The sequence below is a fragment of the Candidatus Erwinia haradaeae genome (genome assembly GCF_900698925.1).
Classification (GTDB): Bacteria; Pseudomonadota; Gammaproteobacteria; order Enterobacterales; family Enterobacteriaceae; genus Erwinia_E; species Erwinia_E haradaeae_I.
The window spans coordinates 57672-115342 of record NZ_LR217713.1 but is presented as its reverse complement, the minus strand read 5'-3'; the positions used below and the strand labels follow the sequence as shown (position 1 = coordinate 115342).

The 57671-nt window shown below is 32.1% G+C and carries 35 protein-coding genes, 1 tRNA gene and 1 pseudogene (1 of these 37 only partly in view); 12 read left to right on the top strand and 25 right to left on the bottom strand.

Going from position 1 to position 57671, the window contains the following annotated elements; translation table 11 throughout:
• Positions 1 to 68: 68 nt before the first annotated feature.
• From lepB to coaE, 3 genes are all read right to left on the bottom strand, one after another.
• A complete protein-coding gene (lepB, locus tag HACICURV3402_RS00365; RefSeq protein WP_157992402.1) occupies positions 69 to 1019 on the bottom strand; it encodes a signal peptidase I in 951 nt (316 codons plus the stop codon).
• A gap of 28 nt (positions 1020 to 1047) precedes the next feature.
• The gene (gene lepA, locus HACICURV3402_RS00360) at positions 1048 to 2847 is read right to left on the bottom strand and encodes a translation elongation factor 4 (RefSeq protein WP_157992401.1); all 1800 of its coding nucleotides are present in this window, start codon (positions 2845 to 2847) and stop codon (positions 1048 to 1050) included.
• A 764-nt stretch (positions 2848 to 3611) separates the two neighbouring features.
• Positions 3612 to 4229: a dephospho-CoA kinase gene (gene coaE / locus HACICURV3402_RS00355; RefSeq protein ID WP_157992400.1), complete on the bottom strand. Its 618-nt coding sequence runs from the start codon at positions 4227 to 4229 to the stop codon at positions 3612 to 3614.
• Positions 4230 to 6062: 1833 nt separating this feature from the next.
• On the opposite strand from coaE, the gene HACICURV3402_RS00350 reads away from it, so the two are divergent.
• Positions 6063 to 7196 (top strand): IscS subfamily cysteine desulfurase, encoded by a 1134-nt coding sequence (locus HACICURV3402_RS00350; protein ID WP_157992399.1) that lies wholly within the window; start codon positions 6063 to 6065, stop codon positions 7194 to 7196.
• Between the two features lie 608 nt (positions 7197 to 7804).
• Here HACICURV3402_RS00350 and nuoN read toward each other — a convergent pair.
• The 17 genes from nuoN to bamE form a co-directional block, all read right to left on the bottom strand.
• On the bottom strand, positions 7805 to 9244 hold the full coding sequence (gene nuoN / locus HACICURV3402_RS00345) for an NADH-quinone oxidoreductase subunit NuoN (protein WP_157992398.1): 1440 nt from the start codon (positions 9242 to 9244) through the stop codon (positions 7805 to 7807).
• Between the two features lie 6 nt (positions 9245 to 9250).
• Entirely contained in the window at positions 9251 to 10771 is a 1521-nt protein-coding gene (gene nuoM, locus HACICURV3402_RS00340; RefSeq protein WP_157992397.1) for an NADH-quinone oxidoreductase subunit M, read from the bottom strand.
• 181 nt (positions 10772 to 10952) lie between these two features.
• Positions 10953 to 12797: an NADH-quinone oxidoreductase subunit L gene (gene nuoL, locus HACICURV3402_RS00335; protein ID WP_157992396.1), complete on the bottom strand. Its 1845-nt coding sequence runs from the start codon at positions 12795 to 12797 to the stop codon at positions 10953 to 10955.
• Positions 12794 to 13096, bottom strand: a complete 303-nt coding sequence (gene nuoK / locus HACICURV3402_RS00330) for an NADH-quinone oxidoreductase subunit NuoK (protein ID WP_157992395.1) — start codon at positions 13094 to 13096, stop codon at positions 12794 to 12796. Before nuoK ends, nuoL begins: the two co-directional genes overlap by 4 nt.
• 6 nt (positions 13097 to 13102) lie before the next feature.
• Positions 13103 to 13654 carry an NADH-quinone oxidoreductase subunit J gene (gene nuoJ / locus HACICURV3402_RS00325; RefSeq protein WP_157992394.1) on the bottom strand — a complete coding sequence of 184 codons (552 nt, stop codon included), beginning with the start codon at positions 13652 to 13654 and terminating at the stop codon, positions 13103 to 13105.
• A 12-nt stretch (positions 13655 to 13666) separates the two neighbouring features.
• The gene (gene nuoI, locus HACICURV3402_RS00320; protein WP_157992880.1) at positions 13667 to 14209 is read right to left on the bottom strand and encodes an NADH-quinone oxidoreductase subunit NuoI; all 543 of its coding nucleotides are present in this window, start codon (positions 14207 to 14209) and stop codon (positions 13667 to 13669) included.
• 15 nt (positions 14210 to 14224) lie between these two features.
• Complete coding sequence (gene nuoH / locus HACICURV3402_RS00315) at positions 14225 to 15169, bottom strand: NADH-quinone oxidoreductase subunit NuoH (RefSeq protein ID WP_232037508.1); 945 nt, start codon at positions 15167 to 15169, stop codon at positions 14225 to 14227.
• Between the two features lie 29 nt (positions 15170 to 15198).
• Positions 15199 to 17922 (bottom strand): NADH-quinone oxidoreductase subunit NuoG, encoded by a 2724-nt coding sequence (nuoG, locus tag HACICURV3402_RS00310; RefSeq protein WP_157992393.1) that lies wholly within the window; start codon positions 17920 to 17922, stop codon positions 15199 to 15201.
• Between the two features lie 122 nt (positions 17923 to 18044).
• Positions 18045 to 19328, bottom strand: coding sequence for an NADH-quinone oxidoreductase subunit NuoF (nuoF, locus tag HACICURV3402_RS00305; protein WP_157992392.1), 1284 nt, complete (start codon positions 19326 to 19328; stop codon positions 18045 to 18047).
• Positions 19325 to 19840, bottom strand: a complete 516-nt coding sequence (nuoE, locus tag HACICURV3402_RS00300; protein ID WP_157992391.1) for an NADH-quinone oxidoreductase subunit NuoE — start codon at positions 19838 to 19840, stop codon at positions 19325 to 19327. The genes nuoF and nuoE overlap by 4 nt, the downstream gene beginning before the upstream one ends.
• Before the next feature lie 2 nt (positions 19841 to 19842).
• The gene (nuoC, locus tag HACICURV3402_RS00295; RefSeq protein WP_157992879.1) at positions 19843 to 21642 is read right to left on the bottom strand and encodes an NADH-quinone oxidoreductase subunit C/D; all 1800 of its coding nucleotides are present in this window, start codon (positions 21640 to 21642) and stop codon (positions 19843 to 19845) included.
• Positions 21643 to 21777: 135 nt separating this feature from the next.
• The gene (locus tag HACICURV3402_RS00290; protein ID WP_157992390.1) at positions 21778 to 22452 is read right to left on the bottom strand and encodes a NuoB/complex I 20 kDa subunit family protein; all 675 of its coding nucleotides are present in this window, start codon (positions 22450 to 22452) and stop codon (positions 21778 to 21780) included.
• Positions 22409 to 22900, bottom strand: coding sequence for an NADH-quinone oxidoreductase subunit A (gene ndhC, locus HACICURV3402_RS00285; protein WP_157992389.1), 492 nt, complete (start codon positions 22898 to 22900; stop codon positions 22409 to 22411). Before ndhC ends, HACICURV3402_RS00290 begins: the two co-directional genes overlap by 44 nt.
• A 950-nt stretch (positions 22901 to 23850) precedes the next feature.
• Positions 23851 to 25254, bottom strand: coding sequence for a lysine-sensitive aspartokinase 3 (lysC, locus tag HACICURV3402_RS00280; RefSeq protein WP_157992878.1), 1404 nt, complete (start codon positions 25252 to 25254; stop codon positions 23851 to 23853).
• Positions 25255 to 25995: 741 nt separating this feature from the next.
• Positions 25996 to 26709, bottom strand: coding sequence for a phosphoribosylaminoimidazolesuccinocarboxamide synthase (purC, locus tag HACICURV3402_RS00275; protein WP_157992877.1), 714 nt, complete (start codon positions 26707 to 26709; stop codon positions 25996 to 25998).
• A gap of 1861 nt (positions 26710 to 28570) precedes the next feature.
• On the bottom strand, positions 28571 to 29449 hold the full coding sequence (gene dapA, locus HACICURV3402_RS00270; protein ID WP_157992388.1) for a 4-hydroxy-tetrahydrodipicolinate synthase: 879 nt from the start codon (positions 29447 to 29449) through the stop codon (positions 28571 to 28573).
• A 776-nt stretch (positions 29450 to 30225) separates the two neighbouring features.
• Positions 30226 to 30582 carry an outer membrane protein assembly factor BamE gene (bamE, locus tag HACICURV3402_RS00265; protein ID WP_157992387.1) on the bottom strand — a complete coding sequence of 119 codons (357 nt, stop codon included), beginning with the start codon at positions 30580 to 30582 and terminating at the stop codon, positions 30226 to 30228.
• Between the two features lie 301 nt (positions 30583 to 30883).
• On the opposite strand from bamE, the gene tusA reads away from it, so the two are divergent.
• The 4 genes from tusA (at position 30884) to cysE (ending at position 34366) form a co-directional block, all read left to right on the top strand.
• A complete protein-coding gene (gene tusA, locus HACICURV3402_RS00260) occupies positions 30884 to 31132 on the top strand; it encodes a sulfurtransferase TusA (protein WP_157992386.1) in 249 nt (82 codons plus the stop codon).
• 871 nt (positions 31133 to 32003) lie between these two features.
• A complete protein-coding gene (secB, locus tag HACICURV3402_RS00255; protein WP_157992385.1) occupies positions 32004 to 32450 on the top strand; it encodes a protein-export chaperone SecB in 447 nt (148 codons plus the stop codon).
• Positions 32451 to 32463: 13 nt separating this feature from the next.
• Entirely contained in the window at positions 32464 to 33483 is a 1020-nt protein-coding gene (gene gpsA / locus HACICURV3402_RS00250) for an NAD(P)H-dependent glycerol-3-phosphate dehydrogenase (protein WP_157992384.1), read from the top strand.
• Positions 33484 to 33544: 61 nt separating this feature from the next.
• Positions 33545 to 34366: a serine O-acetyltransferase gene (cysE, locus tag HACICURV3402_RS00245; RefSeq protein WP_157992383.1), complete on the top strand. Its 822-nt coding sequence runs from the start codon at positions 33545 to 33547 to the stop codon at positions 34364 to 34366.
• Positions 34367 to 35255: 889 nt separating this feature from the next.
• Here cysE and pfkA read toward each other — a convergent pair.
• From pfkA to HACICURV3402_RS03385, 3 genes are all read right to left on the bottom strand, one after another.
• Positions 35256 to 36218 (bottom strand): 6-phosphofructokinase, encoded by a 963-nt coding sequence (pfkA, locus tag HACICURV3402_RS00240; protein ID WP_157992382.1) that lies wholly within the window; start codon positions 36216 to 36218, stop codon positions 35256 to 35258.
• A 324-nt stretch (positions 36219 to 36542) separates the two neighbouring features.
• Positions 36543 to 37445 carry a CDF family cation-efflux transporter FieF gene (fieF, locus tag HACICURV3402_RS00235; protein ID WP_157992876.1) on the bottom strand — a complete coding sequence of 301 codons (903 nt, stop codon included), beginning with the start codon at positions 37443 to 37445 and terminating at the stop codon, positions 36543 to 36545.
• Positions 37446 to 40870: 3425 nt separating this feature from the next.
• Complete coding sequence (locus HACICURV3402_RS03385) at positions 40871 to 40993, bottom strand: hypothetical protein (RefSeq protein WP_269472375.1); 123 nt, start codon at positions 40991 to 40993, stop codon at positions 40871 to 40873.
• Between the two features lie 258 nt (positions 40994 to 41251).
• Between HACICURV3402_RS03385 and HACICURV3402_RS00230 the strand changes: the two genes are divergently transcribed.
• From HACICURV3402_RS00230 to dut, 3 genes are all read left to right on the top strand, one after another.
• Positions 41252 to 41336: transfer RNA gene (locus tag HACICURV3402_RS00230), tRNA-Leu, on the top strand.
• 163 nt (positions 41337 to 41499) lie between these two features.
• The gene (locus tag HACICURV3402_RS00225) at positions 41500 to 44355 is read left to right on the top strand and encodes a valine--tRNA ligase (protein WP_157992381.1); all 2856 of its coding nucleotides are present in this window, start codon (positions 41500 to 41502) and stop codon (positions 44353 to 44355) included.
• A 278-nt stretch (positions 44356 to 44633) separates the two neighbouring features.
• Positions 44634 to 45089: a dUTP diphosphatase gene (gene dut / locus HACICURV3402_RS00220; RefSeq protein ID WP_232037527.1), complete on the top strand. Its 456-nt coding sequence runs from the start codon at positions 44634 to 44636 to the stop codon at positions 45087 to 45089.
• A gap of 371 nt (positions 45090 to 45460) precedes the next feature.
• On the opposite strand, the gene HACICURV3402_RS00215 is transcribed toward dut, so the two are convergent.
• Positions 45461 to 47182 carry a potassium/proton antiporter gene (locus HACICURV3402_RS00215; protein ID WP_157992379.1) on the bottom strand — a complete coding sequence of 574 codons (1722 nt, stop codon included), beginning with the start codon at positions 47180 to 47182 and terminating at the stop codon, positions 45461 to 45463.
• A 1026-nt stretch (positions 47183 to 48208) separates the two neighbouring features.
• Here HACICURV3402_RS00215 and HACICURV3402_RS00210 point away from each other — a divergent pair.
• The 4 genes and pseudogenes from HACICURV3402_RS00210 to HACICURV3402_RS00195 all read left to right on the top strand — a co-directional run.
• Positions 48209 to 49225: an AI-2E family transporter gene (locus HACICURV3402_RS00210; RefSeq protein WP_157992378.1), complete on the top strand. Its 1017-nt coding sequence runs from the start codon at positions 48209 to 48211 to the stop codon at positions 49223 to 49225.
• Between the two features lie 287 nt (positions 49226 to 49512).
• Complete coding sequence (locus tag HACICURV3402_RS00205; RefSeq protein ID WP_157992377.1) at positions 49513 to 50514, top strand: zinc-binding alcohol dehydrogenase family protein; 1002 nt, start codon at positions 49513 to 49515, stop codon at positions 50512 to 50514.
• Between the two features lie 896 nt (positions 50515 to 51410).
• On the top strand, positions 51411 to 52844 hold the full coding sequence (sbcB, locus tag HACICURV3402_RS00200) for an exodeoxyribonuclease I (RefSeq protein ID WP_232037507.1): 1434 nt from the start codon (positions 51411 to 51413) through the stop codon (positions 52842 to 52844).
• A gap of 783 nt (positions 52845 to 53627) precedes the next feature.
• Positions 53628 to 54926 (top strand): annotated as a pseudogene (locus tag HACICURV3402_RS00195) (basic amino acid/polyamine antiporter); the annotation flags it as partial.
• Positions 54927 to 57037: 2111 nt separating this feature from the next.
• On the opposite strand, the gene prmB reads toward HACICURV3402_RS00195, so the two are convergent.
• Positions 57038 to 57671, bottom strand: the 3' portion of a protein-coding gene (gene prmB, locus HACICURV3402_RS00190) for a 50S ribosomal protein L3 N(5)-glutamine methyltransferase (protein WP_157992374.1). The gene runs 302 nt beyond the window's last position; the window shows 634 of its 936 coding nt (coding positions 303-936); its start codon lies beyond the right edge, outside the window; its stop codon occupies positions 57038 to 57040.

Genomic DNA, 57671 nt, shown 5'->3' with positions numbered 1-57671 from the left:
TTATAAAAAAGCTCTACTATATAGTAATGCAGTCATCACCTATATTTGTTACTCGACAAATGACAATATTACTGAATCATACCAATGCGTCTAAAAGCTAATCCAGTAGGCCATTGACCTATCTGCTTATCTATGCTCATCCAAATAACAATTGCTTTACCAATTAAATGATCTTCAGAAACAAAACCCCAAATACGACTATCAGAGCTATTATCACGATTATCACCCATAACAAAGTACATCTTTTCAGGTACAAACCAGCTTAACGGAATTTCCTCTCTCTTCTGAGGAATTGATCTAAGATCACTTTTTTCCCAATGTGATAATAAAATGCGATGCGACATATTATCAATAGTTTCATTACGAATTGTTATATGTAACCCCTCTAAATATAAATCATTCGATAATAACTGATCAAAGGTATGATCTAGTACATTAGTGCTAAATTTACTTACAATCCTATCATTCTCTCTGTCATTAGAATAAGTGACTTTGATCAAACCATCACAGTCTTTCTTGTTAACACAAGACGATATAATAGATAATGTCTTTTGAATAGGATTATAATCTACTCGGTCACCTGGCAAACCAATTATACGTTTAATATAATCTTGTCTTGGGTTTTTCGGATACTGAAATACTACGATATCACCACGCTTTGGGTGACTAGTTTTAATCAAAACAGTATTAGTTATCGGATCTCGTAAACCATAAGCATACTTTTCTACCAGAATAAAATCGCCTATCAACAAAGTTGGTATCATAGATCCAGATGGAATATAAAATGGTTCAAATATGAATGAGCGCATGATAAAAACTAAAAGAAGAACCGGAAATATCGATGCAATGGCTTCTTTTAATCCCCCTCTCCCTTTTTCTGTAGTAATCTCCATGGCCTTACGTTGCCCTTCTGTATTCTTTCTATATCTATATTGAACAGCTTTTATTCTATTAATACACCAGATAATACCAGAACCCAGGGTACTAATTGCTAAAAATACAGCAAATATATGCGCCATTTTATATCCTCTAAACCCATGATACCCTCTATGAACCATCCTTATTAAGATTCATTATCGCAAGAAATGCTTCCTGAGATAATTCAACCTGACCGATCTTTTTTAATCTTTTCTTCCCATCTGTCTGTTTCTTTAACAGCTTTTTCTTGCGACTAACATCGCCACCATAACATTTTGCAAGAACATTTTTTCTTAATTGTTTCACTGAAGATCGAGCAATAATATGACTACCAATAGCCGCTTGAATAACAATCTCAAACTGCTGTCGTGAGATAAAATGTGAAATTTTATCTATCAAAATACGACCACAACGATATGCATCATTGCGATGAGCCATAATAGATAAAGCATCAATACGATCACCATTAATAATTAAGTCAACACGAACAAGATCAGCAAGCATAAATTTTTTAAAATTATAATCCAGTGACGCATACCCTCGCGACGTAGATTTAAGATGATCAAAAAAATCAAGAATCACCTCAGACATAGGAATATCATAAGTTAAAGATATGTGAAGATCATGATAAAGCATGCGTGTTTGTACACCACGTTTTTTGATACACAGCGTCATAACATTACCAAGATACTTCTGAGGAACTAAAATATTACACTCAGCAATGGGCTCGCGCAACTCTGCAATATGATTAGCTAACGGCATCTTAGATGGATTATCTATATGAATAATCTGTCCATTAATCATCTTTACTTCATACACTACCGTTGGAGCTGTAGTAATTAACTCAAGACGATACTCACGCTCTAAACGCTCACGAATAATTTCCATATGAAGCAAACCAAGAAAACCACAACGAAAACCACACCCAAGAGCAATAGAGCTTTCAGTTTCATAGACTAAAGAAGAGTCATTTAAACGGAGTTTACCTAAGGCGTCCCGAACAGATTCATAATCATTAGATCGTAGAGGAAACAGGCCAGCATAAACCTGGGGTTTAACTTTTTTAAAACCAATTAGAGCACTCTCTGCGCCATGGTTCGCTGATGTTAATGTATCACCTACTGGCGCTCCAAAAATATCTTTAATTGCACAAACTAACCATCCCACTTCCCCACAACGAAGAGAATCAGTATCTTTACGCTTGGGAGTAAAAACCCCTAAACGATCTGTCGTATAAACCTGACCAGTACTCATTACCCTGATTTTTTCTCCTTTAGACAAAGTACCATTTTTAATACGCACTAGTGAAACGACACCAAGATAATTATCAAACCAAGAATCAATAATTAATGCCTGTAAGGGTCTATTAGGCCCTCCTTCTGGAGGAGGAATATCACGCACTAAACGCTCTAGTACATCAGGAACTCCAACACCTGTTTTTGCTGAACAACAAACAATATCATCTATATTAATTCCGATAACATTATGAATTTCTTTTAAAACCCGACCTGGATCAGCTGTAAGTAAATCTATTTTGTTTAAAACTGGTATCACCGATAAATGCATTTCCATGGCACTATGAAAATTAGCTACAGTTTGAGCCTCTACCCCTTGTGCAGCATCAATAACAAGAAGTGCGCCTTCACAAGCAGATAAAGAGCGCGAAACTTCATATGCAAAATCTGCATGACCAGGCGTATCAATAAAATTTAACTGATACGTGTGCGCATCTCCCGCTTGATAACTCAGAGTAACACTTTGTGCTTTAATAGTAATCCCGCGTTCACGTTCTAAATCCATAGAATCTAAAACTTGATCCGCCATCTCGCGCTCACTTAACCCGCCACATAACTGAATCAAACGATCAGACAACGTTGACTTTCCATGATCAATATGGGCAATAATAGAAAAATTTCGTATATAATTCATATAGTATATAAAATTTCACAATGCTTCTTTTTTTATAGATAAGAAACACGCTTGAAATCTTTCAGTCCTTCTAATGATCAAAAATTCTCTAATAAAAATCGAATAATATTAACTAAAAAAATTATTGGAAAACCTCAATATTTAGATCTGAGAAAAATTCAATTCTCTGGATCTAAGTTTATTTATCAACACCTTTCTTATAGCACTATCGATGCTCTAAAGAAATATTTTAGCTTCCAGTAATGAATTTATTCTAAACATCTATGATAAGACTACATAACAGATAAATTATCTCCTATCATATCTCTTATACACCGATAAAACTAAGAAAATAACTAAATTCTTCTTAATAAACAATGATAGAACATGAAAATTCTACCTCTCATGACTAACCAATCATAAAATCAATTATTATTAATCATTTATAAAAAAATGAACATACATACCAACAAAAATATGCTCATCTAAGCTATTGTCGATTACTTAATTAAACAATGCTGTAATCATTTACGATCAAAATCAAAATTACCGAAAATCTAATCAAATAAAGATATTATAATGAACAATATCCCACACAATATACAAGTCTGCGAAATAATAAAAAATTAATACATTATTTTATATAAAATATAAAGATCTATATATTCTTTGTCTCTAGCGTCAACGATCTAGCAAGAATAAAAATATAACCATAAAATTATCACTAAATTATAATCGATAAGTTCATTAACATTTAACATAGTCGCATTCATAAATAACAATAATCATAATAAATACTTATTCCGGGATTCTGCTAAAGATAAATAATATTTATGTAATGCAAGAACCTTGGTTTTTAATGTATCTAATGAACCGCTATTATCTATAATATCATCTGCTACAGATATTCGTGCAAAACGATCAGCCTGAATAGACATAATCTTTTCAATGTGCTCAGGCTGAATATTACCACGCATCATTGTTCTATCTAATTGAATAATAGGATCTACATCCACTAATAACACGCGATCAACATAATTCTGTAAGCTATTTTCTACTAGTAACGGCACAACCCATAAAGACCACATTGAGCGTGAGTGCAGCAACTGTTGATAAGCAATCCTACGAATAGTAGGATGTAACAGATTGTTAATCCATTCTCTGTCATTACTTGAGTTACAAATCTTATCACGCAGAAAGATCCGATTAAGAAAACCATTTTTCATTAGTATGTCATTACCAAAATATGCATGAAGTGCTAATAAGTCTGGCTGACCGGGAGTCAATACTTGACGGGCAATAATATCTGAATCAATAACATTGATACCTAAATTAGAAAAGATATGTGCAACAGTACTCTTTCCACTCCCTATACCTCCAGTTAAAGCTACAGTATAAGACATAGATCTTAGTTCTCTTTATTAAAAATATACATCATGACTTCCGGAACACTATAAGCATTAGTATTAGAAACGCTATAGAATATTATAACTTGAAAATACTCTCTATCATTTAACATATCCCGACCATACAATCGACTAACAAGTATTCTTTCTAAGACTACTTATAAAAATATTTACAAATAACTATTTACCAGACTGATAAGAAATCATTCTTAATCACTGGATCCAAAATTATTCCTTCTATAAACCAGTTCATTATCTATCAAACTAGAATCTTAGAAAACTTATTCTAAGTCTAAATAACAATAATAACCACATCAATAATTGAATTGTGTTAAAATGTATAAAATTATCTTAAATATGGAATTTCTAATGGAGTCATCCATTACAGATGACTACATAGTTTATTTAACAGAGGCATCTATGGACAAAAATAATCATGTATTCGCTATATAAATTACACCTTAAATAGAATGATATTCTTCTATCAATCCTCTCTTCAAGAAATCATAATATGATTTACACAAGTTTAAATTATCGATTTAATATAAAAACTCAATAAATACCTCGTAAAAAAGAAACATCATTAATCATTCATCACATCCTAACTACTACATTAATATCCAGAATGAACATATGATTAAAGTCTAAAGTAATAACATAATTATTCAAATACTTAGATAATGAACTCATGCTATCTTAATCTAAAAAAACTCAAATTTCAATAATTCATAATAAAACATACTATGAATATAAAAACACATTTCAAATGTAATCATATCTAACTTTCTATGTCTATTACGTATCTAACAAAAGGTGATGATTATGACCTCCATAATAATATGTATATTTTCATATAATAATACACTAACCGATCTTTCATCTACTTAACTGAATAAAGATATGATCAATCTAGTTAAAAGAATGTAGATAAAAATTTCATAGAAACCGTCTTTAATAAAAGTATTATTCAATAATCATTTGATTTTCCTCAATAAAATTAACAAATTAAATGATAATAATCATTCAATATATCTATATGAGCCATCTATTAGATGATACTTCATGTAAAGTAATTATCAATTATTCACACTAAACTTATTATATGATAAGTATTAAAAATACTACTAAATCTATATTATCCAAATACTTGATAAATTTAATAAGGAATGTCACACTAAACATATCTTACTATATCTACTTATTTCATAATAACTTAGGCCATATATATTAGTGAGGCTCAGATCTAAAGACCGTTGCGCTTTTACTTCTGTGCTGGATATTACATTACATGCTCATGAATAGCTAGCTATACCTAACAAATATCTCCAAACGAGAAGACATATCTCTATAGTATCTCGAGAAACTATTCTCATGTCTACGCAGACATGGACTTGTATCTAGTGTCCGAGGACCCAATTGAGGAATATTTTCTTTGTCAATCATCCGATATCATCATAGAAGGAACAATAATTTCTTCTGTAGATATAGCATTAGATTTGATAAAGTGTCAAGGCAAAGAAAACTGTCAAAGTAGGTCATCATGCTTAACGCCTTTATTATAACGTCACGTCAGTAAAGGTATTAACGATTCCTTCAATAGAATCATCTTCTTTGAACTAATTAAGAATCAAGATGTTCTTAACATACTCGCTAAGCAAAATAAACATATCATACCACATGTCATTGAATAACAATTCAATATGATTTTCTCTATATTTAATACTTAAAAATCCTTACTAAGTAATCTTTTTCACAGTATATTCTGCATAAAGACTATGACAATAGTATCAATTAACAAAACCTAAAATCCATCATAGAGCCTGCTAAATAATGAAATTACCCATTTATCTAGATTACTCATCTACTACACCAGTTGATCCAGTCGTAGCAAACAAAATGATGCATTACCTTACTTTAGATGGAACCTTTGGTAACCCTGCATCACGATCACACCGTTATGGTTGGCAAGCAGAAGAAGCTGTCGATATTAGTCGCCACCAAATTGCAACAGTTGTATGTGCAGACTCACAAACAATTATTTTCACTTCTGGTGCGACTGAATCTAATAATCTAGCGCTCAAGGGAGCGGCATTCTCTTACCAAAATAAAGGTCGACATATTATTACCTCTACGATTGAACATCAATCTGTACTCAAGAGCTGTAAACAGCTAGAAAATGAAGGGTTCACTGTCACATATATCCAGCCTGATCATTCTGGAAGGATCAGTATGAAAAATTTAAAAAATGCGATACGTAATGATACCATACTTATATCCATAATGCACGTAAATAATGAGATTGGTGTGATCCAGGACATCTCTTCTATAGGAAAATTATGCCATGAATGCGGCATTATCTTCCATGTAGATGCGGCTCAAAGTGCTGGAAAAATACCTATTCTACTAAACCAATTAAACATTGATCTCATGTCGCTCTCTTCTCATAAAATTTATGGACCAAAAGGAATTGGCGCGCTCTTTGTGCGCAATCAACCACCTGTGTATCTTGCAACACAAATCCACGGAGGAGGCCAAGAAAAAGGACTACGATCTGGAACACTTCCAGTACATCAAATTGTGGGAATGGGCGAAGCTTATTACATTGCAAACAATGTAATGTCTGATGATATAAAACGTATCCGAAAATTACGCGATCAATTATGGGAAGGAATTCGGCATATTAAATCAATTACTCGAAATGGATCTCTAGATCATGACTCAGGACATATACTTAATATTAGTTTTGAAAATGCTAACCCAGAAACGCTTGTAATGAATCTATCAAATCTAGCTGTTTCAACTGGATCAGCCTGCCGCTCCTCAATGATAATCCCATCATATGTCTTACAAGAAATCGGAGTCAGCGATCCCATAGCGCGTAGATCCATACGATTTTCTCTTGGCCGTTTTTCTACTAAAGAAGAAATTAATTACGTTATTAATCTAATACATCAAGTAATGTAATTAAACTTAAACCATATGGATTCGCATCAATAACTGTTCTAATTACTATATATTAGAATCTTTATAAGAAAACTTCATATCAAATCATATAATTATCAAATCATACGCTAACACCACCTCCTAGGTAGGAATCTATTATTTTAATATAAACATCCGGTGTGACAAAAAACCATGGCTCTATAAAGAAAATCGATATAAATCTCATTCCAACTTCAAAAATGTTCAACAAGAGATTACAGTTAATAAATATCAAAAGAGATTTCAAATTAATGCTACTATAGATTTTAGAGTAAAATATACATATATCTAAAAAAATCAAACATGGTATTAAAATACTAAACACTAAAACCCAACTTAGTTAAAGAAAAATGTACCTCTTATCAAGAAATAATGCCTAATGCATCTTGGTATACTATAGCAACTTTAATATCGTCTTCTCTTCTGCAATCAATACACTTATCCAAATCACAATACAATCCATTGCTAAGAATCTTAGATCTGTATTCTATGTAAGAATGCACTTAAAAGATTTAAATATTTTTAAACTCACTCGATATTTCTTCTTCAATCTAAAAGATTAATTTTCTTAATGAGAACTAAACCTTTATTTATACTAAAAAAATTAATGACTGTGGATATACTCCATATAGTAACACTAAAACAACTGACACTATTACAACCACTCCGGATAAAGTAAAGACCCAATTAGTTGAAGAACAAGCAGGCTGCAAAATATCAGAGGAAACCATATAAAGACTTACGATGACACGAAAATAAGAATAAACACCAATAATACTACCTACAATTAATGTACTAATCAGCCACCACAAGTGCGCGCCTAAAGAAACAACAATAACATAGAACTTACCGATAAACCCTACGGTCATCGGAATACCTGCCAATGATAACATCATTATAGTCATGAGGCCCGCAAGTAAAGGATCTCGCCAAAACAAACCACGATAATCATCAAGTGATGGATTATGTGAACCCACCGATGAAGTCGACATTACGTTAATTAAACCAAAAAGACCTATACTGTTGATAAGATATCCAACAAAATAGAAACGTACAGCCTCTTGTGCAATCTGAGAAAACTGTAATGCAATGAGAGGAAGCAATAAATATCCTATATGAGAAACAGATGAATAGGCCAATAAACGCTTGATATTACTCTGTCTACTTGCCATCAAATTACCACACAATATTGAGGCTATTGAAAGAATACTAAATACCATCCGTATAGCTTGAGTATGCATTAAAGAAGAAGAAATAAATAAACGCATTAAAACACAAAAAATGGCAATTTTACTGGCGCTTGCTAAAAAATTTACAACTGGAGTAGGCGCACCCTCGTAAACATCTGGAGTCCAAAGGTGGAATGGCGCTAAAGAAAGCTTAAAACAAAAACTAACAAACATACAACCAAATCCAACCATAAGAAATGGTTGAGCAAGTACACTAGAATTGATATCAACTCCTAAGTTTTTAAAACTAAAACTACCTGTATACGAATATATTAATGCCATACCAAAAAGTAAAAATGAGGATGCCGCAACAGATAGTATTGTATATTTAAGAGACGCTTCTAAAGACCGCAAATTTGGAATTGTATACCCTACTAACCCAAACAATGGTAATGACATTAATTCCACACCAATAAACAAAGAAATAAGATGATTAGAATAAGTCAAAACAACAGCACCAAGTGTTGATAGTAAAACTAAAAGATAAAATTCTTCCCGATTTCCCGGATAAACAACAAGCCAGCGATAAGAAAAAACACAAGTTGATAAACTTGCTAAAATTACTAAAAAAGTATAAAAAATAGAATGATAATCTATCTGGAAAAATGGAATTATCTCTACATCTATCAAAGGAGTAATAAAATACAAGGAACACAAAGAAAGAATCAAGCTACTAACTACGAACATAAAAGTTATAAAGTGGTTCCTCTTTAATGAAAGAGTTAGAAGAATTATTACTACTCCTATTCCGAGAATTAATAGTGGAAGCAACATTGTCAATTGTTGGGTCAAAATTGTCATAGCAACTTACAACCTTATAACTGAAATAGAAGAGGTCAACCAATTATGAATATTCATCATTCCAGAATAAGAGATATTTAATATCGGTTGGGGATACATACCTAAACATAACGACAATATCACGAACGTTAAAATCATTAGATATTCCCTTGGTGACATTCCCGACAACGGAGTCTGTAATTTCACTGCTCCATAATAAACACGTTTCATCATAAATAAAGAGTATACTGCAGTAAATATCAAACTACATGTAGCAATAATACTAAAAATAGGAGCAGAATGAAAGCTACCAACTAAAATCATAAATTCACCAATAAAATTACCTGTCCCCGGTATACCAATATTAGCCATAACAAAAAATAAAGAAAATCCTGGTAACCATTTTATACGCGACCATAAACCACCCATCTCGCGCATATCACGAGTATGTAAGCGTTCATATATTTGCCCACATAAAATAAATAACGCTGAAGCAGATAGACTATGTGCGATCATCTGAATTACTGCTCCCTGATATGATAAAAAACTATTAGAATAAATGGCTATTAATAAAAATCCCGTATGAGAAATAGAAGAATAAGCGAGCCAACGCTTCATATCATTTTGAGAAAAAGCTAAAAAAGCACCGTAAAAAATACTGACTACTCCTAAAGACATAGCGATGGGAGAAAATTCAAATGAAGCACGAGGAAACAGTGGTAATACAAAACGCAGCAAACCATAAGCAGAAGTTTTCAATAATATTCCTACTAGATCAACTGAGCCACCTGTTGGAGTCTGAGTATGAGTGTCTGGCAACCAACCATGTAAAGGTACAATGGGCATTTTGATAGAAAACGCAATAAAAAAACCAATCATTAATAACCTTTCAACTCCAGGTGACATAGGAGTATTTAATAAATGTTCATAATTAAATGTCCATTCACCGGTTGCGTGATAGTGAGTTATAACTAGTCCTAAAATAGAAATCAACATCAGCAATCCGCTCAGTTGAGTATAAATTAAAAACTTAGTTCCAGATGTAACACCTATCTTACTAACTACGTCTTTATGACCCCATATGATAATAATCAAATACATAGGGACCAAAATCATCTCCCAAAACAATAAAAATAAAAACAAATCAATAGACAAAAATACACCAATTACACCAGATAAAATCCACAATAAATTAAAATGAAAAAACCCATGTAATTTCTTAATTTCATTCCATGCACATAAAGTGGCCATAATTCCCACAATACTTGTTAAGACGATCATAATTAATGACAAACCATCTAGAGCTAAATGAAAATTAATACCAAAACGAGGAATCCACTGGGTAGAAAACTCATGTTGCCACTGAGCATGTCCCGAAGTCTGCAATAATCCATAACTACCAAGAGCCCATGACAAAATAGATAAGATTAATATGAAACCCATGACCATTAAGGCAATCCAGCGTGGTTTCTTCTCTCCAAATTGTTCGGAATACCAGCAGCAAACACCGCCAAACAAGGGTAGCGCAATAAGCCAAGGCAATAACATAAAAGTTTTTTTCCTATTATTATTCTAAATAATAAACCTTTCTATTTACAATAAAATTGTCTGCTTATGACTACATAAACAACACCTTCTATAATAAACATTTTTTAGATAACCCTAGACGTCATGTAATGAGACTAAGCATCTAAAAATTCTATCTAAATCTACCATAAAACTTGTGTTACTATAAAATCAAAACAATTATGAAAAATACCGCTCCCATAATAATAGACATTAGATACCATGAAAGCGAACCGCTTGCACTTAACATCAAAACTCTTTGCCCTGAGTTCAACAAAAAAATTGGCATACTTATTAATGTATTTAACGGATCACCTGAAAGTAACCGAGAAAACCAGAAATAACTCTTAACAAACACTTGCCTATACAACCAATCAAAACCCCAAGAAGAAAACCACCAGATAGAAATTAAACGACCGAATTTACTATAAGCTATTGTGTTAAGTAAATTAGGTTGACCCAGCCAAAGAAAAGAAGATATAAAAACACCTGACATTACCACTAAACCTGAAGCAATCTCTAAGTTAAACTTATCAGAACTAGATAGGATGCTAGTTTCTGGGAAAATTCCTTCAAGAGGAGGAACAAGCCAAGAACCAATAAAAGTTGAAAGAAGCGCTAATATAATTAGTGGTAAATCATGCGCAATCCCTCTACCTTTCTCAGTATATATAATCTTTTCTTTACCATGAAATACTATAAAAATCATTCGAAATGTATAGAGTGAGGTGATGAATGCTCCAATTAATCCAATAGTCATTAATTTAAAATCACCGTGAGCTAGCGCTCCCGCCAGAATCTCTTCTTTGCTAAAAAAACCTGAAGTTAAAATTGGTATAGCTGATAACGCTGAGCCACCCACTAAAAAACAAACATAAACTAAAGGCATGCGATGACGTAACCCACCCATTTTGAAAATGTTCTGCTCGTGCTTACAACTAATAATCAGTGAACCAGTAGCGAGAAATAACAAGGCTTTAAAAAAAGCGTGGGTCATTAAATGAAATATCGCCGCCTCCCAAGCTTGAACTCCAAGCGATAGAAACATATATCCGATCTGACTCATGGTTGAATAAGCTAGTATGCGCTTGATATTATTCTGGACTAAAGCAGATAAACCAGCTAAAAGCAACGTAATCGCACCTACTCCACCTATAAAATGTAATATCCCTGGAGTAATAAGGAAAAAAGAATGAGTGCGAGCGATCAAATACACCCCTGCAGTAACCATGGTAGCAGAATGAATCAACGCAGATACTGGAGTGGGTCCAACCATAGCGTCACTTAGCCAAGTTTGTAAAGGTAACTGAGCAGATTTACCTATTGCAGCACCTACTAACATAATAGCGGCCCATGATAGCATATTATGCTGATCGAGAGACCAATAGCGACTTGAAAATAATGAAACTATTTCGTGAAGACTTAATGTATGAAACTCATAATATAAAATACATAATGCGATGATAAAAAATACATCACCTATGCGAGTCATGATAAACGCCTTTATAGCGGCTAAACCATAGGAGGAATTAGAATAATAAAAACCGATTAATAAATAAGAACAAAGACCAACACACTCCCACCCAAGATACATTAATAATAAATTATCTGCCAAAATAAGAAGAATCATGCTAGCCATAAACAAATTGGTATAAGCAAAAAAACGCGAATAACCCTCTACCCTACGCATGTACCAAGATGCAAACAAGTGAATCAAGAAACCTATACAAGTTACAACCAATAACAAAGTCAGTGATAAACCATCTAGAGTTAATTGAATATCAATTTTGAATTTTTTGACTTGCATCCAAGTCCATAACACCTGATGAAATATCGGATAACTATGCTGAAAACAATCAAAACCAATATATAGTGTAGTAATAGCTGACAACCCTACACATGATAAACCGGTAATTGCAATTGAATTTTCCGTGAATCGATTGCCAGTAAACGCTAGTAATAAAAAACCAACCAGAGGAAACAGAATAGTTAAATAAAGAACGTTCATCCACGCATCTCACTAAGAGTGTCAATGTTCATATTCTGAGTACAACGAGATAATCGTAACAAGAGAGCTAAACCAATGCTGCTCTCAATTGCAGCAAGGGTAATCGTAAAAATAAACATGATTTGACCATCAACCTGTTGCCAATAGCTACCCGCGACGACAAAAGCTAACGAAGAAGCATTCATCATAATTTCAAGACAAATTAATATAAAAAGTAGATTACGACGTAACATAACACCTAATAAACCTAAACAAAACAAAATACTAGCTAAAATTAGTCCATGATGTAGATATACCATCTTTAATTACTCCTGATTAGGCGGAACGAGAGACGATAGACAATCACGCCTAATAGCATCAGTATCTATATCCAACTCCCTTCCAATGTGATAAGCCACAATCAGTCCAGATAGCAATAACATAGAAACCAACTCTACCATTACCGGGTAGGAACTAAAAAGCTCCATGCCAACCTGTTTTCCATCAATGATAGTAGACACAATGCTATTACCTTCTATTGAAGAAATAGAATAAATTAATATCCCAAAAAAAAGTAGTGAAAATAAACCAGGACTAAGAAAAAGACTTGGTCGACTCCAGTCTATTACCTGTCTTTCTCTGGAACGCCCAAGATTCAGCATCATGATCACAAACACAAAAAGAACTAAAATTGCACCAGCATAAACTATAATTTCTAGCGCACCAGCAAAATAAGCACCCAATGAAAAAAATACACCAGATACAGATAAAAAGGAAATTATAAGATATAATAAAGCATGTATCGGATTTCGATCCTTAATTACAAAAATAGTTGCTAAAACTGATGCTAAACCACATAAATAAAATACATAATCCATACTTGACTCCCGTCAAGGCAACAAATCTTTCACTGAAATAGGTTGAGATTCAGATTGAGCAAAACCTTTATCTTTGCCCGTAACTGCCATACCTGTTATACGATAAAAATTATACTCTAGATACTTTCCTGGCCCAGAAATAAGCAAATTTTCTTTTTCATAAACCAAATCCTGACGCTTAAATTCAGCTAACTCAAACTCTGGAATAAGCTGTAAAGCATGAGTAGGACACGCCTCTTCACAGAGACCACAAAAAATACATCGAGAAAAATTAATACGAAACCATTCTGGATACCATCGACCATTGGTTTTATCGGACTTTTGCAATGCAATACAGCTTACTGGACACACTACAGCACACAAATTACAAGCTACGCAGCGCTCTTCTCCGTCTGGATCACGTGTTAAAACAATTCGACCACGATAACGCGGTGGTAAATAAATAGGCTCATCTGGATACAGAAGTGTTTCACGTTTCGAAAAAATACGAATACCAGTCATCCAAATGCTACGAAGAATTGTAACAAAACCAATCGCAAAATCCTTTACTCTCATTACCATCCTCCTGTCCTATAATTTACATAAAATTACCCAGGCAGTGACTAAAAGATTCAAGAGTGTTAAAGGTAGGCACACTTTCCAACCAAACGACATGACTTGATCATATCGTGGACGCGGCAATGCGGCACGGATTAAAATAAAAATCATAATAAAAAAAGCTGTTTTTATCACAAACCAAAAAATTGGTAACAACCACGGCCCATTCCATCCACCAAAAAACAAAGTAACTATCATGGAAGCAACGGCGATCATACTAATGTACTCACCAACAAAAAAAAGACCAAACTTCATTCCAGAATATTCAATATGATAACCATCAGCTAATTCTTGCTCTGATTCTGGCTGATCAAATGGATGACGATGACATACAGCTAAACCAGAAATAAAAAAGGTTAAAAAACCTACAAACTGTGGAATAATATTCCAAATATGAAGCTGACTTTTAACAATTTGGAGCAAATTAAAAGACCCGGCCTGAGCTACCACCCCCATTAACGATAAACCTAAAAACACCTCATAACTTAAAGTCTGAGCTGCACCTCTCATAGAACCTAATAGTGAATACTTGTTACAACTTGACCAACCAGCCAATAATATTGAATAAACTGATAAACCCGCCATCATTAAAAAGAAAAGCAAACCAATATTTAAATCTGATACCATCCAGGTAGGAGTAATCGGTACAGTAGCCATGACCATTAATAAAGAAGTAAAAGCAATGATAGGAGCTAAAACAAAAGTAAAACGATCGCTAAATGAAGGAATCCAATCTTCTTTAAAGAAAATTTTAATCATATCAGACATTATTTGCAATGAGCCACCCCATCCAACACGATTGGGTCCATAGCGATTTTGAAAAAGTGCAAGTACACGCCGCTCTACAAAACTCATCCATGCACCAGATCCAACAACAAATAATAGAATTAATATAGCTTTCACTATAAGAATAGTCATGGCAATCACTTATCTAGTTAACCAGCTCATTAGAACACCCGACGCAAATTATAAATATCTGCCCCACATAAAAAAACTCCAATACCTGGAAAACCTAAAGGCAAACCTACTTGCCCAAGCTGCAATTGACTTGATAAACGCAAAGGTAAACACCTTGTTTCTCCGTAACAAGTAAATTCTATCAAGGTACCTTCATTAACTTGAAGCATCTCCGCATCCTTAAGATTCATCATCAAGTAAGGCTTAAGCATACGTTTCTGAATAACTGGAGATTTCTGAGTCATCTCATCACTGCCAAATAAATGAAAGTAAGGAGCTATACGCCAACCCTTATCTGGTTTCATAAATCCTTTAGGAATATTCGTAAACCAGTCTAATGTGATCTTCTTGCTTCTAATAAGAAGCTCACCCGGATCACCATGACGAAGATGCCCACCTACTTGTTCTTGAAATTTATTCCAAGCTTGCGGGGAATTCCATCCTGGAGACCAAGCAAATGGAATATGTGATCGAGATGAATCTGGTTGATTATTTCCTTCCATGGAAAAAGCAAACATAGTATCTAGATCCTGTGGTTGACGTGGCTCATGAACACTAATATCCGCACGCATTGCAGTTCGCCCACTACATCGATGAGGTGAACGTGATAACTTTTGACCAAAAATACGAAAATTAGAATTTGGTGCAGCTTTTTTTATTTTAGATAAACATGGTAAGACCGAAACGCAATCATCAATGATATCATCTAAATTATGCCACTCTATATCCGATTTTTTCATCGCAGATTTGATCAAACCAATCCAACGCCAACTAGCTAAAACCTCAATTTTATCATTATAATACGATGGATCATATACCTGAAAAAAACGCTGAGCCCGACCCTCCTGATTTACTACTGTTCCATCACTTTCTGCAAAACTGGCACTAGAAAAAACTAGACCAGCTCTATCAGTTGTTAAAGTATGCTGGTGATCTAACGCAATAACAGAGCGTGCATTGCTTAATGCATTATCAATAATATGTTTTGGAGCATGACGATACAAATCATTTTCTAAAATAATAACTGTATCTGACTCACCAGATCCTATCTTCTCTAACGCCTGATTTAATGAATAACCGCCAATCAAACCTACACCTAAACTATTCACTGCCGACGTGACTAAACTTATTCCAACGTTAGACAAGCGCACACTTAATGCTTTAGCTACATTAGCTGCTGCCTGAATAATCTCTATACTCCCAGAATGGCTACCAGAAATAATTAACGGTTTTTTAGAACTCAGAAGGGTCCGAGCGATCATATCAACATAATTAGATAAGTTTTGATCAAAGCCCTGAACTGACGGAGCATTGGAATCTAATCTATGAGCAATAGCAAATCCAAGTCGAGCCTGATCTTCTACCGGTGCATAATAACTCCATGCTGCAATATCATCTAATCGAGTAGCATCAATATTAGTTAAAAAAAGAGGATATCGAGAACCTAAACCAATATTACCGATTGCAGCACTATGCCATTCTGCTATATTACGCTTGAAAGCAAGATCACGAGCTTTTCCTTTCACTGCTTGGCGTAACGATAACGCCATCCGCGCACTAGTCTGGGTTATATCCTCACCCAAAACAAGAATTGCATCATAACTTTCAATCTCACGTAATGATGGAATATAAACCCCGCTATTATGTAAAATTTTCAGTATTAAATTTAAACAAGAATGCTCTCCTTCTTGCATCCCAGAAGAAAAATTATCCTTACCAACTAAAGAAAATAACGCAAAATTGCTTTCTATACTTGCACGTACTGAACCAATACCAATCACTTTTTTCGCTTCACGTAACATATTAGAAGCTACTTGAACCGCCTTGTGCTTGTTTAATGCAATCACATTAGTACCACTATTCTGGATTGCTGAATATGGCCGATCTTTGAGATTAATATATCCATAACCAAATCGACCTAAGTCGCAAAGAAAATACTGATTAATCATACCATGATAACAATTTTCAATACGACGAATCTCACCGTAACGCTCGCCGAGATTAATATTACAACCGATACTGCACTGTTGGCAAACACTAGGTGCAAACTGCATATCCCATTTACGATTATAACGCTTAGAATGCGTCTTATCAGTAAATACCCCAGTGGGACAAATTTCTACTAAATTGCCTGAAAATTCACTCTCTAATGTACCATCACTAATGCGACCAAAATATACATTATCATGAGTGCCATATACACCTAGATCATGACCATCAGCATAATCATTATAATATCGTACACAACGATAACAAGAAATACAACGGTTCATTTCATGAGAAATGAATGGACCTAAGTTCTGATTATAATGAGTACGTTTGGTAAACCGATAACGACGTAAACTATGACCAGTCATAACTGTCATATCTTGCAAATGACAGTGCCCGCCCTCTTCACACACTGGACAATCATGTGGATGATTAATCATAAATAATTCTATCATGCTTTTTCGAAAGGCTTCTGCTTCGTAATCATTAATAGAAAGCAATATCCCATTATCAGCAGGGGTCATGCAGGACATTACCAACTGACCGCGGGTATCCGTAACACTTTGATACTTCTTAATTGCACATTGTCTACAAGCACCAACACTACCTAGCGCCGGATGCCAACAAAAATAAGGAATATTAAATCCAAGAGATAAACAGACGCTCAGCAAATTATCTGAACTATTGACTTCATATTCTTTTCCATCTACATAAATTGTAGACATAAGACACCTGCTTCTTTTAAGCTAATCTGAATAAACGCATTATTTTTTTACAACGCCCTCTTCAATTAAGACAAATTTAAGATATATGTCTCTTATGATATAAGTAAGCGCATTCTGTATATTTATTGTGGTCTTATACCAGAGTCAAATTCTTCTCGAAAATACTTAATCGCACTCTGAAGCGGCTCCACCGCTCCAGGTGCATGAGCGCAAAATGTTTTACCTGGTCCGAGATCACGACAAAGTTGTAATAAAATTTCAATATCTCCATGCCGACCCTCTTTAGCCTCCAAAGATCGTAAAATTTTAACACTCCAGGGAAGACCATCCCTACAAGGTGTGCACCATCCACAAGATTCGCGAGAAAAAAACTCTTCTAAATTCAGGACTAACGATACCATATTAATTTCATGATCTACTGCCATAGCAAGAGCTGTTCCTAAGCGACTACCAGCTTGACTAATGCTAGAAAATTCCATTGGTAAATCTAGATGCTTTTCAATTAAAAAATCAGTGCTAGCGCCACCCGGTTGCCACGCCTTAAGCTTTAAACCAGTCTGCATACCACCGGCATACTTTTCAAAAACTTCTCGCGCAGTAATACCAAATGGTAACTCCCATACACCAGGTGTTTTTACTCGACCAGAAAATCCCATCATTTTAGTACCTGCATCCATACTACTATTTGATATCCCTTTATACCAAGCAACACCATTAGATAAAATTGCAGGAATATTCGATAACGTTTCAACATTATTTACACAAGTTGGCTTTCCCCAAGCGCCTACTAAAGCGGGAAACGGTGGTTTAGAGCGTGGATTAGCGCGACGTCCTTCTAAGGAATTAATTAATGCCGTTTCCTCACCGCAAATATAACGACCTGCACCCATATGAACTACAATCTCTAAGTTAAAACCACTACCAAAAATATTTTTTCCTAATAATCCCGCTTCCACAGCTTCCTTAATTGCTCGTTGTAAATTAATTTCTGCCTCGATATATTCACCTCGTAAAAATATATAACTACGCCTTGCTTGTAAAGCAAAAGCACTAATTAACATACCTTCAATTAGCTGATGTGGTAATTGCTCCATTAATAAACGATCTTTATAAGTACCTGGCTCCATTTCATCCGCATTACATAATAAATACCTCACATCCATCGACACATCTTTAGGCATTAAAGCCCACTTAAAACCAGTAGGAAACCCTCCACCCCCTCGTCCTTTCAACCCAGACTCTTTTACTATCTGGACAACTTCATCAGGCGTCATAGTGCGCAAAGCAATTTCCGCACCACTATAACCATGATATTTACGATACTCCTTGATGAACACCGGTTGATGATCTTCCCTTAATCGCCAAGTTAAAGGATGTGTTTCAGAGGTACGCCTTATCTTCCTCATAGGTACTTCTCCAGCACTTGCAAAATATTTTCTGGTGTCATGTGAATATAAGTGTCATTATTAATCATAATTGTTGGTCCTTTGTCACAATTTCCAAGACAACAAGTTGGTAAAAGAGTAAAACGATTATCTTCAGTTGTTTCTCCTGAATATATAGACAGATACGATTCTAACGTTCTCTTTATACTCTGGTAACCTGTCATGTAGCATACTACGCTGTCACAATATCGAATAACATAACGACCAACTGGAGTTCGGTAAATATTACTATAAAATGTTGCAACTCCATCTAAATCACTAGCTGGAATACCTAATACCACCGCAATAGATTTAATTAAAGAATCAGACACCCATCCACGATGTTTCTGTACAATACTAAGCGCCTGAATTGAAACTGCGCGAGCTTCTTCATAATGACTCAATTCCTGCATGATAGAATCATACTCTATGGAAGTCAGTTCAGAATCATTACTCTCATACATTGTTTTAATTGGAATTCTTTCTCCATGCATTTTTATCGGTCCACGTCTGACATGACAAAATCAATACTTCCAAGATAAACTATAAGATCAGATACCATTCCTCCATTAATTACCGAAGGAATCTGCTGAAGATGTGGAAAACTGGGAGTCCGTATGCGCGTGCGATAGCTCATCGTATTACCATCACTTGTTAGATAATAGCTATTTACCCCTTTAGTGGCTTCAATCATCTGAAAAGACTCATTGGCAGGAATTACCGGACCCCACGAAACCTGTAAGAAGTGAGTTATTAAAGTTTCAATATGCTCTAAAGTTCTCTCTTTAGATGGTGGTGTTGTTAATGGATGATTAGATTTAAATGCACCTTCTGGCATATTATTCAAACACTGTTCTAATATACGAATACTCTGATAAATCTCTTCTACTTTCAGCATGACACGTGTATAAGAACAACTAATTCCACCACCAATAGGAACTTCAAAATCAAACTTTTCATAACCCGAATAAGGGCGCCATTTGCGGACATCAAAATCCAAACCTGTTGCACGTAAACCCGATCCCGTAACACCCCACTTTAGAGCCTCCGCCAAATTGTATGCGGCCACACCTTTCGCTCTACCTATCAAAATAGAATTTTTTAAAGTAGATGTTGAATACATTTTTAAGCGTTTAGGTAACCAATTTAATAGTTTACGTAATAAATTCTCCCAACCACGCGGCAAGTCCTGAGCCACACCACCAATACGAAACCAAGAGGGATGCATACGAGAACCGGTAATAGCTTCTATCAAATCATAAATTTTTTGACGATCAGTAAATGCCAAAAAAACTGGCGACATCGCACCAACATCTTGCATAAATGTAGAAATATATAATAAATGACTGTTAATACGAAAAAGCTCAGATAACATCACGCGAATGACCTCAGCACGCTCTGGTACGGTAATACCAGCTAACCTTTCTACTGCTAGCACATATGGTAATTCATTAACACAGCCACCTAGATATTCAATGCGATCAGTATAAGGAATGTAGCTATGCCATGACTGTCTCTCACCCATTTTTTCAGCACCGCGATGATGGTAACCAATATCTGGAACACAATCGACAATCTCCTCACCATCAAGCTGTAGAATAATACGAAAAGCTCCGTGTACTGAAGGATGATTGGGACCAAGATTAAGAAACATAAAATCTTCATTTATACGAGAAGATCTAAACCCCCAATCCTCTGGTTTAAACGTCAGGGACTCCATGGCTAAATCTTCTTTATCTTTTGTCAGCTGAAAAGGATCAAACTCAGTAGCACGCGCTGGATAATCTTTTCGGAGGGGATATCCTTGCCAGTAATGCGGCATAATTAATCTTGTTAAATGCGGATGACCTATAATGTCAATACCAAACATCTCCCAAGTTTCTCTCTCATACCAATTTGCATTAGAAAAGATATGGCTAATAGTTGGTACACTTAAAGAATTTTCTAATAATGCAACTTTGATCATAAGATCATAATTATTTTCAATAAAAATAAAGTGATAAAAAATAGAAAAATCTGCTTTGGGTAGTCCATAACGAGTAACTCTGTGACGCTCATCCATTCCATGTAAATCATATAACATAATGTATGGTGTAACTAACGCATGCAAGAACGTAATAATTTCAATAAGCTGTGCTTTTTTCACCCACATCACAACTAAATCCATGCGTGTGACTTGTATACTAAAAGCATGTTTACCAAATCGGTTATACAACTTGCTAATTATATGGTCATGCTTATGATTATCTTCCTGACATGGTGTATTTATAGAGTTTGTCGTGGTTAAATCAATCATAACTTGCTCACCATTATTACTCATCTAACTAAAATCATTGTATATCGCTCACACAATATAAATCTTGCGTAGTAAGAGCAATATAAGAATATAATTCTTACCTCATCAGTCTTTATAGAATAATTACTCAATATTTCAAATCTCATCTATCTGTCTTAAAGTAGATACAGAAATACGTTCTTCATTTTTCCTATCTCGCTCAGATTCAAGGTTTGCACGATAAACACCCTGATCATTAATAATAGATGCTAATGGCCGTCGTTCTTGTTTGATTGTTTCTTGTAGAAGTAAAAGAGCCTGCATATAGGCCTCTGGCCGAGGTGGACACCCTGGTATATATATATCTACTGGAAGAAATTTATCCACACCTTGCACTACTGAATATATGTCATACATCCCACCCGAATTAGCACATGCCCCCATAGAAATAACCCATTTAGGCGCCAACATTTGATCATAAAGACGCTGTATAACCGGAGCCATCTTTATAAAACAAGTTCCTGCAACTACCATAAAGTCTGCCTGACGAGGAGAAGAGCGAATGACTTCTGAACCAAATCTAGATATATCATGTACAGACGTAAATGCAGTAGTCATCTCAACATAACAACATGATAAACCAAAATTAAATGGCCAAAGAGAGTTTTTACGGCCCCAATTAACAAGGTTATGTATAGCGTGCTCTAATTTTCCAAAATATACATTTTTATGAACATATTTATCTAAGGGATCACATACAGTATCCTGTGTTTGAAGTGGATGAGAATCATTTTCTTTCTGTGGGTTGGGACGAGTCAAAATATAGTCCATTTTTAACCTTTACATTATGTTTTTTCTTAACGTGCGAAATAGTAGTATATACAATTTTCACATTTCGGGAGGTAGGAGACCAATCTAATGCTCTGTTTCGAATAAGATAAAATAAACTAATAATTAATACTAAAATAAAAAGACTAGCTTCAATAAAACCAATCCAACCACTTTCACGAATAGAAACTGACCATGCATAAAGATATAGAGCTTCAACATCAAAAATAACAAAAAACATAGCAACTAAATAAAATTTTGCTGATACACGCAACTTTCTGCCCCGAACTGAAGCAATACCAGACTCAAAAGGAGTGTTGGTGTACCTTCCTCGCAAAGTGCTACCTAAAAACCAAGATACAAGGAGCATTATAAAACACAAAAAAATAGAAGAAAAAATAAAAACACAAAAAGACCAATTATAAGTAAATTCCGTTATAGATTGCTGCATAACTTTATTACCGTTATAATGTATACATTATATATCAACACTCGCCTTCTTATCGCGAACTCATGTCATAGAAATTTTTTGATATACCAAAATAATTAATATGAATTACAACAATCATACTTCCTTAATTGGTATCTAGGGATCTATCAATACTATTATAATAGATAATTAGAATATATAATATACAAAACATATTTTTTTAAAAACAATACCATCTAATCACTTATCTTTTATATATTTTTTACATATTAAATATAAAAAAACATGAAAACTTTATATAAAATTAAAAATTAATTTATGAGATAAAATACTACTTATCTGATCATATTAAATTATATAAATTATAATGAAAATTATTTATAATGACATATCTCTTACGAATTATCATTTCTTCAGAATATCAAAAATTTTTTAAAAAATATTATTTTTATAAACATTAAAGTATATAAATATTTCATAAAAACTCAATGAGAGCTTTAGTTATTAGAATACAATATGAAAAACCAAATATTTTTATATTTCATAATATCTAATCATGCCTTTAACAGAAATAAATTCTGCGATAATAGAACACTATTCTGTCAACTATCAAAATGATTGATATAATTTTGTATCCCATACTTTTTAAAAAAATACCTATTACTACATATTAAATGATTAACAATGAAAAATACATGACTAATAGCTAAGAATAGCATGAATAAATCACCAACATATTTCATAGAAGAACAGTATTTCATGATATACTCTGTTATAGAATATCAAATATAAAATACATGTAATATAGAATGTGTTATCATAACATCTAAAAAAATTTATAAAAACCTTTTTACAAGAAACATACAAAATAATATTTAAAATATATGACTCTCTATTTCAAATAAAACCTTGTATTTATATTAAATATATTATATACTATATTAATAATAAAATTATAATACAATCTCATTCTATCCTACAGAATATTGTGTTTTATCTAGATATAAACCCCATTCAGTTTTCTCTTCAAAAATCTTGCGATGTAATATCTGAATAATTTGTTCAGCTTCGTGTCCATGCACTAAATAACATAACGTGGATCTACTAAATCTATAACACATCAATCGAATATTGAATAAATTTAATAAACTAAATACCGCTTGACGAATATGATAACATCCAGAAATTTGATTACCAATGATGACCACCAATGCCAGATTATCTTCTATTTCTACGTCGCATACAAAAGACAAATCATCTAATAATGATTGAGTTAATACACTATTTTGGAAAAAATTTTTACGAGTAGAATCTAGCGTCAATAGAAAGCATGCATCAGACAACATCATGAGATCTAACGAAAAACTATGACATGCCAAAATCTTAAATACTTTATCAATATAAAGAGAATTACATAAAATATTTCTACTGCGTAACGTTAATAAAATCTGTTGACGACGCAAAGTGATGGCGCGAAAAACAGGAAGATTATGCATCTTATTACAAACTATAGTCCCACCATCCATAGGGTTTTTACTAGATCCTACAAATACTGACATGTCACTACGCAATGCAGGTAATAATGTCGATGGATGCAATACTTTAGCACCAAAAGTAGCCATAACAGAAGCTTCTTCAAACGTCATTTTGTCAATACGTTTTGCAGAAGGCACTAAACGCGGATCAGTAGTATAAATACCTGAAACATCTGTCCAAATATTAATACTATGCGCATGAAGCGCTTCACCAAGAATAGACGCGGTATAATCACTTCCTCCGCGACCAAGTGTGGTAGTTCTCCCATGTTTTTCTTGGCCAATAAATCCCTGTGTAACAATTAATGATTCTTTAATGCGCGGCTTTAAATGATGATTCACTAACCCTAATAAATCTGGAATATGTGGTTCAGCGCAACCAAAACGAGAATTGGTACGCATTACTCTACGTACATCAAACCACTCTGCCATTACATGACGCTGACGCAAAATCTCAACAAATAGAAGAGTAGACATTATTTCACCATAACTCATTAACTCATCAGTTAACTCTAGAGATGGATTTCTTTCTGCCGATTCAGAAAGACTAACAATGTTTCTCATAACACATTGAATATGATGATAAAGAACCCTCTGTTTTTTCATTTTTTTGATAATTGCATCTTGAATATTGAATATTTCATCCAATATAACAATTTGAGAATTCTTTTTTTTTCCTTCAGCTAACGCGATTAGTCGATCTGTGACACCAGAAGACGCAGAGAGTACTACTAATCGTATGTTTCTGTTAGATGATACAACATCAGCGCTTCTATTCATAGCAATATAGTTAGACACACTAGTTCCACCAAATTTTGCTACAATCAAGTTCTCGGATATCACAATACATACCTTTGCGTCAGGTTTAAAAAAAACCTGCTAACAATAGAAACATAGCAATAAATAGAAAAAATTAAAAATAGAATGACCAATAAACTGTACGCACTAACTTGATATGTCTTTAATATCTATTTCTAATTGTAAAAAAAATCAGTATCACTCAGTCAATTACCTGAATAAACTGGTTATATAAGATATCAGACCCACCTTATCCATAACTTGAAAAATTTTATTACCATAAGACAACTCACCTAGAACAAATGCCACCTTATTCTAATAAGACGCATTCGTAAGATATTTAACAAACTTTTTTCATTTTATATACAATGAAATGCGTAGCTATATGTAAACACATATTATTAACGAATTTTGATTATTAGATCAAAGAACTCCCCTTTCTGAATCCCAACGATCAATCCATAATCATAGTAGGCACCACTAATGTATGACACTACATTTCATTATTATTTTTTTTCAACGATATTTTCTATTTCATTAACCCCATCCCATTTACTTATTGTTAACATGAATGCTTACAAATACAGTATACATCTAAATGCATAACAATCTTTTATTATGTTTCTAGGTGAAAATATTATAATTATTTTAATATACTACAACAGAGGATCTCTATTTCTATCGAGTAACATCATCAAAAAAATAATATCGAATAGAATTTTTAATTACCAATAAAATCTAACAAAAACCATCGACGAGAAGGAAAGAGGCCTATATAAAATCTTAATCCAATATTACGCCTAAGCGATCTGCTAGAGCCTCATACGCATCAATTAAACCAGGCAAACCACACCTATAGATGTCCTTATCCATTTTATTTAGAGTATCCCTATCCCAAAGACGCGCGCTATCAGGTGAAAATTCATCACCTAATACTACCTTCCCATCAAAAAGACCAAACTCTAATTTAAAATCTACTAAAATCAAAGCTAAACCATCAAAAAATCTGTAAAGATAATCATTTATCTTAAAAGATAAGCTGCGCATGCAAACAAGATGATCCATGTCTACCAACTTTAAAGTCTGACAATGAGACTCATTCACCCATGGATCGTGCTTCAAATCATTTTTTAAAAAAATCTCAAAAATTGGAGGATCTAGAACTCGTCCTTCTACTACGCCCAGGCGTTGTACTAAAGACCCAGCGGAGCGATTACGTATTACACATTCTAGAGGAATCATATCTAGATTTTTTACAACAACCTCGTTGTAAGAATAAAGAGATTCTACGTGCGTTGATATGCCAGATTGTTCTAACATTGACATAATAAAATAATTTAATTTGTTGTTAATCAACCCTTTGCGTTCAAAATATTCAATACGTTTACCATCTAGTGCAGAGACTGCATCACGAAATTTAATCACCAATAGATCCGGATCATTAGTGCTGTATAAGGTTTTGACTTTACCCCGATATAACTCACATTTCTTTTGTATCATATATACTGACCTATAAGTAAAATGATAATGGCTAATATTCTATTACGTCTTCATTTCCTCTAAAACATTCTCATCAACAATTGCGTTCTATAAAGAACTTCATATAGAAAAACGATACAGATCTATCTCAACTCAATTCGCAAGAAATATTAAGATAATCAATCACTTTACTCTGCCCTTATCTTAAAAACATGAGAACCCAAAAACTGGATAACTTTATATAATAAAGCATAGAAACTCAGGTCTTTGGTAAAACCTATCCCTGCAATATAAAAAAATCAACATTCTGTTTCTCAACGCAAGAAGGTAAAAATACAATTTTGAAAAAATAAAATAAGAGGATTACTGAACATCAAATTATAATCCTAAATGATTAAATAAAAAATTATTTTACTATCAGTTAAATAACACGATCTTAATTTCACTAACAGATTCTGCTAAAAAAATAATTTACTTCATTTACTAATGTACTAATGTATACTACCCACCATAAATTCTCTACACGTTATACATACATTTTACATATATAATATGTATAGATTACCATGAAACAATCCACCCATCATCTATTTCTTAAATAAATAAACATTCATGAATATCATTGATCTATTCTATTCTGCCGTCTTTTGCTATTCATATTATTCTAATATCATCTATATAAGAATATATTCTAATTTTAACTATAAATGTCCTTTTTATCAAAAAGTAATAAAATCTTTAAATAAATACAATACAAAATATTTCTACTTGTTAAAAATAAGTAATACTTTTTCAAATGATAACTATCCTATTCTAAGAGGCCTCTGTTTCATCCTGGAATCAGAAACCCCCTCATACGTAAAATTCTCAATCACGCTTATCATTAAGCCACAACATTAGGATTAAAAAATCCTAAAGATAAATTCTTCTTCCACTAAAATAAATCAATTTTTCACAAACCATGAATTACTGTTGATAACTAGACTAAATATTTAAATTATATGTTAATAGTGTGATTATCAGTATCTTCATTATGAAGACAATCTTGTATATCAAATTTTTAAACAAGTCTGGTAACAATACGGTCATATTCTATTATAATATGTATGCAAAAAAAATACATCATAGAAGTATTATACTGCTACAGATCAGATCAATGTAATATAATTACAAAAAATTTCAATCCAATAAATCAAAAAACTAAACAAACTATTCATATAAATATTTATTTACAAATCTTGTCCAACTAAAATATCAACCAAAACCGCATCTCACACAAAAAATTAACACATATGGTAAGCTAGCATTATTATATTCCTAAAAACTGAAACTAACGATACTCGTAACCCACTTACTTTCTTGTCCATACCCTTGAATACCAACATAATGATCAACACAGTCCTTTTATTTTTCATTGTGTAAAAAAAGAAAAATGAGATTTAATCTCAAAAAAAATCGTTAAATACGTGCTATAAATAGAGCCAAAATAAAAATTTTAAAAATTATTATATTTAGGAATAAAAAACAGGTTTTTGAAAAATTAAGTTTTATTACTAAATAAAATTATGTGATTTAATAATCATTAAAATGCTAATTTGTGAACAATCGATTATCGCTTTGTACTTCCTCGTATAGTTTGATTGCTAATCCAACAACAATAGAAATAGCAATATCAAGATCATAATTCTATCTAGCTAATACTAGCTTTATCAACAAGTACCTATAAAAAAAAGATCACTTTTGTAAGTTTAATTACAAATATATCAATATATTGTAAATTTTTATTGAAAAAAACAAATAAAAATTATATAAACATCAACCACTTATTACTAATAAGCATTCACTTTTATCCTCTGTAATAATATATATAAACTTCAATTTAAAGAAGACCAGCTGTCTGAAGTGCTCTCTCAAGCACCATACAACTTGATTGCGTTAGAGGCGTCATTGGAAGTCGTAACATGTCAGTTTCTATTAACCCCAATCGTTTTGCAGCCCACTTAACTGGGATAGGATTGGGTTCAATAAATAATTTTTTATAAAGACAAGATAAGCGCTCATTTAAGGATCGCGCTTGTAAAAATTTATTTTTCTTTGCTAAATCACACAAATTAAACATCTCAGAAGCTGCAATATTAGAAGTAACAGAAACCACACCATGTCCACCTAACTGCATAAAATCTAGCGCACTAGAATCATGACCACTTAGTAAAATAAAATCAGATTTAATGAGAGATTTTAATTGACTTACTCTTGATAAATCGCCAGTAGCTTCTTTAATTCCGACGATATTTTTAATTTGAGCCAATTTTTGAATAGTAACCGGTAGTAGATCGGTTCCAGTGCGAGAAGGAATGTTGTATAAAATTTGCGGTAAATTAGTACTAGTAGCAATTTCTCTAAAATGATGGTACAGACCTTCTTGCGTTGGACAATTATAGTACGGAGTTATAGTCAGACAACCAGATAGACCAGTGTTTTCAAGGTTTTGAGTTAAAATAACGCCTTTAGAGGTTGAACAAGATCCAGTTCCAGCAATCACTGGAATGCGATTATCTGCTAGCTCTAAAGTCAGAAGAATGACGTTGTGACGCTCTTTATCAGTTAAAGTAGCCGATTCCCCTGTCGTACCAGAAATAACTATAGCTGATGTACCACTTTTAATATGATAATCAATTAATCTTTTTAAACTAATAGGGCAAATCTTACCGCGTCTATCCATAGGTGTAATTAATGCAACTATACTGCCTCTAAACATCACAGACAACTCCTAGATCAAAATCAAAAACTATAATTTTTTATATAAAAAATCACAATCATAAGCACATCTATTCATTCCACTAATCTTAGTGTGTAATTGATACATAATTCATTTATAAAAATATTTCTTTCTAGTATATGACTCAATAATATACCCCTTTGTTTATTCTTTAAAATATTTAAACAATAAACAATAAATTTTACTCAATCATAAAAGATATGTTCCTGAAGCTAAACGCTAATGCTATAAAATGTAGATTTAAAATCTAATCATAATTCAATACTATAAATTATTGATTTAACATGTTTTCTCAAGTTCAAATAAGAACCATATATCAAACATATATTAATATGAGAATTATAGAAAAACACTATATTATACCTTTTCTAATACAAAATATTTATAATATAGCCCCTATCTCTTCTTGTCACTCTCGTGTCATAAAATAAATGAGCTTCGATTATTCAAACTTAAGTAAATTTTAAAATATCTTCTGACTACAATTTATAATATCATTTTTTTTAGTAAAAACCCCTCATTACATCTCATTACCGTTTTCTTGTCTCTAACGCGAGAAAGAAATAAGATAATAATCTTCATAATTATGAATTAAAAAATAAGGATAAAAGTCAAATATTTTTATAAAATCTATATAAAATCTCTAGTAACCTAGAACACCTAAAATCATATAAAATAAAAAAATAATATTACATAAATTTTAAAAAAATCTGATATGGTAAAAAATCAATAAAGTCAGATTAAAATATAAAATATTATTTGCCACTGTCTCCTTTAATCAATCTAAATTCCTTACTCTCCATATACATCAAAATATCATTTTTATTAAAAGTCAACTTGAGAACTTGTTGATTCATAGTCTGATATCTCGATTCCCTTATACAAAGATAATGCCAAATGTTACTTTGGGATGAATCATGAATCATCGGCCTCCCTAATAAATACGAAATCTGCTGTTTAGTCATACCAATACGAATTTTTTCAATACTTGCAGTTGTTAGGCAGTCTCCTTGATTTAGATTGTTCCGATATAGCACTTGATCTATAGTAGAGCAGCTGGAGCTAATTATTAAAATTAATATTGAAGCAATCCAAGATGTATAACGTAGCATAAATTTTTTATTCCTTGTAATCTAGACATTCTACTTCCTCATTACTATAAATCCCGGGATTCATAGTTTTTAGTCTAATTGTCAGTGTACATATAAATTCATAATCACATAAACTTAAATATATACTTGCACGATATAATTTTAATATAAACATGAATTCACTATTTTCTTTATAATCGATATTTGAATATAAAATGAGATCGAAATTCAAAATATATCGATAATTCCACATTTAAATTTAATCAAGCAATTTTCGATAAACAATACAATCTATTCTTGTAAGAATCTAAAGAAAAAAACCATGTATAACTTTTATGACTCTATTCAAAAAACTATTGATACTCAAGGATTTCGCTGTCCAGAGCCAATCATGATGATTCGCCAAGCTATTCGGAATATAGAAGACGGTAAAATTCTATTCATTCTGTCTGACGATCCATCAACAACCCGAGATATACCTAATTTTTGTCACTTTATGGGACATATTCTTATATTTAAGAAAACTACAGACTTACCATATCAATATCTCATAAAAAAGGGATTAGCATAAAATAATAACTTATCTGTAAAAGAAATAAAATCTCATGCATGTGTGTCAAAGCCATAACAATACATTAATAATCTTTGTCGTTCTTTTAAAGCAAAGAAAATTAAGATTTTTATTTCTATGCAATATTACGCAGATTCCTATTTAAACAAGAAATTATATATATATCAAAAGTAGGAAAAATGGATCTCAAAGAGATTAAAATTAAATATATTTATATTAATATACATTACATTTAAAAACTATAAAAAATAAACAAATCATTTTTAATGATATAAATATCAAATTATAAATATTCCAAATATAATTAATTTTCTCTATCAAAATAAAAATAGACCAAAAAGAGATTGTACATCACAATTAATCAATCCAAACTAAATGTAAAACAATAGCATTCCTTCCAGTTCCAGTAAGAACAAACTATTCTAAATACACTATATAAAATATCCATAATATTAAATTATTACATAGTTAATTCAATATGAGCATTTAAACATTACAAAAGGCTAACAGAGTTTTAAATCTGAATTTCAAGTAATATAATACTGTCTCTCTTGCAAGTAATTACTGAAAATCACTAATAACTAAAACAGCATAGATCTTAGATCATCATGTATTAAAATAACACACCTTTCTACTACTAGTTGAATAATAACACAATAAGAATGAAGAAACAGGCAGTAACTAGATAAAATGTACTATATGATATCTATCACAATGTACTATTATAAAGTGAGTTCTTTTATGACTAAAAATATCATTAATTTATTCTAATAAAAACCAAACTAAAAAAACTACACACATACAAGCTATAACGTAGTATGCACTACGTTATAGTTTCATAACGAAGTATTAACTATTAGAGTTATATGTTATGTTAGAAAAAAACACTTCTGAAATATCTTTTCAAATTCAACGCATTTATACTAAAGATGTCTCCTTTGAAGCGCCTCATACACCACAAATATTCCAACAAAGTTGGGAACCCGAAGTTAAAATGAATATTGAAACGAACTCAAGTCAATTGTCTGATAAAACATATGAGGTCTTACTACGAATAACCGTAAATGCAACTATTGGTAGCAACACTGCATTCCTGTGTGAAGTACAACAAGCAGGAATTTTTTTTATAGAGAACATTGAAGATCATCACATGGCATACACCCTCTCTGTATCTTGCCAAAATATTATACATCCCTATGCAAGTGAATGTATTGCAAACTTGATATTACGTGGAACATTGCCCCCTCTGAATCTTGGGCCAATAAACTTTGAGAAACTATTCATAGAATCTCTTCATAACCCAAACCACACTAAATAACCTGAGGAAGATGATGCACAACTCTAATGCTGTTATGGGCATTATCGGCTCTGGTTGTTACGGCACCGCATTAGCGATTACCTTGGCTCGTAACGGCTATAAAGTGCTATTATGGGGACGTAATCAATCTCATCAAGATCGTTTACAAATCAACCGTTTTCATCATAACATACTTCCTAATATACCTTTTCCACCCAGTTTAATCATTGAAAAAGATCTTAAAAAAACGATAGTATCTAGCCGAGATCTTCTCTTAGTAGTGCCAAGCTATGTTTTTGGCGAAGTCTTACGATGTATAAGGCCCCATCTTCGTTCTGATTCTCGCTTGGCATGGGCTACCAAAGGATTAGAAAAAGGAACTGGAAGACTTCTACAAGACGTAGCACATGAGATACTTGGTGATAAAATCCCTTTAGCTGTAATATCAGGACCAACTTTTGCTAAAGAAATGGCAGAAGGTATGCCAACCGCAATTACCTTAGCCGCAACAGATAATTCTTTTGCTTCAGAGCTTCAACAAATTTTGCATTGCGGCGCAAACTTGCGAGTATATACAAATACTGATTTAATCGGTGTACAACTAGGTGGTGCAATCAAAAATATTATTGCTATTGGAGCTGGCATCTCTGATGGCATTGGCTTTGGTTCTAACACCCGAACCGCTCTTATAACTCGTGGATTAGCAGAAATGAGTCGCATGGGTACCGCTCTAAATGCTAATCCTTCTACCTTTACGGGAATGGCTGGACTAGGTGATTTGGTTCTTACATGCACAGATAATCAGTCACGTAACCGACGATTTGGAACCATGTTAGGCACGGGTAAAAGCGTGGAATACGCTATGAAATCAATAGGTCAACTTATTGAAGGATGGCATACCACAAAAGAAGTAAAAACGCTGGCTTTGCGCCACAACGTTGAGATGCCTATTACAGAACAAATTTATCAAGTTCTATATTATGGTAAAAATGTCAAAGAAGCTGCATATTGTTTACTAAACAGACAAAGAAAAAATGAATATCATAGTAAATAAAATACAATTAAATACACGATTCATAAACAATACAATAATTTTATGTAAGGAGAACATAGTAATGACATGCATAAAACCTGATAGCATTTGGCGTCACATCAGAATAGAGGCGCGCAAACTAGCTGAATGTGAGCCAATGTTAATCAGCTTTTATCACGCCATGATTTTAAGACATAACCATCTTGAAAATGCCTTGAGCTATATTCTTACTAATAAAATCTCAAACGCTTCTATCCCAGAAGTCTCCATACAAGAAATAATTCAAAATGCTTACGCAGAAGATCCAACAATGATCACTTCTGCTGCATACGATATCTATGCAGTGCGGAATCGTGATCCAACTGTCGACAAATATTCTACACCAATACTGTATTTAAAGGGATTTCATGCTTTACAAATCTATCGTGTTACCCACTGGTTATGGAGAAAAAATCGCAAATCTCTTGCTATCTATCTGCAAAATGCTAGTTCAGTCACATTTTCTGTCGATATTCATCCTGCAGCAAAAATTGGACGGGGGATAATGCTAGATCACGCCACCGGTACTGTGATAGGCGAAACAGCAGTAATTGAAGATAATGTCTCAATTCTCCAATCTGTTACGCTTGGCGGAACTGGTAAAACAAGCGGTAATCGTCACCCAAAAATCCGTGAAGGAGTTATGATTGGAGCTGGCGCTAAAATTCTTGGTAATATCGAAGTAGGATCTGGAGCTAAAATAGGAGCCGGATCCGTAGTCTTACAACCAGTCCCTCCTCATACGACAGTTGCGGGTGTTCCAGCAAGCATTGTTAAAAAATCAAATAAAAACATGCCATTAATGGAGATAGATCAGCGCTTTAGTGGAAAAATATCAGGCTTTGAATATGGCGATGGAATTTAAGAAATGTATATTCTAAAATTTAGATCGTGTGAGTATACAATTCTATTTTATACCCTTCACTATTATCTAATCTTCTTTAAGTAAATAAATAAAATACTTAGTACTAATAAAAAATTTGTTAAAATTATCATAGAACCCTCTCAACCCCTCTCCTTCTTGAGAGGGAATAACACAATGACCAAAGACGAGCTATGGAATGTGTATTCTAATTATTCTAATTAACTCTCTATTCATAATTAAAGATTTCTATCATAGTTTTTCTTGTTCTATAAATGAATATAATCTAATTTTCCTATACAGGAAAAACCGATTAACTCAAGAGACATTGAATCGTTGATTTCTTATAAACCACAACACATCTTATAAACTTATAACATATATGCAAAGGATCTAGCTAAGATAATATAAGTCTAACATTAATCTTTCCATCTCATATCCATTTCCCTTAACTCATGCATAATCCTGTTATGACTCCATGAACAGTGATTAGTCTAATCTTTTTTAGATCCATGGCTAATTGCATCAAAATACCTTATTTATTAAATATAATATAATACAAATTGTAACTTAGAAAATATTAGTATCTTTAAAAGAAAGTATATTTACTACCTGTCTTATATCTATAAAACCATATCTGCAATCAAAATTACTTTCCATCTTGAGAAACTTCTAAAAAATCTCTTACTGTTAAGACAGGCTACATTCTGTGAATATAAATGAAATTCTAAAATTCTGTTATTAATTAGAAAAATAAATATCCAAGACACGCTAGTTATTGTAAATATCGCCCCCTTTCTTAAAAATAATGCACATATCTAACTAAGAAAATCTCATGGAGTGCTATCCAAACCACCTCGCTCAATACAGAAGATCATTAGTACGATTAATTTTAATATAATTTTTTAGCAGTCTCCAACCAATCACGCTTAAACGGACGCTTCATATTTTCAATAGCATCAATTATATTATGATGTACCATCTTCTCATTTTGAATACCTACACAACACCCACCAAAACCTTCTAATAACAACTCAGTTGCATATACACCCATTCTTGACGCAAGTATACGATCATAAGCTACTGGAGCTCCACCTCTCTGAATGTGCCCCAAAACGGTCACACGTGTATCGCGTTTAGTTTCTTGTGCAATATATCCTGCTAGTATATTTATATCACAGAGATGTTCAGTAATTGCTACAATCGCATGCTTTTTACCTTTAGCAATTCCAGCTTGTATTTCATGTACAAGATCTTCACGAGTATTCAGTGTTTCTGGTAAGACAATGAACTCACAGCCACCTGCAATTGCAGCGGCTAAGGTAAGATCGCCGCAGTGGCGTCCCATTACCTCAACAATTGAAATTCTCTGATGCGAAGAAGATGTATCACGTAAACGATCCATAGCCTCTACCACCGTTTCCAACGCAGTGAAATAACCAATAGTGTAATCTGTTCCAGCTACGTCGTTATCAATAGTTCCTGGTAAAGTAATACAAGGAAACCCCATTTCAGTTAACGACTTAGCACCAATATACGATCCATCACCACCAATCACCACTAGAGCATCAATACCACGTTGTTTCATATTCTCAATAGCAACACTACGAACTTCCTTGGAGCAAAATTCTGGAAAACGAGCAGAACCTAAAAATGTACCACCACGGTTAATCATATCTGATACACTATAGCGATCAAGAATCACCATCCTATCTTGATATAATCCTAGATACCCATCATAAATCCCAAAAATGTCAAGACCTGCACTTAAGGCAGTGCGAACCACACCGCGAATAGCGGCATTCATTCCTGGGGCATCTCCACCACTAGTTAAGATACCGATCTTATTAATCATGAAAACCTCATAGAATATTAATCAAACTCATAAAAAATCAACAATCAAGACAATATTTACATAGAAGCTAAATATAAAAGTAATAAAAAAACTAATAAATTAATAAAAAGTAATTAATCACACTCAATAATACTTACCGATTACTCAGTGTAATCTTTTTATTATATTTAATTTCCTGCATCACTGAAGATATCCAGTCCATTGCTACGGTAATAGCCATACTCAATTTTTTTCTTAAGAACCACTCGTTTTCCCAGACAAATCTATTAACATAGAGTAACTTATTATCCTAATTCTTAGGATAATTTTATTACACACAATCTTTTATTTCCCAAATGTACCTTGACGCTCCTTATCCACCACAGAACGAGGATCCTGATGAATAAGAACATCGGAACTTGGAAAAATATCAAGTAACGCCTTTTCAATCTGATTAACTATTTTATGAGCTTCACATAACGATAGTTGGTCATCCATTTCTAAATGGAGTTGAATAAACCGCGTAGGGCCCGCCTGACGAGTACGAATATCATGTGCTCCACGTATACCTGGCCACGCTGAAATCATATCAATAATAAGCTGGTGCTCTCTAGGAGGTAAGGATCGATCAAGTAAAACTTGTATAGCCTCATAAGCCATACGCAAAGAAGAATATAAAATCCATGTTCCAACATATAGCGCACAAAACGCATCTGCTCGGTAAAATCCATACCAGCTGAAAGTTATTGCTAGCAAAATCACAACATTCATTACTATATCCGACTGATAATGCAGCATATCTGCGCGAATAGCTTGACTATGAGTCTGTCGTATAACCCAACGCTGAAAAATAACTAACGCTAGTGTAGAAAACAATGCTATTAAAGTAACAAGAACCCCTACTAACGGCGCTTTTAGTTCTTGAGGTGATGCAAGATTACGTAACCCAGCAAGAAAAAGAAAAAGAGCAGAACCACAGATAAATATACTTTGAACAAGAACTGCAAGAGATTCAGCCTTGCCATGACCAAAAGTATGTTTAGCGTCAGGAGGCTGCACGGCGTACCGTATAATCAGAAGGTTAGTCATTGAAGCAATGATATCAACTAACGAGTCGACTAGAGCTGCTAACATGCACACAGATCCAGTATACCACCAGGCATAAAGTTTAATAAACAACAATAGACAAGCAAGAACCATACCCGCTATAGCTGCTGAAAAAACCTGCCGTACATATTTGGCGCTCATAACAGCTACCATCCAGTTAAACCTGTATTATGGTATAATACAACAGTCTGCATACCGATATGTATCTTATCAAAGAACAAAACGTTTAACTTTATTAAAAAATATTTTAAATATAATTATATTATAATATAATCCATATAAGTATTAGAGGAGTTTTATTCAATAAAAAACTCACATATGCAATCATCCCTATAAACCCTATAAAATACCTGGATTATTTAATTTAATCCGTTAATTTTCTAATTATTTATTTAAATAAAACTTAATATATTATTAATATAATGCATTTAAAAAAATAAAAAATACAAATTCTTTAATATGTTTTATACCTAAATATAAATAACATAATACAACTATCTAACACATTATGATTATCAAACTAATATAGATATAATTCTTGCCTTCATTTTTAAATATATATGGAGATTCACGTCAATTCAAGACTAACATTTTTAAACCAATATGAATTACAACAAAATTATTTAATAGAGAATAATCTAAATTAAAATATAAATACATATTTTACCACAACCTATCCTTCTAATAATTATATTAGATCTAAAAATAACTCTTCCAGATCCTGCCTAATCTAATACAACTATAATATCTAAATAAAATATTAGGTTTTAATTTAAGATACATAAAATACCAAGAAAGATTTTATTAGTATACATCATACAATACAAATAGCTCTATCTTAGAATGACCAGTAAACTACCATGAAAAATAGATTCTGCTATTAGATTATACATATACCTTATACATAATTAATTATAACTTCTATTTTGAAAATATATTTCATATTTATAAGAATAAATATAATTCTTCTATATAAAGATGTCTTTACAACAACTCAGATCTATATTATATATATACTACTTATTATATAGATACTACTATAGTATATATTTACTATTAATAGTCTAAATAAGCATGTCCTCTATCACTAGACTGCGTCTTTCTATAAAAGAATATACTTGCCTCACAACTCTTTCTATTTATAAAAATCTATAACTACTATAAAATAAATCAAAATATAACCATACTAAACACTAGTCATTTTGTTCTAGCGAAAAAAATAAATTATCTCTACATCAAAATAAACAAATAAAAAAAGTATATAATTCATAAAAATATATCATTTAGTGTATATACTAAATACTATAGTTAGAAAAAATAATATAAAACTAACTAAAATGCTAAACCTACTCTGACATTCTTAAAAAATTTAATGCAAATATCCTCAATAACCGTTTTATTATATAAAAATAACAAGCACTATAAAATATTATTTTTTCTAAAAAACACATTACTACTATTTAATCATGTAATCACTCTCAAATATGATTGTTTGTGCTGTATAATCTGATAAAATTAATAATCTAATGAAATTACAAATAACCTATGAAGTCATTATATGCAATATTAATATCCTAAACAATAGAAATATCGATCAATAGATATTAAAATATATAATTAAAAAGCAAATTCATATAATCAATGACCTAAATATTCCATAATTCTCATTATAATGCTCATATATAGAGTTCCGTATCTAATATTTTCTTATAATTATATACCGGGCTCATTAGGAAAAAACAATTTTTTTCATTTTCAACTAACTTCACCTTGGATAGCTATGGAAGAAGATTCCATCATAGAGTCAGAATGAATTGATATACCTAACTAGTCTGATTAAAATAATTAAAAAATATCCTATATAAATTGAATACACCAAAATCAATGATATCAATACTCTCAATTGTATAGTCTACATTTAACCAAAAAACGCATATAAATACTCTCTAGAACATTCCTACTTCATATGAATAAAGTGATTAGTTACACCCCTTTGTCCTTACAATCCAAGAGTTCTAATGCTATACAGACATAGAAAATATAATTAAATATCATTATTGATCTAAAAAAAATTAAAACAATCAATAATTTAGTTAAAAATTAAAAAAACCCATTATAGATGACTTAAGTAATATCTTAAATATATTATTTTAATACATACACTTAGAGCTTAGGCCTGTCTATATGTAGATAAATAATTTTATATGCGATTAACAATAAACCTGAGAATTAAATAGTGACCCAAATTAAATTAATGTTTCTTACCACCGGTCTGTTAACCAAGTAAGCTACTAAAGTATATAAAAAAAATATTGTGCATAACCATAATAAAAAATTTTTTCCAAAATTATACAATATATGTTCAAACTATTTCCAAATATAAAAGCTAAATCAGAATAATCATATTTTAAAAAAAACTAACTGCATCTAAATATAGATAACATCGCTACTAATATCGCTGTCATTGATTAAGACATTTGATAAGATAAGAATAAATAGAATAGAATTTAAATTCTATTATTAGTTAACAAGTTAATTTTAAAAAAATCACTGTGGATTATATATTTAAACCAGATTGTACATTGAAGACTAAAAAATAAAAATAATCTACCATACTCTCTTTTTTCTTTTTCAATCAAACTTGTCCTTATTTTCCAACATTATCCCATAGAATAATTAGAGCTTCTACCATTATTTAGTTACTTCACCCAAAAATGAATTTAAATGTTCATCTATTCAAAACCTTAATTAACAAAATTCTTATATCTATCACATACTAATAATATATGAAATCTCCTTATCTTTTTGAATAGAGTTATCATTCTTAATATAATTAAGACCACTCGTTTATTAATATCTAAGATATTAAATATTTTTAATTTAATCGATATTTTGGCTCAATTCTTGTAGAAAGATCCGGCACAGATTATCATGCATTATGGATCATAATATACATATCATGCCTTTCTAAGTAGCCCAGAACATTTTGTGCATAACATTTATTACAATAATAACCTTCGTGTTCTAGAAAATAAAAACAATCATTAAGATACTGATAAAAACAAAAATAATTTTGAATATAATCTAAAAAAATAATTAAATATATTTAAAAATAATCTCTTCGTAAATTTAGCAAACAATCTAATATGGACTTTAATCAAAATAAAAATAAAAAAACATCTAGAATTAATAAACGCTATAACCAACACTATTCCACAATTCACCTCATTAGTTATCCTACTTAAATGTTACAATAAATAAGCCAACAAAAATAGATTGGATGACCATTTCTGTAAAACTATATTACAATTTTCGCTTCAATAACTTAATTTAATAAAACAAATAAAATACAATTAAATAGACGTACTCAGTTATCTTTAATAAAAAGACTTCTCAATCATCACTGATGATATCTACACAAATTCACTGATGCTTACTATTTTATTCTTAATCTACGCTTGCATCATATAATAACTCTAAAAACTACCTCTATATTTATTTATCAATTACAGATCAGTAAGTAACACTCTATAATATGCACTGGTCTTCTGTTACCACCGTCTTCCTTAATGAAGAGTTAGTAGAACCTCAATTAACACATATCCGTACAGTAAAACTCCAATCGCTCTATCTTTTTTAATTGAACATATAGAAAAAAACATACTAAGTAATTTGTTTGAGTCAACCAAAGCGCTATACCCCCACAAACCTTACCCATAAGAAATGATAACTAAAATATTTCATCTTAATATTTTTTAATTAAACAATATCATGATAACGACAACCACATGCTATATAATTTTAACTGATACAAAAAAAATAGAATTTTTCTAAATAACAATGTAAATATATGTCAGTTAACAACTCATAAAATATTACTTTTAAAGAAAGTTGCATCTATAATAAATCAATTATATTATAGAATAATTTCTTGAATTACCCTTTATGCCGAAGTGGCGAAATTGGCAGACGCAGTTGATTCAAAATCAACCGCCGAAAGGCATGCCGGTTCAAGTCCGGCCTTCGGCACCATCACATCTTCTCATCAAGAAGTACGAAAAAATCGAGTACGAGTAATACACCACAATATTAATCATTAATCATACTGAAGCTAAATCAGTGCTGCTCATATTCTTGATTATAAATTACTATTTTCCTAATCTAAATAAATTACACACTTTCGTAAAAAAAGAAAATGGATAAAACATATAACCCAAAAGATATTGAACAACCTATATATGAATTTTGGGAAAAACAAGGTTATTTCAAACCACATGGCGATATTACGCAAGAAAACTTCTGCATTATCATGCCACCACCAAATATTACTGGCGTGTTGCATATGGGACATGCTTTCCAACAAACAATTATGGATATAATGATTCGATACCAACGAATGCAAGGGAAAAACACCCTCTGGCAAACAGGCACCGATCATGCAGGTATCGCTACACAAATAATCGTAGGAAAAATGATTTCAGAAGAGGAAGGAAAAAACTTTCAAGAGTATGGACGTGATTCCTTTGTTAAAAAAATCTGGGAGTGGAAAAAACAAGCTAGTTTTTCCATATCCCAACAAATGCGTCGGTTAGGTAACTCCGTAGATTGGGAACGCGAACGGTTTACTATGGATGAAGGATCATCAGCTGCTGTCAAAGAAGTCTTCGTTCGCTTATATAAAGATAAGTTGATTTATCGACGTAAACGCTTAGTTAATTGGGATACAAAATTACAAACTGCTATTTCTGATTTAGAGGTAGAAAATATAGAAAAAAAAGGCTTTATATGGCATATCCGATATATGCTCTCGGATGGAATGCAAACTAATTATGGTCAAAAATACATAACTATTACTACCACACGACCAGAAACAATATTAGGCGACACTGCAGTGGCTGTCAATCCTTCCGATCAACGCTATCAAGACTTGATTGGCAAATCCCTTATTGTACCAATTGTTAACCGTCGAATTCCCATCATTGCCGACATGCATGCAGATCAAAAAAAAGGCACTGGTTGTGTAAAAATTACCCCGGGCCATGATTTCAACGACTACAACGTCGGATCTCGTCATAAATTGCCAATGCTTAATATCTTAACATTAGATGGAAAAATTCGAGACCACGCTCAGGTTTTTGATGCAGAAGGTAAAAAATCTAATATTTACGATCCAACAATTCCATTGGAATTTCGTGGACTAGCGTGCAAGTTAGCTCGTCAAGAAATTCTTAAGTCTCTAGATATCCTTGGATTAATAGATGAGATTCAACCACATTATCTTACAATTCCGTATAGCGAACGAAGCGGTGTAGTAATTGAACCTATTCTTACCGAACAGTGGTATGTGCATACAGAACCATTAGCCAAAATAGCAGTAGAAGCTGTAAAAAATGGAAAGATCAGATTTGTTCCTAAACAATATGAAAATATGTATTTCGCTTGGATGAACAATATTGAGGACTGGTGTATTTCGCGCCAATTATGGTGGGGACACAGAATCCCAGCATGGTACGATCAGCATGGCAATTACTATGTCGCCCGAAGCGAACAGGAAGCGCGAATAGAAAATAATCTCAGCTTAGAAATCGACCTCACTCAAGAAGAAGACGTATTAGATACTTGGTTTTCCTCAAGCCTGTGGACCTTTGCCAGCTTAGGATGGCCTCTTCCCACTAAAGCCCTTCAAACCTTCCACCCAACCAGCATACTAGTAAGTGGATTCGATATTATATTTTTCTGGATTGCTAGAATGATCATGCTCACCATGTATTGTGTTAAAAACTCTAGAGGAATCCCAGAAATACCATTTAAAACCATTTATATTACCGGACTAATACGTGATGAAAATGGAAAAAAAATGTCTAAATCTAAAGGAAATGTTATTGATCCACTAGAAATGATTGATGGCATTTCTTTAAGCGCAATGATAAAAAAACGTACAGAAAAAATATATAAACCCAAAATAATAGACAAGATTCGCACGATAACTCAAAAGCAATTTCCACATGGTATTAAACCATATGGCGCTGATGCATTACGATTTACATTAGCAGCCTTAACGTCTACTGGCCGTGATATTCACTGGGATATGAAGCGCTTAGAAGGTTACCGACACTTCTGTAATAAATTATGGAATGGAAGTCGATTTGTCTTAATGAATACTGAAGACAAGGATTGTGGCTTTAATAATAGCGACATAATATTATCGAATCCAGACCTTTGGATTCTTGATAAATTTAATCACACGGTAAAAGCCTATCACCACGCAATGGAAAACTATCGTTTTGATTTAGTCGCTAATATATTACATACATTCACATGGCACCAGTTTTGTAACTGGTATTTAGAATTTACTAAAATCATACTCAGTCATGGCTCTGAAACCCAGTTGCGAGGGACTCGACATACACTAGTGTATATATTGGAATCCCTGCTTCGCTTAGCGCACCCAATTATTCCATTTATAACTGAAAGCATATGGCAACGCATTAAAATCATACGTAACATTAGCGATACAACGCTAATGTTACAACCCATACCCAAGTTCTCTACGAGATTGATAGACGAGGTAGCTATAAAAGATATTGAATGGGTAAAAGAAGCTATTATCGCAACACGAGATCTTCGTAAAATAGTCAATCTTTCTCCAAATCAATCATTAAATCTGCTTATTCGAAGCCAAAATAAAGACGTTTTACGTCGTATAAATCAAAATCTCCCACTACTAAAAAGCCTATCACGTCTCGATAAACTTACCCTTCTAAAAGAAGGTCAAGACACATCTAAAACCTGCAGTAAACTTATCAATGATGCTGAGCTACTCATATTCAATCACCATATTACAGATTACTCTATTGAAATCGATAACCTAAAAAAAGACATTACCAAACTCGAGATAACTATAAAAAAAATAAATTCTAAATTAAAAAATCAAGGATTTATAGCTCATGCTCCATCTTTGATTATATCACAAGAACAAAAGCGATTACGAGAGTTGGAAATAGAAAAAGACCGACTAATTAACAAACAAATTATGATTTTATCATTATAAAATAAACTATATAGTTTATTTTATAATGTAATTTTGTCTTCGTATGAGACAGCGTCATTAAAATGAAACCTGATATAGACAGAACGCCTGTATGTAGTAAAAACGCATCAATATTCATTCATATAAATTACAAAAAAGAGCGTATCCACAAAAATTAATAATTAAATAAAACTATAAATTGAATCATGTAATAGGTTATTCTACAGTCATACAATTCGATAATCATGGAAAAGTATGTTTTATCACCTCCCGCTTCATAGAAAGGGTTACGAACTAAGATCATGGAAAAAATAGATATTAAAATTGTAAATTCACAGATAAATAAAAAGCTTTCTCTTCCATCTTACGCTACTAATGGTTCAGCTGGTCTTGACTTAATGGCATGCATTGAACATTCAATGATACTACAAGCTGATAGTACCACTTTAATACCAACAGGTATAGCACTGAATATTTCAAATCCTAAGCTAGCAGCTATAATATTACCAAGATCTGGACTTGGCCATGCTCATGGCATTGTTCTAGGTAATTTAGTAGGGTTAATTGACTCTGATTACCACGGAGAACTAATGGTTTCACTATGGAATCGAGGAACTAATCCTTTTACAATTCAACCCGGCGATCGTATTGCTCAAATTGTCTTTCTTCCTATCGTACAAGTAGAATTTAATCTAGTTAAGCATTTCCCAAAAAGTGATCGAGGAACAGGAAATTTTGGCCACTCCGGTCGCTAAAAGTCATATTACAAAAAATTAACATCTATTAATTAGCCTCTTTAGCATTAAATTACTAGTCAATATTGAATACCCATCAACTTATTCTGTATCAACCATACTTTATTCAAAGTCATCTTCCTCTAGAAGATATAACAGAAGAAACTTTTTTTATATAACATCTAGATAACAGTATGAAACACATACAATGCTTATTATACTTAAAATAATGACAAAACCTTTCACAAAAAATGCTATAGAACATCAAATATTCAGAACAATTGATGCATCTAATATACTTTTATTTTTTTAATATCTTAAAATAAAATACATATATCAATATTTAATATGTAGAAAAATCTTAATCAGACTTTAACAGATCATAAAATGAATTATTCTACCTGAACCCGAACACCAATCTTAAGGATTTCATTATCTGATTTCTCTGCAACTGTCCAAATCATATCTTTCCACTCAATCTGATCCCCAACAACAGGAACGGCACCAATAACACCAGAAAACATCTCACCAAGTGTTTGCTCGCTATCTGTGTCATAATCTAGTGCAATGCCATAAATTTTTGCAACATCCTGCAGTCTAGCATTTGCTTCTAAAATAAAGTCACCAAAAAATCTCTGATCTAATGAAATAGGAGGCGATTGACTAAATAACTTACCCAAAGCTGCAAGATCACGCTCACGACCAATTACACATAGTACATCATTTTCTTTAAGACATGTACTACCAGAAGGATGAAGCAAGCGATTATTACGAAAAAGTGCTGCAATTCGAGTATCATAAGGCATGCATAAATTACGTAAAGCAACACCGATACACCAATTATCCGCACTCAGTTGATATATTATCTGTTCCCATAAACTTTCAGGATGAATATCTAACCCAATTCTAGAGATAGGAGATGCTAAAGGTGGTACAATCACCCGCGCTCTACGCGCAGCCCAACTTAAAGACGTACCCTGAACCATTAGTGAAACTAAAACAACAAAAAAAGCAATATTAAAAAATAATGCCGCCTTAGGTAATCCAGCCATCATGGGAAAAACTGCAAGGATAATTGGCAATGCACCCCTTAAACCAACCCAGCTAATAAACATTCGTTCGCGAATAGTAAAACCACGAAAAGGTAATAAACACAAAATAATTGAAAGAGGTCGAGCAAACAAAATAAGACAAAGAGATAAAAGTGTAGCAGGTATAGCTATATGCCAAAGATCACGAGGATTAACTAACAAACCTAATACAAGAAACATGCCAATTTGACTTAACCAAGCCATACCATCAAAAACCTGAAGTATACCATGGCGATTACGAATCGGACAATTCCCAAGAATAAACCCGCACAAATACACTGCAAGAATACCACTACCCTCTAAAGTTGTCGTAAGAGAAAAAACAAAAATTCCAGCACTTACTGCTAAGAGAGGATAAAGACCACTGGCCAAAGAGACTCGATTAATAATCTGAACTAAAGCCCATCCCCCGCCCAATCCCAAAAGAATACCTAATCCAAATTGCTGAATAAGGTGCAATACAAACATCCAACTCAATTCGGTTTGCCCATTCTGCAACATCTCAATAAGAGTTATGGTTAAAAAAACAGCCATAGGATCATTACTTCCTGATTCGATCTCTAGAGTGGCACTAACTCTTTCATTCAGACCTTTTCCGCCTAAAAGTGAAAACACTGCCGCAGCATCTGTAGAACCAATAATAGCTCCAACTAAAAAACCATTTAACAAATTAAGACCAAAAAGCCATGAAGCAGCTATACCAGTTACCCCTGCAGTAATCAATACACCAATGGTTGCCAATGAAAGAGCTGGGCCCAAAGCTACGCGAAAAGAACTGGCCCGTGTTCGCATTCCCCCATCTAACAAAATAACAGCTAAAGCCAAATTACTAATAAGATAAGCTGCCGGATAATTATCAAATGCAATACCTCCAATACCATCTGTTCCGGCCAGCATACCAATAAAAAGAAAAATAACAAGAATAGGAATACCAAGTTTTGACGATAATGAACTTAGTAAAATACTTGCAGCTACTAAGACTGAACCTATAATAAAAAGACTATAAATTGCTCTGGATTCCAATAGATACCTCTCCAGTTAAAAACGAATAGTTATTTAATATTTTATATATTGTTAAAATTATAAATTTTCCTATATCTTACATTCAGAACTAAAAAAATAATAAGCGAAAAAAAGAAAAATAAACCAACTGTATCACTCAAGTTATTAGATTATCATTCCACTAAAAACCCAGAACCTAAAGTCTTTCTAGGAAAGAAAAAGGAAAATCTTCATATTATATAAAATAAAATCTAATAATTTCTATAATAATAACTAATGGTTAATCTTTACTGATATAAGAATCAAAAGACTTATCTTTTTAATAAAAGATCTACATTCACATATTTTTATTCAGTCTTTTAATACATCACTCGACACAAGCATTTAAAAATTATCAATAATACACGTGATTCATAATGATATAATACGTCTTTTAATGAAATTTAAAACATAGAGCTTTTACAAAACTATCCAGTTATCTCCGTCTTTGTCTGCAAAAAATGACAAAATAAATAAAAAAATAATGACAAAACGCAATAAATATATGTAGGTATCTGCATAATAACTAACCCTCTCTTTCTGACTCGATTACAAGAACTTATTGAGCTATCAACTCTTATTATATTTTTAGTCTTCTCCATATAAAAGATGCTTAGTTCTAAACTGTATTCTATGGTTGAAACCTAACTAGAAAAATAATTGTACTTATATAGACATCTCGTAACTTCTTTAAACAAGCTACGTTCTCTTTCAGCTAAAATAAGACTCCTTTAAAATATTATTATGAATCTATATAAAATGTCATGTAAAATAGATCAAAAAAGACATTTAGTATAAATAATCATATAAAAAGAAATATGATATTTAAACCTCTTTTATTATATAATCATACTAAGCTCAGCCCTCTCTGAATACTGATTGTTACATGTATTCTTGACAATAAAACGCCATGCCATCTATTAATCTTATTAATATTACTTACAAAATAATACACCAGACATTCTACTTATTATACACTCGGCATTGCTCTTTTAGGCAGGATTAGTAATGGAAATAAAATGCTCAGATCATGTTAGAATTTGTCAAATCACTAGCTTTCTTCTAGTATTTAGCGCACTATTTTCTATCTTTCCATTACATTTACTACCCTGTTTTTTATCTGGTTTTATTGTATATGAAACAATTCTAGCTCTAACTCCTATAATTGAACGATTAGTTAAAGGACCGATTGCTCGATGGATCAGCATTATGTTTCTAAGTATGTTCGTTATATTGACATTAGTTGCAGGGATTACTAAACTCATTACCTTTCTATTGCATGACTTCCAAAACCTTGCTTCCTTTCATCTTACTGCTAACAAACTTTTAGAAGATGCCAAACATACAGTATCCCCTATCATAGCCCGTTATCTACCTTTAGATATTAATGACTTACAAGAACAGGTTGCAGAATGGTTGCGAAAAAATCTCGTTACACAAACTTTTGGCACAAATACAGTACACATCTTTGCTACTATGTTAATAGGAATGGTGCTAGGAGCAATCATTTCCCTTCGTAATGACAGCATTCAACGACCCAATGCGCCATTAAGCTCTGCAATACTGAATAGGTTACGCATTTTAAGCAAAGCGTTTCATAATGTAATCTTCGCACAAATTAAAGTCTCATTAGTTAATACCGTATTAACAGGGATCTTTCTTTTTGCTGTACTTCCTATGTTTTTACTACATTTCCCATTTTCTAAAACTATTGTAGTATTAACTTTTTTCTCTGGATTGTTACCAATAATTGGAAATTTAATCTCTAATACTGCAATTGTGCTAATCGGACTTTCTATCTCCCTAGAAGCTGGAAGCATTGCCCTAACGTACCTCATACTTATTCATAAATTAGAATACTTTATTAATGCACAAATTTTTAGCAGTCGTATTAATGCTGAAACTTGGGAAATTCTATTGGCTATGCTCATTCTCGAATCGACTTTTGGAGTATCTGGTGTCATCGCGGCTCCAATTTATTATGCTTACCTTAAGGCCGAATTACGTAATAGTCGTTTAATATAAAATATCCATATATGACTATGCCATTTATATCACCCAATAGAACTGATGTATTCTGATCTTGATTATAAACTATAAACAATTTTCTAAAAAAATTTTATAGAAGATTGATGTCAATATCAAAGTTAAGTGCTATACATATGATATACTAACGTGCTTAATAAGCTAAATACACTGACTAAATAGAAAATTATTTAAATTTTAAAATATTTTGACATAAGAAATGAGTATCGTAATAATATTAAAATGTAAAAGTTACCCTTATGTCTAAATATATTTAAGTCAAGCCAATGAAATACAAAGCCATTTCTATTAATCCAAAGAATCCAAATCAGTTTATTGAGATACAACAACCTACACTGTATCCTAATCCATATGATCTTGTAGTAGAAGTTAAAGCTATCTCCGTAAATCCAATTGATCTTAAAATCCGACAAGAACATCAAAAGACAAGTCTACAATATCCACGCATACTTGGTTGGGATGCAAGCGGTGTTGTTTTAACTATCGGAGATCAAGTAGAGAATTTTAAACCAGGTGATCATGTATTCTACGCTGGTGAGCTAAACCGTTCTGGAAGCAACACCACGTCTCAATTAGTAGATTCACGAATCACCGGCTACAAACCAAAAACACTCAGCTGGGGAGAAGCAGCCGTAATTCCCTTAACCGCCTTAACAGCATGGGAAGGTTTATTTGATCGCCTACACATTAATGATAGTGATCAAAATAAAACATTACTTATTATTGGTGGAGCGGGTGGAGTAGGCTCTCTAGCTATTCCATTGGCCAAACTCTACAGCAAAGTAAAAGTAATCGCCACTTCTTCACGCGAAGAATCTCTGAAGTGGTGTCTCAATCGCGGAGCTGACTTAGTTATTAACTATAAAAACATGCCGGTAGAACTAAAAATCCATGGACTAAAGTATATAGATTACATTTTTTGCTTAAACGATATCGATAGCCACTGGCCTGCAATTAGTGAGATTATTTCTCCTCAAGGTCAAATTTGTACTATCGTATCCAATAATCACCCTCTAGATCTAACGGTGCTTAAAATAAAAAGCGCAGCATTACATTTTGAATTTATCTACACTCGAAGTCTTTTTACTACTTCAGATCTTTCTTCTCAAGGAGATATTCTTAATATGATCTCAAAAAATTTAGACGAAAAACAACTAACCTCTTCACTACATACAACTCTATATGGATTAAATATAGACAATATCTTACATGCACACAAATTAATACAAAACGGTCATGTGTGCGGAAAAATAGGTATCGTATATTAAACTACAAACTTCTACTGCAAATTACAATATCAGTCTAAGGGAAATAATATTTTCAAGAAAAACTATAATTATTTTAAAAATCCACTTAAGTTAAGATAAACAATTTTTTACATTGATTAAAAATAAACTACTGCTTTGAAAAATGAGCACTTTCGATATAAATCTTTGAAATAAATCGAGTTTGGATTTATTAATAACTATACTTTTACTTCTATCTCTTAGAGGTAAATCAATTTTTGTGATCATTCAAGTATAGCTACAGATCTTTAAACCAACAAAATAATAAATAATAAACATAATTAGCTAATACAAACAATTCTATTGTATAAAACAAATCATTATAACCATAAAAAATACTTGCTTAAATAAATGAAGAGTTTATTACATATGAAGTTTTCGTATATTTTCTGGTTTTATTATCATGAAGACTATTCTAAACTTCATAAAGTGAATGACATTTCAATAAAAAAAATAGATTAAAATCCATTTTACACAAAACACTAACTGGCATAACAGATGCATTATTAGCAAAATACAATATTCTCTAAAATATACCTCCTCAAAGACATAACAGAATACACCTTATCTTATTTGAATCAGATTATAATTCTTACGCAACACTCCTATATTATCTATATAATATATAGTTTATCTTAACATGTGATTAAAATAACCTACATCCATATTGACTAATGTTTAACACTTCATTAATTATTAATAGTACAATTAATTATTTATCACTAAATAATCGTTTTACCTCACGCAATAATATTTTCAAAAACATGTACTAACAATATTATCCATTTTGAATAACTGTCAAACAATGAATCATGATCTATCATTAAAGATAAGTCTATGCTTTACTACAACATCCTTACACTATGAACAATATACTAATGCAACCTACGCTTCTATTTTACGACTATGAAACTTTTGGAACCAATCCATTATTAGATCGACCAGCGCAATTCGCTTCTGTACGTACTGATATCAATTTCAACCCTGTGGGAGATCCAAAAGTGATATATTGCCAGCCTGCACTGGACTATCTCCCGCAAGCCGAATCTGTTCTAATTACAGGTATTACACCACAAATTGCTTGTAAACGCGGTATTAATGAGTCTCAGTTTGCTAAGCAAATTTATAAAATATTCAACATTCCAAATACGTGCGTGATGGGTTATAACAATGTGTGTTTTGATGATGAAATTAGTCGAAACCTCTTCTATCGTAACTTTTGTGATCCCTATTCCTGGAGCTGGAAAAATAAAAACAGTAGATGGGACTTACTAAACGTAATACGGGCTTGTTACGCCTTACGACCAGAAGGAATACAATGGCCTCTAGATTTAGACGGCTTGCCTAGTCTGCGTCTAGAAGAACTTACTCAAGAAAATGGAATCGCGCACCATCATGCTCATGATGCTATAGATGATGTCTACGCTACAATTGAGCTAGCTAAACTCATCAAAAAAAAACAACCGAGGCTCTATCACTTCCTATACCACTATAGAAATAAAGCTCAGCTTAACACATTAATTAATATACGAGAAATACAGATACTAGTATATGTTTCCAATACATTTGGTAAAAAACGTAAATATACTAGCTTAATTTCTCCACTAGGATGGCATCCAAAAAAACAAAATACATTGATAGTTTGCGACCTAAGCAAAAATATTGCGCCCTTATTTGAAAAAAATGCAAATACATTACGTGACGAGCTCTATAGCTGTCATAAAAACTACGATAAAAGCTCTACCATACCCCTGAAGCTAGTACATCTTAATAGATGCCCGGTAATTGCACCAGCCCATACATTACGAGACTTAGATACTAAGAGGATTAATATAAATATCCAGGATTGTTTAAATAACTTTAAAAAATTAGAACAACATCCTCAAATAAGTAAAAAAATTATAGAACTGTACTCAGAAGAGCCACCTATTCTACAATTAGAGGATGTTGATGCACAGCTTTATAATGGTTTCTTTAACCAAAAAGATCAGTCTTCTATTAAAATTATACGCAACACTAATCCAGAAACATTGTCTAGTCTACGTTTATCATTTCATGATGAACGACTATCAAAGCTATTATTTCGCTTTCGAGCCCGTAACTTTCCTAAAACTCTAAACAGTATAGAAAAAAAAATTTGGCTGGAACAGCGTCGCTCTACACTTACTCAGAAATATTTTAATCAATATATAGAACAGATCCATACTCTATTAGATCTCAATAAATTGAATCAAAATAAAACGAAAATCCTAGGAGATCTTTTATCTTACGCAAAAGAACTTCAATTACATACACACTTAGATGGTTATTAAAAATAAAACATAATATTGCAACATATATTTTAAATCAATGATCTAATTCTAGTCAGAGCAACGAAGAAACTTAATAAAAAAAACTAACAGAACCAACACTATGATCAATCATAGTATCATTGCATATATCACGAATTTTCTATTTCTTTTCTAAAAAATATATTTATAAATAGATAATCTAAGACACTATAAAGTAAATATAGTTATCTTAACATTTGATTATATCAATCAAAATATACTGTGACTGTAAATTCACAGATTAATGTAATACAGGCTGTATGTCCTTGTAGTCAAGAAAACCAATCCTCTGAGTAAAACATTATATTTTATATATATAGAGCCACATGAGATAAATTACATAATACAATCTTTCATAATTTTAAAAAGATGTCGCCCTAATTACCTTGGACAATAAAAATAATATAGACTAGCTAACAACAAACTGAAAATAGTCACGAGACGTAGAATAAATATATAGAAACAATCAAAAAAGAATGTATTCTTATCACAACTATCTTTAATACAGAATTAAACTAATTCTAATAATCTAGCTAAGACAAAATAATTTAATTCTATAGATTATCAATACATAATGAAATCTGAATGATAAAATATCTGTCTTTATGTAACAGGATCCTTTCCAAGGGAAAGGATTTTTCAAATTAACACAGTTCTGTATACAAAGTGATTTAAGTATTACATTAATGCTTAGTGTCTATTGTAAAAAAACCCAATTACATAAAATTTTTAAATTAACTAATATTTTCTATATCTGAGGTTTTTTTGAACAAAAAATTAGGATTGAGTGCTTTAACTGCACTAGTTTTAAGCTCCATGCTAGGTGCCGGTATTTTTAATTTACCGCAAAACATGGCAGCCATCGCAAGCCCAGCGGCGCTTTTAATAGCCTGGAGCATCACTGGAGGGGGCATAATTCTTTTAGCATTAACATTTATTTTTCTAAGAAAACTGACACCTAATCTAGATGGTGGTATTTTTATTTATGCTCAAGCAGGTTTTGGTAATTTAATTGGATTTTGCTCCGCATGGGGGTATTGGTTATCTGCTATAATCGCTAATGTAGCTTATCTAGTTATTATTTTTTCTTCTATAAGCATTTTTAGTGACTCCTCAGACTATATTGTCTTTGGAAATGGTAATACCTGCTATTCTCTCTTAGCATCGTCTCTTTTATTATGGCTAATTCACGCACTAATTGTACGAGGAGTCAAAACTGCAGCAAATGTTAATCTTATAGCAACTATTGGTAAACTTCTGCCTCTAGGGTTATTTATTATACTAGCTAGCATTAATTTTCGATATAGTTGCTTCCGGTTTGATTTTATCGGCCAAGCGCTAGAAAAGCCTATTTGGCAACAAGTAAAGGATGCCATGCTGATTACACTTTGGGTATTTATTGGCATTGAAGGCGCACTAGTCATGTCGGAGAGAGCACGTAATAAACATGATATTAGCTCGGCTACATTATTAGCGGTCCTGGCTGCACTAGCTATTTATATACTAGTTACACTTGTATCTTTTGGTATTGTTGCACGAAAAGAACTGGCAATAATGCATAACCCCTCTATGGCTGGATTAATGTATAACTTAATGGGATACGGAGGCACTATTATTATAGTAATTGGTCTAATTCTTTCAGTATGTGGCGCATATCTAAGTTGGACAATCATGGCAGCAGAAGTTCCGCCCATTACTGTAATGAACCAAAGCTTTCTTATGCCAAGTCTCAGTCTACGTAATCCTCATGGAGCGCCAACTATCTCTCTTTATCTCACCAATGCCTTGGTTCAAATTGGACTAATTCTATCTTACTTTACTAATTGTGACTACAATATTCTCCTTACTATTGCATCAGAAATGATCTTGTTACCTTATTTACTAGTAACTATGTATCTTTTTAAAGTAGCATTAAGATTAAACAAACCAGGCATTACTATCACGGCAACTGGTGCAAGCATATATGGAATTTGGTTATTATATGCATCAGGACTTACCAATCTTCTTTTGTCCCTTCTACTATACTTACCAGGTATACTAGTGTTTTTCTACAATCACCGAACTAAAAAGGAGCTATAAAACTATTTATAGTAGAAATAATTTATTAAATTAAGACATATATATTATAATAATGTCGTATTTATATTGAATCAACCACACCTCAACAATAAATATCAAAAATTACTTAAATTCATTTTGCATGGAATTAATAAAATATTTACCCATAAATAATTATTTTCTCTAAAATCTTACTTTATTAAATTTAAATTTATTATTCGCCATATCTACATCATGATATTATAAGTCAATATGATTCCGTCATTGTTCTGATAATGAAATAATGTTTTTAAAAAAATTATTAACGTTCACATCAAGTAAGCTAAAGAAATTAGAAAATTATAATGCTATCTTCATATTTTTTCGTACTGATCACACCCCTTCTTTATACGTTATATTAATATAATTATATTATACATCTTTTATCTAAACTAACAGTTGCTACATCAATCTTATCTCGATACTTTTACATAATCAAGAATCTCTATCATAAAATGATAAGCATAAAAAAATAAAATATAATTAATTTAGATAAAACTTTTTATCCAATAAAAAAATATGCTTTATTTAAAATACATTAAAAAATCAGATAATCATTAAATTATCGTTATATCTTCTTCTAAAAATAACGTTGGAATTATTTTAATAACAAATCATTGAAAATCATTAACATCTATGATTATCCGATAATAACACAAGTTAATTAAAAAAAGATATATAAATATAATCAATATACCGTATATTGTAACGTTTCCCTCTATAACAAAATCTCTTGAACTTGAATTTATGCATACGAAATATATTTTACTTGTATAGTCTTATCTATAAAACATCTCTATTCTTATTACTAACTACAAAGTAATAATATAACATTATCATAACCATTATCGTACTATAACTTTATCAATCATAAACCCAATACAATCCCAATTCATACAATATTTAATAACATTATCATAACAAAAAATCAATTAGACATACGCGCAAAATCTGACAATACATTGTAATAATTTACATGTACCTATTATTACCACGTAACAAAGACGATCATAACTTAGGTAAAAGAAAATAATTATTTATTCTAAGAATCCTAACCAATCATTCACTTCTAACGTATCAAATAATCAAGCCCATTTTTACCTCCGCCACTTACCAGACTTAAAATGCTTCTTTGTATATTATAATCCAGATCTCTTAAAAATTTGGATACACATAAATTAATATAATCGATTATAGAATATATATTCTCATATATTACGCTAATTATGATAGTATACACTTAATCTCTTCGCTTAAGTAAGATATTTTCTATGATAGAAAATGAAAAAAACTTTATAATAATATCTCTAGTATATCGTATATAAGCAATAGACACCCCATACCATCCATATCGAAACTATGCAATCACCAGTTTCTGCCTTATCATCACGAAACACCAATATGGATGAAAATCTTTTTCTCTATTCCTTTTCTGGTATAAAATCCTTCTATAAAAATTTCTTTACTAAAAATCTTGTAATTTAATAGTGTTAAATCTAACATAACTTAGAACAATAGGAAAAACAAAGATTTTATCTTATGTACTTTGTAAATAAAAGAACTATCATCTGAATAACTCCGTTAAGATCTGAAGATCTCTTAAAATAAGCAATAAGATAAAATAATCATATTATAAAAGATAAATGTATCTTCTTCTTACATTTGATGTAAAAATCATGTAGTAAAATCATTATAATTATTCTATGATTCTAAATATAAACAACTAAACATAGCGCACTCTTCTTAAAAAATAGAAAACTATTTAATCTTGCCTAAATAATTAAAAATATCATCATACATATCATCGTACCACATCCTGAAAATTATATAATAATCCCCTTAACTTCATCTTTTTCTTATTAATTTTTCTTATTAATGGATGACTATTTTTGATATTATCTTCCTATTTTCACTAATAAGCTTCTTAACCCCTTCTAAACTATTAGTAGATCATGCTCTTCTTTAAAAGTACAAATCATCTTTCCCTGAAGAAAGATCATAACTAAAACCACCCAAGTCCTATATTTTACAAATAAAATCAGATACAATATCACTAAGTAGATTTTGTATACTCAAAATCATTCATGTTGCAGTTTTGGGTATAAATTGATCATATTAATAATTTGCTCCCTAGTCATTCTAAAGACACCGTCCCCACCCTGATCAAAATCTATCCATGCACACGGTATATCTGGAAACAATGTGAGTAAATCAGACATGCTACCACCAACTTCGCAAATAAAAACTCCATCATGCGCCAAATAATCTTGTACGTCACTTAAAATACGAAGAACTAATGTTAAAGCGTTATCTCCAGAAATTAAACCCAATGTAGGTTCATGAAGATATTCATCCGGTAAAAACTTAACATCACTCCTATTAACATATGGTGGATTCGTTATGATTAAATCATAATTTTTATGAGGAATGTTAGAAAAAAGATCTGATAATATTGTCGTCACACGTTGTTTTAATCTATATCTGAAAACATTTTTTTTAGCAACAACTAACGCATCCTCTGAAATATCTACAGCATCAACCTCAGCATCAGGAAAAGCTAAAGCACAAGAAATAGCTATACAACCACTACCTGTACACATATCAAGAATCTTTTTAGGTTGATAAGAAATAAGACCAGAAAACTTTTGACTAATCAACTCTGCAATGGGCGATCGTGGTATAACTACACGTTTATCAACATAAAATTCTTGA

Excerpts from the sequence above, each read along its gene's own strand:
- bamE (WP_157992387.1), bottom strand. The coding sequence starts at position 30,582 with ATGCTACGTTATACATCTTGGATTGCTTCAATATTAATTTTAATAATT.
- lepB (WP_157992402.1), bottom strand. The coding sequence starts at position 1,019 with ATGGCGCATATATTTGCTGTATTTTTAGCAATTAGTACCCTGGGTTCT.
- nuoL (WP_157992396.1), bottom strand. The coding sequence starts at position 12,797 with ATGAACGTTCTTTATTTAACTATTCTGTTTCCTCTGGTTGGTTTTTTA.
- secB (WP_157992385.1), top strand. The coding sequence starts at position 32,004 with ATGTTAGAAAAAAACACTTCTGAAATATCTTTTCAAATTCAACGCATT.
- nuoI (WP_157992880.1), bottom strand. The coding sequence starts at position 14,209 with ATGAGAGTAAAGGATTTTGCGATTGGTTTTGTTACAATTCTTCGTAGC.
- gpsA (WP_157992384.1), top strand. The coding sequence starts at position 32,464 with ATGCACAACTCTAATGCTGTTATGGGCATTATCGGCTCTGGTTGTTAC.
- nuoK (WP_157992395.1), bottom strand. The coding sequence starts at position 13,096 with ATGGTATATCTACATCATGGACTAATTTTAGCTAGTATTTTGTTTTGT.
- sbcB (WP_232037507.1), top strand. The coding sequence starts at position 51,411 with ATGCAACCTACGCTTCTATTTTACGACTATGAAACTTTTGGAACCAAT.
- nuoF (WP_157992392.1), bottom strand. The coding sequence starts at position 19,328 with ATGAGGAAGATAAGGCGTACCTCTGAAACACATCCTTTAACTTGGCGA.
- coaE (WP_157992400.1), bottom strand. The coding sequence starts at position 4,229 with ATGTCTTATACTGTAGCTTTAACTGGAGGTATAGGGAGTGGAAAGAGT.
- HACICURV3402_RS00225 (WP_157992381.1), top strand. The coding sequence starts at position 41,500 with ATGGATAAAACATATAACCCAAAAGATATTGAACAACCTATATATGAA.
- ndhC (WP_157992389.1), bottom strand. The coding sequence starts at position 22,900 with ATGCAGCAATCTATAACGGAATTTACTTATAATTGGTCTTTTTGTGTT.
- HACICURV3402_RS00210 (WP_157992378.1), top strand. The coding sequence starts at position 48,209 with ATGGAAATAAAATGCTCAGATCATGTTAGAATTTGTCAAATCACTAGC.
- fieF (WP_157992876.1), bottom strand. The coding sequence starts at position 37,445 with ATGAGCGCCAAATATGTACGGCAGGTTTTTTCAGCAGCTATAGCGGGT.
- HACICURV3402_RS00290 (WP_157992390.1), bottom strand. The coding sequence starts at position 22,452 with ATGGACTATATTTTGACTCGTCCCAACCCACAGAAAGAAAATGATTCT.
- nuoC (WP_157992879.1), bottom strand. The coding sequence starts at position 21,642 with ATGATTGATTTAACCACGACAAACTCTATAAATACACCATGTCAGGAA.
- nuoG (WP_157992393.1), bottom strand. The coding sequence starts at position 17,922 with ATGTCTACAATTTATGTAGATGGAAAAGAATATGAAGTCAATAGTTCA.
- HACICURV3402_RS00205 (WP_157992377.1), top strand. The coding sequence starts at position 49,513 with ATGAAATACAAAGCCATTTCTATTAATCCAAAGAATCCAAATCAGTTT.
- pfkA (WP_157992382.1), bottom strand. The coding sequence starts at position 36,218 with ATGATTAATAAGATCGGTATCTTAACTAGTGGTGGAGATGCCCCAGGA.
- nuoN (WP_157992398.1), bottom strand. The coding sequence starts at position 9,244 with ATGACAATTTTGACCCAACAATTGACAATGTTGCTTCCACTATTAATT.
- HACICURV3402_RS00350 (WP_157992399.1), top strand. The coding sequence starts at position 6,063 with ATGAAATTACCCATTTATCTAGATTACTCATCTACTACACCAGTTGAT.
- lepA (WP_157992401.1), bottom strand. The coding sequence starts at position 2,847 with ATGAATTATATACGAAATTTTTCTATTATTGCCCATATTGATCATGGA.
- nuoH (WP_232037508.1), bottom strand. The coding sequence starts at position 15,169 with ATGACTATTCTTATAGTGAAAGCTATATTAATTCTATTATTTGTTGTT.
- nuoM (WP_157992397.1), bottom strand. The coding sequence starts at position 10,771 with ATGTTATTGCCTTGGCTTATTGCGCTACCCTTGTTTGGCGGTGTTTGC.
- dapA (WP_157992388.1), bottom strand. The coding sequence starts at position 29,449 with ATGTTTAGAGGCAGTATAGTTGCATTAATTACACCTATGGATAGACGC.
- tusA (WP_157992386.1), top strand. The coding sequence starts at position 30,884 with ATGTATAACTTTTATGACTCTATTCAAAAAACTATTGATACTCAAGGA.
- nuoE (WP_157992391.1), bottom strand. The coding sequence starts at position 19,840 with ATGCATGGAGAAAGAATTCCAATTAAAACAATGTATGAGAGTAATGAT.
- nuoJ (WP_157992394.1), bottom strand. The coding sequence starts at position 13,654 with ATGGATTATGTATTTTATTTATGTGGTTTAGCATCAGTTTTAGCAACT.
- cysE (WP_157992383.1), top strand. The coding sequence starts at position 33,545 with ATGACATGCATAAAACCTGATAGCATTTGGCGTCACATCAGAATAGAG.